The sequence below is a fragment of the Agrobacterium sp. LAD9 genome (genome assembly GCF_003031125.1).
Taxonomy (GTDB): Bacteria; Pseudomonadota; Alphaproteobacteria; order Rhizobiales; family Rhizobiaceae; genus Agrobacterium; species Agrobacterium radiobacter.
In genome coordinates this window covers 173,015-230,685 of the sequence record NZ_PHGS01000025.1, presented here as the reverse complement: position 1 = coordinate 230,685, position 57,671 = coordinate 173,015, and the positions used below count along the sequence as shown (strand labels likewise).

Here is a 57,671-nt window from a genome sequence, read left to right as displayed (position 1 = left end):
CAAGGTCTGGCCTGTCCCGGTTTTTCCCGGGCAGGCAACTACAGAAAGCCCGGAGCATCTTGCGATACTCCGGGCTTTTCCGTTGCGGAATTGCAAACTGTGCAGTGTCAGCCTTTCGCGGCCAATGCCTTATCGAGACCGCGCTTCACACCGGCAAACAGCTCGTCCAGCTGCTCGGCAGTGATGATCAGCGGCGGGCAGAAGCAGATGGCTTCACCGATCGGCCGGGTGATGACGCCTTCGCTTTCGATGGCCGCAGCCAGCGTGAGCGTGGTATCACCCGCCTTCATGCCCTCCCATGGCTTTACCTCCAGCGCGCCGATCAGGCCAATACCGCGCGAGGAATGAATAAGCGGGTGGTCGGCAAGCGCGTTCAGATGATCGAGGAACTTTCCTTCCAGTCGGGCGACATTACCGACAAGGTCGCGCTCCTGAATGATCTTCAGGTTTTCCAGCCCCACAGCCGTTGCGACCGGATGGCCAGAGGCGGTGTAGCCGTGGCCGAAGGAGCCGATACGATCGGATTCATCGGCAATCGGCTGGTAGAAACTGTCATTCATGATGATCGCCGAAAGCGGCATGTAGGACGACGAAATCTGCTTGGAGACGACAAGCACGTCCGGCTTGATGTCATAGGTCTCGCAGGCGAACATCTTGCCGGTTCGGCCGAAACCGCAGATCACCTCGTCCACGACAAGCAGAATATCGTATTTCTTCAGGATCGCCTGCACACCCTCCCAATAACCTTCAGGCGGCAGGAGAACGCCGCCGGCGCCCATCACCGGCTCGCCCCAGAAGGCGGCGATGGTCTCGGGACCTTCGCGCCGGATCAAATCCTCCAATTCGCCGAGGATACGCGCGGTGAACTCCGCTTCGCTTTCGCCATCCTTGCCGAAATGCACATAGGAAGGGCAGGCCGTGTGCAGCATGCGGTCCAACGGCAGATCGAAGCTTTCATGGTTGCGCGGCAGGCCGGTGATCGAGGCCGAGGCGATGGTCACGCCATGATAACCCTTGATGCGGCCAATGATCTTCTTCTTGTCCTTCTTGCCCAGCGCGTTCGAGCGATACCAGACCATCTTGGCAACGAGATCGTTGGCCTCGGAGCCGGAGGAAGTGAAATGCACCTTGGACATCGGCACCGGCGAAAGCTCGATCAGCAACTCGGCGAGATCGACGGACGGGCCGTGCGTCTTGTAGGAAAAGGTGTGGTAATAGGGCAGCTTCTGCATCTGCTTCGTCGCCGCTTCCACCAGCCGCTTTTCACCGAAACCGAGCGCCACCGACCAGAGCCCCGCCATCGCCTCGATATAGCGCCTGCCGCTGCTGTCGGTCACATAGATGCCTTCGCCGCTCTCGATGACAAGCCCGCCGGTCTTTTCGAATTTGCGCAGATTGACGTTCGGATGCATCTGATAGGCGATATCGCGTGCCTCGACGGAATTCGGCAGGATGGTCATCGATAAGGGCTCCATTTTCGGTTGATGGTCGGCGTGTCAGACGTGCTGGCCGCCGTTGATGTGAATTTCCGCGCCATTGATGTAGCTCGACTGTTCCGAGCAGAGGAAATAGATGGTCTGCGCCACCTCGGCCGTGGTGCCGAGCCGCCCGAGCGGCACCTGCGCGTCCACCAGTTCCGCCGTTCCGGGGGAGAGGATGGCGGTGTTGATTTCACCGGGCGCAATGGCGTTGGCGCGCACGCCACGCGGGCCGAACTCATGCGCAAGTTCTCGCGTCAGCGCCGCGAGCGCCGCCTTCGATGTGGCGTAGGCCACGCCTGCAAAAGGATGCACACGTGAGCCCACAATCGATGTGACGTTGACGATGGAGCCCTTCGCCTCCTCAAGTTCCGGCAAAAGCGCGCGGGCAAGCAGCGCCGTCGAAACGAGATTGACGTTCAGCACCCGCGTCCAGATATCCGCCGTTGTATCCTTCACACCGAGACGACTTCCGCCTTCACCCTTGGGCGAAATTCCGGCATTGTTGACAAGCGCCGCAAGCTTTCCCTCCGGCAGGCGTGAACGCACCTCGTCCGCCAGAGCGTCAATACGGGACAAGTCCTCCAGATCAGCCTGAATATGGCTTTCCCGTGCAGACGGCCAACGGCATTCCTCGGAGAAGGGTTGCCGCGATACGGTGAGAATTCTCCAGCCCTTTTCCTGAAACAGCTTGACGGTGGCATGCCCTATTCCGCGGCTGGCGCCGGTCAGAAGCATATAAGGAACAGCCATATGAGAACTCCTGTGCCATGCGGACCGTTGAGCCGGCCGCGCATTCAGCCCCGCATGTTAGAGCGCTGCCACCGGCTGACAAGGTCTTTTTTGTCGCGGCGCAGCGATGGCGGATCGGCGACGGGCTAATCCCATTTGATGTACGGCTTTCACCCGAAGGGAATATTTGAAGCCGACCGTTTCCCCATAAAATGAAGCCTCCCGAATGTGTGATCAGTATTGGGAGGGGGACGAATGCGCATCGATATCATCGACACGGACGCCGGCTTCGAGGCGATCCGCGAAAACTGGGATGCGGTGTTCATGGCCGATCCCCATGCCCGGCATTTCCTCTCCTGGGGATGGCTCAGGGATTATATGCCGCGCCGCAGGCGCTGGTTCATCCTTGCGCTGCGCGAACGGCCGGAAGGCTCGCCCTATGTGGCGTTTTTCCCGCTGCGCATCGTCACCGAACCGGACAAGAAAACCGGCCGCTTCCATGATAGCATCGTCATGGCCGGCAATGCAGCGGCGGATTACACCGGCTTCATCACCCTGCCGGACTATGAAAATCACGCCGTTGCCGGTTTCTGCTCCTATATACGCCAGCAGAACTGGACAGAACTGAAACTCGATTATCTCTCCGGCCCGCCGGAGCGTCGCGACGCAATGATCCGCGCGCTTCAGGGTCCGCTCGTCATGTTCCGCGACAACATGCCGACCAACCCCTACAACATCAACAATTGCATCTGCCCGGTGGTTGCCCTGCCGGAGACGTTCGATAGCTATCTCGACAGCCATATGAGCAGCCAGACCCGGCAAAAGCTCAGGCGTTTCCTGAGAAAGGTCGAAGGCGGCGACGAATATAGCATCACCTTCGCGACGAGAGAGACGATCAGGCGGGATATGGATATCCTGTTCGATTTCTGGCGCATCCGCTGGGCGCCGCACAAGGGCAAGGAGCGTACGGAACTCCTGATCGGCGCGACGCGACAAATGTTGATGGATGTCTATATCCGCGGCGATCTGGAAGTACCGGTCCTCTGGTTCGGCGACCAGCCGTTGGGGGCACTCGCCAATATCATCGACCGCCAGAAGAAGTCGGTCCTGTTCTATATCACCGGCCGCGACGAGAACTGGAAGACCCCTTCCCCCGGCCTCGTGCTGCATGGCCACTGCATCCGCCGGGCGATCGAGCAGGGTTTCAGGACCTATGATTTCCTGCGCGGCAACGAGCCTTACAAATATTTCTTCGGGCCGGAGGAGCAGAAGCTGAGCTGCACGTTGTTCCGCACCCGCTCGGGCGAAAATCTCGGCGGCACGCTTCACCCCCGCAGCATCCGTTTTGTCTACGAACAGGCGCTCAAACTCTACAAGAGCGGCCAGAAGGCGGCCGCCAATATCGCCTTCGGGCAGGTGCTTGCCGCAGCACCTGACCATCTCGGCGCGCAATTCGGGCTCGCCAATCTGTCGTTCGACCGGGGTGAATTCCGGGAGGCCGAGATCGCCTTTCTCAGCCTTCTGGCCGCTGGCCAGGAACCCGTCGTCCTGTGGCTTCGCATCGGCGAGGCCCGGCTGGCGCAGCAGTACTACCACGAGGCATCCGAGGCCTTCCGCCAGGTAACCAATCGCGCACCCTTCCACCGGGAAGCGCTTTATAAATGCGCGGTGGCGCTGATTGCCGCCGAAAGAACGGTGGAAGGCGCTGAAATCCTCGACAGGCTGCAGCATTATCATTCCGACGATGCGGCGCATCTGGAATATGCAGAAAAAGCCCGTGCAGCCCTTGCCAGGCTGGAACTGGCAAAAACAAAGGTACCGCTGCCGTCAGATATCGTCACCCTCGCTACCAAGCCGAAAACGGCGGGCAAACGCTGGCATCCGCCAAAGGTTTTGCATTAAAGGCAACGCCCTGTAAGTTGCGGCTGGAAAAACCGGCCGGACGACTTGCAAGGATTTTTGATGTTTCTGACCAACAAGGACATGCTCGATCTCGTTGAGCTTCGCCATGATCTGCACCGTCATCCGGAAATCTCCGGCGAAGAAAAGGAAACAGCGCGGCGCATCCGCACTTTCCTGAAGCAGGCGCAGCCCGACCAGCTTCTTGCGGATCTCGGCGGCCATGGTGTTGCCGCGGTTTATGACAGCGGCAAAAGCGGTCCGGCGATCCTGATCCGTTCGGAGCTCGATGCTCTGCCCATTCACGAAAAGAGTGAGGCCGAATACCGCTCCGGCACTGATGGGAAGGGCCATCTTTGTGGCCATGACGGCCATTCCACCATTCTGACGGCGCTGGCGCTCGGCCTTTCCCGGCAGCGCCCGGAGACCGGCCGCGTGATCCTTCTGTACCAGCCGGCGGAAGAAACCGGTGCGGGCGCCGCCGCCGTGCTCGCCGACCCGCGCTTCGAACACATAAAGCCGGATTACTCCTTTTCACTCCACAACCTGCCGGGCCTGCCTTTCGCCCATGTCAGCGTCGTGGAGGGACCGGTCAACTGCGCGTCGCGTGGTGTCAAAATCCGCCTTTCCGGCAAGACCGCGCATGCTTCCTCGCCCGAACACGGCATTTCCCCCATGCGGGCCATCTCTCAGCTGATGCCGGCCTTGGCCGAACTCGGCTCCGGTTTCCCGCCTGAGCCTGATTTTTCGATGGTGACGATCACCCATGCCGTTATGGGTGAAGCCGCTTTCGGCATTTCCCCGGCCGATGCGGAAATCTGGGCGACGCTGCGGACACTGACCGATGACCGGATGGAAAAACTCTGCGAGGCTGCGGAGTCATTGGCGAGAAAGGTTGCAGCCGAGCAGAAGCTGGCACTCGACATCACCTATGACGATATTTTCCTGCATTGCGAAAATGCGCCCGACGCGGTCGAGCATATCCGGCAAGCGCTGGACGAGGAGAAAATCTCCCACGGTTCGGAAGGGCTGCCCATGCGGGCTTCCGAGGATTTCGGCCGCTTTCGCGCCGTTTCATCATCGGCCATGTTCTTTCTCGGCGCAGGCAGGGACTACCCCAACCTGCACAATCCCGATTACGATTTTCCGGACGCGCTGATCGGCAGCGGAGCACGCATCTTCATGCGTATCATCCGCAACCTCACCGACGTGAAATAAGCGGCCACCGGCGTCACGCCGGCCTGCCTCAGCCGCCGCCCTGCGGGCCGTTACTCGGACGAGCGGCGCGCACGGCAGCCAGGCCCTTGATCCCATCCTGATTTCCGATGGCTGTCAGGCTTTCGAAAATCTGTGCCGCTTCGCCGTAACGGCGCATGGCGAGGTAGGAATAACCACGCAGCACCATCAGGTCCGTGCGCTCATCCGCCAGCCGTGCCCGCTGGTCGAGCAGGAGAAGCGTTTCGGCATAACGCTTCGACTGGAAGGCAGAAACCGCGCGGTCAGCAAGGATCGAGACCTGCAGCTCCGTCGCGCGCGGGCGGTCCATGCTCGATTTCGTCGCCGAAACGGCGGCATGGTCCGTCAAGCCCATGCGCAGATAAGCAAGGCTCTGGCCATAGGCTGCGTCGCTTTTAACTGTCGACTGACCGCCTTCAATCGCGGCTTCGAAGGCTTTCAGCGCCTCCGCCGGCCGGTTCGTCTCCATCAGGCACCAGCCGAGATCGAGCGCCTGCTGCGGCGGCAGACGCTGCGGATCGGGATAGGCCGCGCATGAGCGTGGGCGCGATGCGGCGCTGGCTTCCCTTTGCACCTGCACCGGTCGGCGCGCCTGCTTGCGTGCGGGTTCCGGCTGCTGGACGACAGGCGGGGCATATACCACCGCCGTCTCGGCCTGCGGCACATAGGCCGATACGGGCGCCGTCGCCTGTGGGGCAGTGGATGGCGCGGTTATGGGGGCAACCGTCTGCCCGGACTGGTCCACCATGCGCGCCGTTCCCACATCGGCGATCCGCTGGGAGCGGCTTGCCCATTGCTGCTGGATGCCACGCAGACCGGCGAGATTGCGAAGATCGTGATAGCTGACGGCCATGCCGTAGGCAGACGGCTCATCATCGGGCTTCCAGCCAAGAGCCGTGCTGAACCATTGCAACGCAAGCGGGATCTGCCGGAAGGCGAGCGAGTACCAGCCAAATTGCTGCGCGGTGGCCGCATCCTTGCGCGCCACCGTTTCGACGGCAATGCGTTGCAACACATCCGGCGGTAGCACGACCGGCGGCTGCAGCGCAAGAAGATTGGCCGTTGCGGCAAGATACGTCGCAAGCGCATCGTCGGAAGCCGTGCGCCATTTATACATGACGTCCTCGGCCTCGCGCGGCTCGTTACGGTCGATCAGCGCCAGCGCCAACCCTTGAGAGGCGGACGCGCTGTCTTCCTCTTCCCGCGCCTTGCGGAACCACTTTTCCGCCTCTGTCATGTTCTTCTGGCGGATATTGTACCAGCCGAGCAACAGCGCGTCGCTCGCAAGCTTGTCGGTTTCGGCAAGCCGCTCAAGCCGCATCACATAGGCGGAGGGAACGGTAATGCCCTCTTTTTCGCCCTCTTTCACTTTTTCCCCGGCCTTGGCTACAAACTGGCGGGCGAGATCGTTCTTCACCGGTTCGAATTCCAGTTGGCCGTCTGCGCCAGGTTTTTCCTTGGCCAGCAGATCGTCCATCATTTCCGCCGGCAGAAGCGCGGATGCCTTCTGCACCGTGGCGAGCCTGTCGCTTGCGGTGGTGCAATTGTTGAGAATGTAGAGATAGGCGTCGCGTGCCCGTCCCATCCGGTCGGTATTGGCGAAGGCGTCGGCCACCCGCCACAGAACATCGACTTCGCTGCAGGTCAGCAGGCCGGGATTGTTGGCCGCCGTATCCACCACCGTCGCATATTGCTTGAGATCGGAGGCATTGACGAGCCGCTGGCGCGCTTCGGCCAAGGTGAGCATGCCCGTCAGATTGTCGGGTGGCTGCCAGCCGGGTTCCGCCTGCTGGCGGTCGGCAATCGCCTTTCTCACCTCGGCATAACGGCCGTCGGTATAGAGCTGCCACATGGCATCGAGCCGCGGATCGCCGTTTTCGGGAATGGCGAGAGGATCGGCCGGCGGCGTCCAGTTGGGATAAAGCGTGCGAAGACGCGCGATTTCAGCCTGAAGGCGCTGGGTATCGCCTCTCGCCGCAAAATAGCGTAGCGCGCTGAGATCGACTTCGGGCATGCTGCCCGATGTGGGCTGGGGCGTACGGGGGGCCGGTGCCTGCGCCGTCTGTGTTTGCGGTGCTTGCCCGCCGGCCTGCGTCACCGGCAAAGGATCGGTCGCCGGCACCGTTACCGGCGGTGTCGCGGGCTGAGTCACCTGCGCCATCTCGCGGTTTTTGACGAAAGCGTTGATCTGGGCCGGATTGGCTGCCGGTGAAATGCGCTGCACGGCCCGGTTATCACCGACCGCCGAGGTATGCACGTCCGAAACCCGCCCGAGAATGCTGTCGCGCCAGTGGAAGGCGGCGAGCGCAATCAGAAGCAGGATGAGAGCCGAGGTCGACAATGGCTTGTTCATCGGCATTCCCCGTTATTCCTTGCCAGAAACGACAATGCCAGAAGATGCAATGTGGAGGGATAATAAAGTGTTGGCTGAAAGTTTTTAAGTTCGGCGGGAATGGCCGCGCCCCCGCTGACGCAGCCGGCGAGCGCCGGAATGACACGATAGCCGGGATCGGACAGGACATCCTTGACCTCGCCACTCTTCAGGTCGAAGGTTCCGGCAGCGCCGCTTTCCAGCGTCATGCCGGTTTTCAGACGGGAAAGCAGATCCGGCGAGCCCATCTTCGCCATTGCAAGATAAAGCGGAATACGCACCGCATTATAACCGAATTCCGGCGGAAAACCCGACGCCGGCTGCGGCTTCGTCTTCACAGACACCCAATCGGCCGGCAGTTTTTTATCGCTGAAAGCGAAGGCGCCGATCTGCGCCACGCCGTCATCGGCAAGAGCTTTCCAGAGCGGCGATGGCGCGACGAGATTGAGGACCGGAAACGCCTCGAAAATCAGATAGGAAGGATTGACCACTGGCCCGTCCTCCCGGTCGCCCTCGTCAAAACCGCTGGCAGCCGGCAGAAGCAGCACCCGCCCGCCACGTTGTACCACCGTCTTCTTGAGAACGGCGGATGCGATGACCGCGGATGCTTCGGCATAATCCTGACGGTTCCATTGCCCGGCCGCCAGCGCCAGCGCATAGGCGATCAGAATATCGCCATCCGTGGCATTGTTGATATCAGTGACATGCGGCTTGGTGCGCGGATCCCATTTCCAGGCGGAAAGCCCGTCATCACGCACTAGGAGCTCGGTACGTGTGAAACTCCAGATCAATTCGAAGTCGGACAGGTTGTCTGCAAGCACGGCAAGCCACATGCCGTAGCCCTGCCCTTCGCTGTGGCTGATATTGCCGTTGCCGGTATCGATGATACGACCACCGGAATCCAGAAATGCACCCTTATAGGTCGACCACGCTTCCGGTGAGACCGAAGCGGCGCAGCTGACGGAAATACCTGCAAACACCGCCATCACGGACACGAGGAGAATGCCGGCCAGTTTCGAGATCCCGTTCTTCATCGATGCCGCCCCATCATGCGCAGCATCGTGAAAGTGGCGAGGCCGAGGAGAGACACGAAACCGATGAATGCCAGCGAATAGGAAAGCACATTGGATGACAGCCAGTTGGCGGCAACCAGCCTCCAGTTGGAAAGGGAAAACGCCCGCGTGACGTAAAAATACGGCCGCTCCACCTCCACCGTTTCGAGCTTTTCGGCAGCGGCATCGTAGGCGGCGACACGACCCGTGACACCGCGCCAGCGGTTTTCCCGCGTCATCGCCGCCATGCCGTCAAGAAGTTCAGCTGATGTCGGTGCTGTGGCAAGCGTCCACACCCCCTGGCCGGAGGGGCTGAGTCCCTGCGCCAGCATGAAGGAGACATTGCCGGGTGGCGCATAAGGCTGCTCGGCCGCCGGCAGGAAGCGCAGCGTATCCGAGCTCAGGTCGAAATTCCGCTTCATCCAGTCCTCGAGAGACGACACCTGCCCCTCCCAGACACCTCCATCCACCCGCTCCCGCCAGTCGTTAAAGAGGGTTTCGCTGCTCTGGGCGGGCGGCTGAACGCCGGTTCCCATTTTCCAGGATATCTGGCTGGAAGGAACGAGATTAAACTGGCCGATCAATGCCTGCGGGAATTGCGAAATCGTTCCAACGAACAGCGCGTCGCGGTCGCCGATCACCAGCGGCGATGCCACAGTCTCGATGTTGATGGGATGCCCCGCCACGCTTGCCAGCCGGCTGATCAACGTCGCTGCCGCAGACATGGTGTCAGTATCAAAACGATCGAGCGACAGTGCGACGGGAGTTCCACCGGTCCGATAGGGTTGTCCGGCGCCCGCCATCGCGGCGAGGTCCGGCTTGCGGCCGATCTGTGCATAGTCCGGAATATGAAGTTCAGACGTGTCGAACAATGCAAAACGCGGGGTCGTGCTGGCGGGCGCGCCCGGCGCACAGGCCTGATCCTGCGCCGTCATCAACACCGCCTCGATGGTTACCTTGTTGGGGCCCGGCTTGAAATGACGCATCGTCACATTGATCGGCAGATGCCGGAAAATGCCGCCGCCATTGTTGGAAATCGGTACGGTAGAGGCGATCTCGTCATTGACGTAGATATCGATATGGCTGCCCGGCAATACTTGCGACGAATAGGCGGCGTCGAGCAGAAGCGACGCCTCACCATAGGCCGAGGCATAAAAATCGGCGGGCATGCCCACGTAAAACTCATTGCGGAAACGCCGGCCGCCAAATTCGGTGCTTTCCAGGCCAAGTTCGGAAAGCGCGATACGGCGGTCCGACATCACAAGCGGCACATCGGGCGCATGCCAGCTGCGGGTCGAAAAGGTCGTTCTCTGAGCCCCGGGCGTACGCGATATCGAGGAAAACAGCGTCTCTATTGCCGCCTGAACCGCCTGCGGGCTGGGGCCGCTGACGAAAAGCGGCGAAAGACCGCCAGGTGCTGCGGCGCCAAAGCCGGCAAAGGCGCCCGCCGACGCCTCGGGCGGCAGCGTACCGACTATCCCGGCAATCTCACGGGCGGTTCCGACGAGGACCGTCAGCGTGCCTGCCTTGCGTTCTGTGGAAGGCGCGGCCACGAAACGGATCGCCTGGTTCGGCATCTGGGTTCTGAGCGCCAGCGCCTGTGAAAGACGCAGGAGAGAATCCGCAAACGCCGGATTGCCCAGTGCCGGCGCGACAATCTCGATCGACGTCATCGCCTTGCCGTCCGGCCCCGTTGCCTGAATATCGTCGATATTGGCAAAGCTTCCTGCGACATCGGCATTAAAGCCGATATAGGTGCTCGCAGGGTCGACATCGGTCCACAGATCATAGGTGGACTGGATCGTGCAATCGGTTCTGTGGCGTTGCTGCACGCCCAGTCTCACGACATTTGAACCAACCTGCAGGACGCCGGGCGGAATCTTCAAGGAGACATTGCCCTCGCTGTCGGGCGCTTCGATACGCGCCGGCTCCAGCGGGACATTGTTCAGGCTGACCTGAAAATTCGAGCTTTCCGGCGCGACCACGATGGCGTTCTGATAGCCGATATTGAGCGAAACGGCGGCATTCACCTGCTCCGGCGTCAGATAGATGCTCCATTGCCGGCGGTCGATCTCACCGGAAAGGCTGAGCTTTTCATAGGGCAGGATATATCGGCGGCGGCTGTCGGCGCTGAGCGGCGAGGCCTGCGCCGGAACCGGCCTTGCGCCTTCCTGACGCGGAGGAGCCGAAACCGGCGGCGGCAACGGAACGGCGGGGCGTTGTTGCTGCTGCGGCGCGGGCTGAACCGAAAAGGGCGGCGTGGCGGATGGCTGAGACGGCGTTGGGGCCGGCTTCTGGGCAGGAGGCTGCTGGCGCGGTACGGCAGGCGGAATGGCGGACGGCGGTACGGGTGTCGGAGCAGTTTGGGCGGGCCGTTCCGGCGACATGTCGAAGGGGGAGGACTGCGCCATCGCGCCCGTCGCAACGGCCCCCCATACCAGCACTGCCAGAGAATCCCGGATGGATTTACGGCCGGTCATTTTACGGCTCCGACAGGTTTGGCGTCTTTGGGAGCGGGCCGAAGCGTCCGGACCAGATAATAGAGGCCACGCTGCGTCTGGAAGAGCGAGATGGCCAGGAAGATCGCCGTGCCGCGGATAAGGCCGGGGTTCTTGCGGCGCACCCGCTGAAACTCGCTCCACTGTTCCGAATTGGCGAAAATCAGGTCCGCGATCAGGCGGTGATCGACGGCGCGCTGCGGCGAGAAGGTGCAACCGATCGAGACGAAACCCTCGCCCTTGACCGTCCGCACCACGTTGACAGGCATGGTTTCCGGCACACCCTCGCTATGCGGCTTGACCTTCACGATGGCCGTCGCCCCTTTTTCGATATTCGTCGCGCTATCGAAGAGATTGATCAGCAACCCGTGCACCGACACGTTATCGATAGAAGCCGGCACCCAGGCGTCGCTGCCCTCAAGCTTGACTTCGCAACGCCGTTTGACCGTGATGCGCCGCGACGCCGACTTATCGCCGCGTTCGGAAACGACACCGAGCGCGCAGCCTGCAAAGATGAGATTGAGCAGGTTCCAGCCGCCGACCACGAGCGTGACATCCGCCTTGTAGGGTTCGCTGTAGATGCGCCATACGGCAAAGGCCATCGCCACCACCAGCAGCGCGAAGATGACGAAGAACGGCCGGCTGATTTCCGAAAGCCGCGCCTCGGCAATGGATTCATCCTTCGCCGTCACCTTGAAGGTGGGCTTGCCGGGGTTGAAGATCACCGAAACCACGGCGGGCAGAAGGTGAACCGTCTGCACATATTCGTAAAGCTCAGAAATCCATGGCCAGCGGAAGCTGCCATAGAGATAGTTCTGCATCATCAGGTTCACGAGCATATAGGCCGCCGTATAGGCTAGGAACTCGCCGCCCGAGGCCACGAAAATCTGCAGGTCGAAGAACAGGTAGAAGAGCGGCGCGAACAGGAAGATCGTGCGCGGAAACGGAAACAACCAGAACAGCGTCGATGACATATAGCAGAGACGCTGCGTAAACGAGAGACCGCGCCGGAACAGCGGCTGGCGGAAGATCAGGATCTGCATCATGCCCTGCGCCCAGCGGCTGCGCTGGCCGATGAAGCTTGCGAAGGTGGCGGGTTGCAGGCCGGCGATCAGCGGCTTGTCGACATAGATGCTGTTCCAGCCGCGCGAATGCAGCGCGAGCGCCGTTTCGCAATCTTCCGTGATGCTGACGCCGCTGAAACCTTCCGTATCCTGCAGCGCCTCGCGCCGCAGCACGGCGGCGGAACCGCAGAAGAAAGCGCCGTTCCATTTGTCGAGACCGCGCTGGATGATGCCGTAGAACATCTCGTTTTCGCTCGGCATCGTCTCGAAGGTGCGCAGGTTGCGCTCGATTGGATCGGGATTGACGAAGAAATGCGGCGTCTGCACCAGGAAAAGCCGGGGGTCCTCTTCGAAATATCCCACCGTCTCCAGCAGGAAGTCGCGGGCGGGCGCGTGGTCGGCGTCGAACACGGTCACAAGCTCGCCGGTCGAATGGGCAAGACCGTTATTGAGATTTCCGGCCTTGGCATGGACGTTGCGTTCGCGCGTCAGATAACGCACGTCGAGCTCTTCGCAGAGCTTCTTCAGCTCTTCGTGGCGGCGCTGCGCCGCCTGCGCCTCGACAATATTGCTGGCGTTGCGCTTCTGCACCGAGCCGCCGTCGTCCAGCAGCCATACGGTGAAACGGTCAGCCGGATAGTCCATGTTCTTGGCCGCTGCCAGCGTATTGGCGAGAAGTTCGGCATCCTCGTTGTAGCTCGGCACGAAGACATCGACCGTCGGTCGGTAATCGGGCGAACCGGGCCGCGTCTTACGCGACGGCAGCGGCATCGACACGATGACAAGGCTGAGCCCCAGCATCACGACGCTGTACATCTCCGCCAGATAAAGCAGAAAACCGGGGATGAAGTTTTCGAGCTGGTTGACGGGCGGCAGCGTGCTCGTGGTACGCCAGTAGACATATCGCAGAACGATGGCGGTGCCGAAACCGAGCGCGACCAGACGCCAGGCACCCTGCCCGTTGAAGCTCTTGATCGTTGCCAGAAGGATGAGCGAAATCGCGGTCGCCACCAGATGCGTCTGCAGGCTGACCGGCATCGTGACGATGGCCAGAACGCAAAGCGACACAAGCAACCAGACAATGACTGTGATGGCCTTGTTCATCCAGAAACTTTCCGTTCTCGTCCCCATCCGGAATTTCGGCCCGGAAATTTTGCGATATGCGCCTCGGCGCTTCCTTCTCCGCTGGTTCCGGCGATCACCTGCATCCTGGTGACGCTCCCGAACCGGACAGACAAGCTGGCGAGGGAATGGACACCTGCGGCACCTGCGACGGTTGCCGGCTGCTTTCCACCGGCCCGCCATCCATCCGCCTGCCCGCCACCGAAGGTCGAACAGGCTGGACCGGCGAACCCGCCGATGTTGGCGATGGGATATTGACTGCAGCAACGGGTGGCAGCGGCTGTGGTTCCGGCTGCGCGGGTATGACGGCCGCCACGCGGCGGACTGGCCGGACGGGCACACTGGCGGTCACTTCGCCGCCCGGCCGCATCGGCACATCCTCCGCCTTCATGGGATAGACCGGGCTTCCGGGTCGCCCGAGGTTCTGATCGACGGCCCGCGGCGTGCCATAGGGGTTCCAGCTTGGCGAGGCATAGGTGCCGGTAATGGTGTAATTATACATGACCGCCAGCAGCCGCTCGACGCTTGCGCCCGATTGGCAAAGGCGCAGCCGCACCTTGATGCGTCCGAGATTGCGGAAATCCTGCCGCATGCTTTCCGGCGAGCGTATGTCCTGCCAGCCATAAAGGCAGGTATCGTCGCCGCGGCCGTGGCCGGCGGCATAGGAAAACGCACCATAACCGTTCTGCAGGTAATTTGCCGACATGGCTATGTTTTCGCCCGGAAACTCGGCGCGGATTTCCCGCGCGACGGAAGATGCCCTGAAACCGGAAAAAGCCAGGGCGTCGCCACCGGTGTCGCCGGCCTGTTGCGGACCGAAAAACTCAGCCTTGATATAGTTCTGCCCGGGGGTCGCGGCCTCGGAGCGCAAAATGACCTGCTGCGCCACGGCGTTGGAATAGGTTCGGTTGACCACGGTGACGATTTCGGGACCGCCGGGTGGGGGGAAAACCAGCGCCTCGGAAGGAGATGCCATCTGCGCGCCGCCGAACGACCGAACGCCCGCGGGAGTATTGCAGCCCGAAAGAACCGCAACGGAGAACAGCAATGAAGTATAGGCAGAAAATTTCACTGCCTTGCGCCCCTTTGTTTCCCCAACGCCGCCCAGGTTAAAAGGAGACCGAATCACTAATGACCAGACCATTGCTACGAAATACGTGAGGACTACGAATAAGCAATCTCAAATTTGCGTTGTAATTTCTGACACTTTATGAATCGCGAATCGCCGTTGCGGCCCTCATCTCCCACGAAAGAAGGGGAACTAATGACGCCGTCAGGGGTTGGCGTCCTGTCAGGCCGATAATTTTACGGTTGCAGCGCAATATGTCCCATGGTCTACTTGCGTCTATTATTACGTATTTTTATTGGTCAAATTTTTAATTCAACTGTAAAAACAGAGAGTTACCATATGACAGTGCAATTTCCGAGCATCGCGCAGACGCTTGCCGAAGAGATCGGAACATTACGCAAATGGCTGGATAAAGACGCCCTGCCCCTGTGGTGGGAGGCGGGTTCGGCCCGCCCGGATGGCGGCTTTTACGAGCGTCTCGGCCAGGATGCGAAGCCGGTTTTTTCCGATGACCGCCGCGCCCGCGTGCAGCCGCGTCAGGCCTATTGTTTTGCCGCCGCCGGCCAGCACGGATGGCAGGGGCCGTGGAAAGATGCGCTCCTGCACGGTCTCTCCTGGTTCGAGAAGGTTTATCGCCTTGAAAACGGCCTTTACGGCAACCTTGCCGACCAGACCGGCAGGCTGATCGACCCCTCCTTCGATCTTTACAATCAGGCCTTTGCGCTTTTCGCCGCCGCGCAGACGGCCGCCAGCCTTCCCGAGCGCAGGGACGAGATGCGCGGCCGGGCGCTCGATATCCTTGCCATCCTCGAGCGCGACTACAGACACCCCATTGCGGGCTTCGAGGAAGAAAACCCGCCGCGCGCACCGCTCTGTTCCAATCCGCATATGCACCTTTTCGAGGCGATGTTGGCCTGGGAGCTGCAGGACCCGCAAGGCCCGTGGTCGGCGCTGGCTGACGAGATTGCCGGTCTGGCGCTAACCCGCTTCATTGATAGCGGCAATGGCGGGCTGCGCGAGTTCTTCGCCCATGACTGGACACCCCACGACAGCGACAAGGGCCGGATCATGGAGCCGGGCCACCAGTTCGAATGGGCATGGCTTCTGGTGCGCTGGGGCAGCCTGCGCGGAAACGATGAAGCGATCGACAAGGCAAAACGCCTGTTCCAGATCGGGGAAGAGCACGGCATCTGCCCGCGCCGCAAGGTGGCGGTGATGAGCCTCTACGACGATTTTTCGGTGCATGACGGGCTGGCGCGGTTATGGCCGCAGACGGAATGGCTGAAGGCTTCGGTGCGGCTGGCGAGCGTCACGAACGGCGAGGAACGGCAGCGTTACCTTGCCTCCGGTCTCAGCGCCATCGGCGCGCTGCAGCCTTTCCTCGACACGCCGGTCAAGGGTCTCTGGTTCGACAAATGGCCGGCCGACAGGCCGATGCTCGACGAGCCGGCGCCGGCAAGCACCTTTTATCACATCGTCTGCGCCATCTATGAGGCCGAGGCCGTGCTGGCGACGGCTAACTAGCATCGGACCACCGGACGAGCGGCATCGCCGCTCGCCGGTTTTCGGCGTCGATCAGGCCTTGGCCGGGCGCACGACGCGCCAGTCCGGTCTGCCGAGATTGTGCGGCCAGGAATGAACATCCTTGTCGTTGAAATAGACGACCTCTTCCAGCTTTGGAAAATCCGCCTGTTTCAGCGTCACGTCGTTCATCCACGGACGAACATAGGAATCGCCGCCTTCATAACCCAGTTCGGCAACCCAGACCGGCTTGTTGAAGGTTTCGACAAGTCCATAGCCCTTGCGCAGCAGATCGGTGAAGGTCTTCGGTCCACCATATTCGATCTTGTCGTACTCCTCGAGACCGAAGACCGAGAGGCCGACCAGATCGGCGTAACTATCACCGGGGTAGTAGGCCTGCAGACCCTCCAGACCTTTCGGTGACCACATCACCTTGACGCTGGGAACCGCCTTGCGGGTCATGTCCACCATGCGTTTATACGCCGTGATGTAATCACGCGGGTTCCAGCCCGACCACGAGAAGCGGCCGGACGTGTCTTCCATTTCCTGTCCCCAGCGCAGGATCAGCGGGCTTTTCATCGCCGACATGCGCGCGGCGATTGCCTGCATGTTCTGGTCATAGTCGCCTCTCATCACCTTGCGGCGCAACTCGTCGGAGGTGAGCCGCCAGTTAACGTCCCAGGACCAGGGTTCGACCGTGATCAACACGTTGCGCTTGCGCTCCAGAGCGTAGGCATCCGCAAGTGCGAGACTGTCGAGATCCACGTCTTCCCAGGGCAGGAACAGATGTTCCGACGCCACCCCGGTCTGGGCCGTGAAATCGCCGTGCGGATCGTAGGCACCGAAACGGATACCGTCCGCATGCAATGTCGGTCTTTTGTCGGCAAGTGTCTTCATGCCCGTCGACGTCATGGGGGCGACACCCTGTGCGTCGAGCTTGAGCACCGGATACATACCGGCGGTAAAGGCTGCGGCGGCACCACCTGCGAACAGAAGTTTTCTTCTTGTTATCTGCATGACACCTTACTCCCTACCTTGTTGCCGTCATCGCCTTGTCGTAAGCGGCGATCTGCGGCGTGACATCGTCCTTGCGGACGAGTTTGAGGAACTCATCGCCAGGGCGCGGTGGGTTGTGCCGGAACACGTACCATGGCCCGCCCTGCTTGCGCTGGTAGAGCACCTTGCCAATGCGGCCATGGTCGAAGCAGGTATCGGCCTTGCCGTTTCCTGCCGCGCTTTTCCAGGTGGCGCGCATGCACAGGGTGCCATTGGCATCGACGGTCCAGCGGCCTTCACCGATGGACTTCTTGCCCTTTTCTTCCGTTGCGGCGACGAATTTGCGGCCATCGGCAATGAAGCGTCCGCCGCCCGTTTCCCATTTCCAGGTCTTGTCGAAGTACATGTCCACGACTTCGCTGGTTCTGAGCGGTTTCGGCGTCTTCGTGCCGCCTGCAGCGTGGACGGCGCTTGGCACGACCACCGCAAGACAGAGTACGAAAGCGGAGAATCCGCATTTGCTTATTGTTGTTTTCATCACAGCCTCCTCCTTCATTGTCCGACCCTATTGTCGGCCAGCATGATCTCTCCGGTTGTCACCGCCGGCGGCGGCACCACCATGGGTTCCGCCTGCATTTCCTGCGGTCCACGCAGTCCCGGCACGGCGATGCGCAGTTTCAGACGTACCGATCTGGCACCCTCCACGCCCGCGCCGGCGACCGTGAACCGCGTTTCGGTAAAACTGACATAGGGTTGCCCGTGCGACAGGGCCTCCAGCCCACCGATCGCATGGGAGCTGAGTTCTGCGGCACTCCCCGCCACCAGCAGCAGGGAACAGGCAGCAGCGGTCGCTCCCCCACGCAATGCCGGCAGCCTTGGCACGCCGTTTTCCATCGCATGGCGGATGAGCAGAAACACCGAAAGGCCCGCATAGATCGCCACATTGAGGGCGGCGAAGACGAAGAAGCCCTCCGCCCCGTTTTCACGCGGCGCCAGAACCATGGCCAGAAGGCTGAGCGCTGCCAGAAGAATGTAAGGCGCGACTACCCTCAGCGGCAGCGGCGGTTTTGCCTGCGTGCCCTTCGGCGTGATGCGGAAATCGACGAAATCGCCACGGATCGTGTCGCGTATTGCCGCCAACACACCCATCAGCGACCAGGGCCAGCGCAGGAACAGAAACACTATAGCTTCCCAGCTGAAGAGCTTCGCATCATGCGGACGGAATGCGCCCGTGGCACGCCAGAAGAACGCAAAGACGATCATGATCAGCGAAACCGGCAGGAAATGCGCCAGGAACGCCGGATATGACGCATTGACCAGCACATCTCCGCGCATCAGCGCAACGGCGGGAAGCACGAACATCAGCGCCATGAAGCCGGAAAACAGGGGATACCAGAGCTGCGAAAACAGGAACTGGAACTTCAGCCGCGGCGACAGCTTCGGCACATAGTGCCGCGAATATTGCAGCAGAATGGTCATAAGGCTACGCGACCACTGAAACTCCTGCACGATGAGATCGGCAAACGTCACCGGTCCGTCGCCATGGGCGATGGCGTTGACGGCGTGAACACCGCGCCAACCGCCGGCGTTCATCAGAAGCGTGGTGGAATGATCCTCGGCAAGCTCCGGCCCCAGGCCGCCCACTTCACGCAGGGCCTTCGTGCGCACGGCGTAGTGCGAGCCGATGCAGAGCGGCGCCCAACCATTATTGTAACCCAGCTGCAGCGCGCCATGCAGGCTCGCCTCGGCGTATAGCCTGCCGCGCGCCGCCCAGCTTTCACCGGCATTGGCGTCGCAAATGCTCGGGGCCGAAACATATCCAATCTTCGGATCGGCAAAGGGACGGATGATCTCGCTCAGATAATCCGGTTCCGGCACATGGTCCGCATCGAACTGCGCGACGAAATCATAACGCCCATACCCGTAATGGTCGTAGAAATAGGCGAGATTGCCCTCCTTGCAGCGCGTGCGCCGAGGCCAGCTCTTGCGATGATACTCGGCGACACCCTGTCGGGTGGAAACGAAAACGCCGTGCGCGCCACACCATTTCAGCGTTTCCGCATCCGGGGCCTCATCCGCAAGCCAGACGTCGAACTCCAGGCCCCTCTGCTCCAGCATCGCGAGCAGCGTCTTCTGCACCACGGCGAAAGGTTCCGACGGCGCCTTGGTGACGACCATCGCCACCCTGCCCCGCGGCAGAGGGGAGCGCCGGTCGACGACCCTTGCATTGAGAAAGATGAAGATGAAATAGGACGGCAGAAGCGTGATCCACGCGAGCGTGATCGTGACGACGGTATAATAGGGCCAGTCGATGACGCGATCACGATCAAGCCACCAGATCCAGAAATAGGCGAGCGTCACCATCCATCCGCCGATACCGAGAAGATAGGCCATGCGGTTCCAGCCGGCAAAGACCGGCAGCATCCGCAGATCGCTGGTGACTGCGACGGCGCGGGCCGAGGGAACGGAAGGGGTTGAACGCGCTTTCATGACCGCACCTCCAGTCCGAAACCGGGACCGGCCGTCCGGATGATGGTATCGATATCCGAACGCTTCGGGATAAAGCCGAGCATCTCTTCCGCACGCTTTATATCCGCAAACAGGGCTGGCGGATCGCCGGCACGCCTCGCACCGAAATGAACCGGCACTTCCTGCCCCGTCACGCGGTGGATCGCCCGGATGATGTCACCGACGGATGTGCCGTGACCGGAGCCGAGATTGACGCGCAGCGTCTCGCCACCCTCGGCAAGATAGTTGACGGCGGCGACATGGGCATCGGCCAGGTCGCTGACATGGATATAATCGCGAATGCAGGTGCCGTCGCTGGTATCGTAATCCGCCCCAAAGACATCCAGTTGCGGCAGCCGTGCGGCAGCCGCCATCAGCGCCCGCGGGATCAGATGGGTTTCAGGCTCATGCCGTTCGTAAAGCTCACCGTCCGGATCGGCGCCGGCGGCATTGAAGTAACGCAGGGCAACGAACCGCAGACCATAGGCCGCAGCATAATCATCAAGCGCCATTTCGAATATCAGCTTGGTGCGCCCGTAAGGGTTGACCGGCATTTGTGCCGTTTCCTCGCGGATCGGCAATTGCGGCGGAACGCCATAGGTGGCGCAGCTGGAGGAAAACACCAGCCCGCCGATATTCTGGTCGAGACAGGCATCCAGGAGCGCCAGGCTGCCGCCGACATTGTTGCGGTAATATTTGCGCGGATCTTCGACGGATTCGCCGACATAGGCATTGGCGGCGCAATGAATGACGAAGGCCGGCGAGAATTCCCTGAGCGTGGCCTTTAGGAGACCACGATCCAGAATGTCCCCCTCGATGAAGGGACCCCAGCGGACAGAATCCGCGTGACCCGTCGAGAGATTGTCGTAAGCGATGGGCTTGAAGCCGGATTGGGCCAGCGCCTTGCAGATGTGGCTGCCTATGAATCCGGCCCCGCCCGTGACGAGGATTGTGCGGGGCATCTCATACGGCCTCCGCTACAGTCTTGCCTGCCAGCAGTGCATCGAAATAGACGATGGTTTTTTCCAGGCCGATTTCGAGGGGCACGCGCGGCTGCCATCTCAACAGTTCCTTTGCCCGCGAAATATCGGGGCGACGCTGCTGCGGATCATCGATCGCGGCGGGCAGATGCACGATGCGCGACCGGGAACCCGTCATGCGGATGACGATATCGGCGAGCTGCCGCACCGGGATTTCCGTCGGGTTGCCGAGATTGATCGGCCCGGTGCAATCCTTCGGCTTGGCCGAGAAGCGCAGGAAACCGTCGATCAGGTCATCGACATAGCAGAAGGAACGGGTCTGGCTGCCATCGCCGTAAATGGTGATGTCAGCGCCCTTCAACGCCTGGACGATGAAGTTCGAAACCACACGTCCGTCATCCGGGCGCATGCGCGGCCCATAGGTGTTGAAGATGCGTCCCACCTTGATATCAACACCGAAGCTACGGTGATAATCGAAAAACAGCGTTTCGGCGCTGCGTTTCCCTTCATCGTAACAAGCTCGCGGCCCGATTGTATTTACATTGCCGAAATAGGTTTCCGGCTGCGGATTGACGTGTGGGTCGCCGTAGACTTCCGAGGTCGACGACTGCACTACGGTTGCACCGCATCTGCGCGCCACCTCGAGCACGTTGACCGCACCAAGCACATTGGTGAGCAGCGTGCCGACGGGATCGCGCTGATAATCGGGCGGTGATGCCGGTGAGGCGAAGTTGAAGATCAGCGAGACATCGATGTCATAGGGTTTGCGCACATCGTGCTCGACCAGCAAAAACCGCTTATTGTCCCGCAAATGCGCCACATTCGCAGTGCGCCCGGTCGAGAGATCGTCGAGACAGATCACCTCGTGACCGCAACTCAGCAGGCGTTCGCAAAGATGGGAACCGAGAAAACCGGCGCCGCCATTGACGAGAACACGTTGGCCAGGCCTCCACTCGGAGTAGATGGTGACGCCGTTGTCATGTTCGTTGGGAACGAAATTACGCATTACACACTCCTCCCCATGAGGAATCAGCGCAGCTGATTCAACTAAACTGGATCAAACTCCCGATTGCACGAAATCTTGAATATCATCCTCCGGTTTTTACTTCTTCTGGAGGTTTTAATATTTCGATTCGATAAATTTCAACTTTCATGATAGGCGCGGAAGAAAACAGGTCAACTTAATTTCATCAAAATATTACAATTGATTACCCAAAATTACTCAAAATAGTCTCTTCATTTAATACTTTTTAACTATGCCTCCATTATGCCTTTCTTATTGAGCATTAGCGCAAGCTTCGCTCAACCAGTCGGGGCTATCCTGGTTTTGTAAGGCTCGGTCCACCGGGAACAAAACCGCCCGGCGAGATGCGACAGACAGTCGATTTCAGGGGACACACATGATGAATGAAATGCCTTATTCCCATGGCGGCAAAGCAGCCCGCCATTGTCGCTTCGCGCTTGTTGCCGCAGCACTTGTAGCTTTCACTTTCGCGACGGCTTCATGCTCCGTGGTAGAAGACGCCGTTCTCATCAAGACCGCGTCGGCCAATACCGCCACGACCAAGAGCCGGGTTGCTCCGGCGAAGGCGTCCTACGGTTATCAAAAAACCGGCAACGCGGCCGTTACGCTTGTTGCCGATGCCTCGGGCACACCCGCGGCATCGCGGCAGTCCTACTCGGGTTCTTCTCCCTATATCTGCTCGCCGAGCGGATTCGGGCAGAAATCCCGCTGCTTCCTGAGGCCCTGAGCCTCCTGGAGAGATACCGGAGGGAACTGGCGTCCGGACGGCCCTAGCCGCCCCGACGCTCAGTTCTTCCAGCCGCCGGAGAAGGTCGTGTCTTCGTCTTTGTTGAAGAAGCGCGACGCCGCCTCTGTGCGGTTGCGCACGTTCATTTTCTTATAGATATTGCGAACGTGAACCTTGACGGTGTTCTCGGACAGATGCAGCCGATCAGCGATGATCTTGTTTTGCGTTCCCTTGCAAAGCAGGTCGAGGATTTGCACCTCGCGCGTCGTCAGCGCGGCCACGTCACCCCTGCTCGCAGCAAGGGCATCGGCACGATTGGCGATCACGGCATTGCTTTGAACGCTCTTGCCGTTGATGGAAGGCGAATAGGGCGTGAGCTTGCCCAGAAGAGCTGCGGGAAAATGTTCCCCGCCCTTCATAAGCAGATCGACGGCCGCCATAAAGACATCGAGCCTGAGATTGAGCGGCAGCACGCCATCAATGACGCGCATTCCCACCAGCCTTTTCAGCGGCTCTTCGAATTTGTCGATGGTTTCGACGACGAGCGCGATCGGCGCGTCGGGGTGCTTTTCCCGAACCTCCGAAAGAACGGCATGAAGGCGCTCACCGGACATCCGGTAAGGCAAAACCAACCGCACATTGTTACCGTAATCGTCCTCGACCCCCCCTGACGAGGTTATGCTCACCACCGCGAATGTAGGGAACTTTTTGCCCAGCGCCTCCATGAGGCACTCGGAAAACAGGTCCGGATCCGCGATGACCAATAAAGTTCCATTTATAGGAGCAACGGCGTTTTTTTGTTTTGCCGCATAATCTGAAGTTCCCATGAACATTGACGCCTCCCTAAAGCGCTTACGCATTACGTTCTTTTGGTTGTGCAGTCTGTTGTCCGTCGGGTATCTTTCCCCTGGATCTTTAGGGGCCTCTCCCCGCCTCAGGCCATGTCAACTATTATTAATAACCCGTTAATTAACACACGCTAATACGAAAAGCTGTGTAAATAAATGGCCCAAACGGGTTATTTTTTACAATTGACATACAAAATAGGTTACGCCGAGATAGAATCATTCATCCGGTAACCCGCTGCAAAAACAAACACATCGGAAAAGCTTTCGCTGTGGTTTTGCAATCCTGGAAAATATAACTTTTAGTTGATATCCCTTTACATAGCTCGCCGGCGAAAGACCCCCGGAGCTGTTCCGTTTCGGGATAATGGCCTTTTCCCACCGAAATAAACCATGTTTTTCGAAAAGCCGCGTTTCTCCCGGCATAGCGGCATTTTTCTACGGCCAAACCAGCGAAACGGACCGCCGGACCACCGCTCGCGACATATATATTCGGGATGGGCGCCGATGTGTTTAGCCCGAATTGATATCTAGGAAGCGCAATTTTTCTGCGGCACAGTCTGACCGTCGCTGAACGGCGGCCGATGGAAAGACACCTCCGGCCTTGACGTGTGTTTGAAAACGCCGGTTCCTTTTCAAGAAATATGCAAAGCGAAAAAGACGAAAGCCACCGCGCTCCCCATCGGAGCGAGGAACGGATTTGTGCGCCGTTTTACCGAGTAGCGCACAAGGGCTGAACGAAAAGAGCCCGGTCACGGGTCAATACCGAACCGCAGATGATGCGTACCGAGTGCATCTGCAAAACCTCAATCTTAATGCTACCCGGAGCAAGCGCGAAAAAATCCCGTTTGAGATGAGAGGGATTTCGAAAGCTGCTCCGAGCTTTTCGGAGGAAATCGAAATGGGTTATAATCCAAAGTCCGGCGACGATATCACCAAGATCGGCGCGCTTTCCGATGGTTTTGCCAACACGGCGACCAACGACGCCAAGGTGGAAGACAGCAACGTCGGCACCGCAAACGGTGAAAACCGCAACAACGACAACAGCGACAACAGCACCAATGTGGATGTTGACGCCAAGGTCGATGTTTCCGCCAATAACGGTGACAATCGCGACAACGACTATGACTGGAGCTATGACAGCAAGTCCTATAGCGACAACGACACGAGCACCAAGACGAGCACCGAAACCAACACCGATATCAAGGTCGACTACGACTGGAGCTATGAAAGCAAGTCGTACAGCGACAACGACACCAATGTGAAGACCATTACGGATACGGACACGAAGACGTCCAACTATTCCGACAACGACACCTCCACCAAGACCACAACGACCTCCGACAGCTTCAACTCCGCTGACAGTTTCTACAAGTCGGATGACGACTTCGGCAACATCACGGGCGTCAAGGATGTCGGCAATCTCGGCATCGCCGGCGGAGACCTCACCTTCAACCTCGGTGACGACTTCTCCTTCACGCTGGACGTTGACAACATCCTCAACGGCTCGCTCAATGGCGACGGCAACGACACCGGCTTCAGCATGGTGCAGGCCAACCATCTGGCAGATCAGGATGAGGCCTATGACATCAAGATGCAGAATGGCGGTGCGGAAAACCATCTGAGCGCCAATGCCGGTGACGCCTTCGGCGCCGAAGGCATCGACGGCAAGGGATGGGACCTCAAGGCCGGCGACGACGCCGCAGGTACCAGCACTGCAGATGCATCGGCAATCCTTGCAAATTCCGGCTTCCATCTGGAACTGGTGCAGGGTGCCAATATGCTCTCCAACGCAGTTGACGCCACGATCACAGGCGGTAACTCGCATGTTTCTGACGTCGGTGAGGATCACTCCTGATACCCACCTCTTGACGAAAAGAGCTGCACCGGCACCCGCCGGTGCAGTTCGCGGTTGAAGGACCGGGTTTGCGTAAAACGAAGCACCGCCTCTGAGACGTGTGCCATGCGCAGCCCCAGGCTCTGCCGCGATGATCAGGGAGGGACCTCCAATGCATATCGACAAGATTTCGGACATGATTGCGCATTTCATCGGCCTGTTCGACACGGTGATCGAGGATGCGCGTCTGAGAACCAACTATAGCGAGGGCCCGGCACGTTCTGATCCGGACCGCCTGCCGGACGATGAAGCGGCAAAGCTGCTCGACAAGAACTACGACGTGCCGCTGCAGGACTACGACCCCGGCGTCAAATACAGCGCCGGCTATTATGATTTTGACTATATCCGACCGCATTTCGCCCGCGCTGTCGAATACGACATGCAGCAGCTTGCAAATGCCATTCCGGTCGATATTTCCGCCGCACATTTCCGCTTCCCGGGCCGCCTTTCCTTTGAGGAAGAATATGAACTTGTGGTTCACCCCGGCCCCGGCTCGGTCATCGCGCATGTAGCGCAGGTCAATATTCTTCAGGACGACGACTATCTGAACATGACTGATGGCCCCTATGTGTGGCGCGACACCAGCTTCGTGACAGAGCGCACCGTCGAGTTCTACAATGAAGCAGCTATCTTTACGCCTTTTTCCGTTTTCCAGCGCACCGATAGTTACGATGCGCTGCAGGCGCTCGCCAAATCCGCGCACGACTATATCGACCATGCCCGCGAAAACGATGTCACCTCGCTTGGCACCGGTGCGGACCAGGATTTCGTTTTGGCCGGCAACGATATCGACGGTCTTTACGTCAATGGCTCGATAGCCAGCGAAAAGCCGATGCTTGATGACTACATGCCCGATCGCGGTATCGCCAAGCCGCCGGAAGAGCCGGAAAAAAGCGATGTTTCGCTGCATGAGGATAGCCCGGCCGGCAACAGCCTTGATGTCGCCGCAGGCGCCAACGTCGTCGCCAACATCGCTACTCTGGTCAATACAGGCGTCATGACTTCGGTGACCGCCGTCATGGGCGATTATCATCAGATCGACGCCATCACCCAGGCCTATATCTATAGCGACCGGGACGAGATCGACTCCGTGTTCACACACTCGGAAGATCAGGCGGCGACGGTTGCCTTCAACATCGCCAGCTTCGAGCGCACCATCTATCCCGGCGCGGAAAACGCCGCAGCGGACAGCCAGGAAACGGGCGCCCCCCCAATATTCCCCACCGCCTGGCGTGTCAGCGTGCTGGAAGGCGACGTTTCCTTCGTGCACTGGATCGAGCAATACCAGTTCGTCAGCGACAACGACACGATGACGATAACCACCTCGGGCGCTACCGTCAGTCTGCTGACGGGCGGCAACGCCGCGCTCAACATTGCGAATTTCCTCGGCATCGGCATGCAATACGACCTGATCATCGTCGGCGGCAATGTGCTGGACATGAACCTGATCAGCCAGATCGCCGTGCTTTACGACAATGACTGGGCGCGCGCCAATCCCGATGCGCCTGATGGCGCCACCATCCAGTCCGGCAACAACCTTCTGTGGAACGATGCCGCCATTCACAATGTTGGCAGCAACGACCGTTTTGAAACCATGCCTGATTACATGACGCAGACGGTCAACGCGATCAACGCGCGCGACCCCAACATGCCGGATGCGCTGGCTCATGACGTCAATTTCGCCGGCTATGAGGGGCTGAACGTCCTCTATATCACCGGCAATCTTTATGATGTCAGCATCATCAAGCAGGTGAGCGTGCTTGGCGATTCCGACGACGTGACGCAGGCAGCCGCCAAGGTTCTCGAAAACAACGAGGACGCCACCGTCCACATCGATACCGGCAGCAACGCCGTCGTCAATCTGGCGCAGATCGTCGATTACGACAGCTTTGGCTCCACCACCTATGTCGCCGGCGGCGTTTATTCCGATGCCATCCTTATTCAGGGCGGCATCATCGAAAACGACACGTCGCAACCCCAGCAGGGTCAGCTGGCAAACGAGGTCATCGCCTTTCTTCACGACGATCCCGCCACCATCGAAAACGAATCCAATGGCGTCATCAATGCCGGTCACGACCTGTCATGGTCGAACGGACATTCGGCCGACGTCATGCAGGCGGTGACCGCGTAGATTTGGCTGGCGGGGCGACAATCGCGTCCCGTCACGGCCGAACCGCAAACACCGTGAGATCACCGAGGGGACCGATAAAAAATGGATCATATTTCAAGAAAAACCATTGCCGACGGACGCTCGCTGGACTTGCCGCTGGATCAGGAGGCGGAAGACAGCAAACTAACGGACGCCTGTATTTCAGCCATCAATGAAGCCGTCGAAAACCTGCGCCAATTATCCGGCGCGGAACAGGCCGCAAAAACCATTTCATCACCAACGCAGATCATTCCCCCACAATCTCTTCCCCAACCTCATGCAAAAATAGAACAGGCGGAACAGCTGCGCGACGTTCCCCCGGAAAAGCCGGCGCCTCAGCAGGACCGGCAACCCGTCTCTCCGCCGGAACCACATGCCAAGATCGACAATACCGACCTGCCTTTCGTCAAGACCATCGATAACAATGAAGGGCCGATCCGTGAAAACGAGCGCCGGCCGGTAACGGGTGGTGGCGGCAAGGAACCGACGGACAATGGCGGTGGTGGCGGCGGCGGCGGTGGTGGCGGAAGCAAGAGCGGTTTCCATAAGCGCAGCGAGCCGATCAACTTCGCCGCAAGTCTCGCCAAGGGCATCGCCGCCGTGCGACGCAACATGGTGGTGGTGATGCTGTTCACCGTCGCCATCAACGTCCTGCTGCTCGCCATCCCCCTTTATCTGTTCCAGATTTCCGACCGAGTATTGACCAGCCGCTCGATGGATACGCTTGTCATGCTGACGGTTGCCGTGCTCGGCGCGGTTCTGTTGCAAGCCTTCATGGACGCCATCCGCCGCTTCATCCTGATGCGAACCGCCGTCGAACTTGAGGTACAGCTTGGCGCGCCGATCCTTTCGGCCGCCGCCCGCGCCTCCCTGCATGGCAGCGGCAAGGACTACCAGACATTGCAGGACTTGCAGCAATTGCGTTCGTTCATCACCTCCGGCACCCTGATCGCCTTTCTCGACGCACCGCTGATGCCGCTTTTTATCGTGGTGGTCTATCTCGTCCATCCGCATCTCGGCATCATCATCATGGTCTGCTGCGCCGTGCTGTTCATCATCGCCTGGCTGAACCAGCGCTTCACCGCGAGACAGTTTTCCGAGGCGTCCGGTTATCTCAGCCGCGCCAATTTCCACCTCGACTCCATGTCGCGCAATTCGCAGATCATCAATGCGCTGGCGATGATACCGGAAGCGGTGAAGATGTGGGGGCGCGAAACCGCAGGGTCCCTGAAATCTCATGTCGCGGCGCAGGATCGCAACATCATGTTCTCGGGCGTTTCCAAGGCGGCGCGCATGATCACCCAGGTGGCGCTGCTTGGCTGGGGCGCGCATCTGTCGCTATCAGGTGAACTGACCGGCGGCATGGTGATTGCGGCCTCCATCATTTCCGGCCGTGCGCTGGCGCCCATCGAAGGGGCAATCGAGGGCTGGCACCAATTCAACAAATCGGCCGCCGCCTATGGCCGCATCAAGCAGCTTCTCGTCAATTCGCCGCTGAATTTCCCGCGCCTGCGCCTGCCCAATCCGGAAGGGCGTCTCGACGTGGAGCGCATCCTCTTCGTGCCGCCGCCGCAGAAGAAGGTGATCCTGAACGGCATCTCCTTTTCGCTGAAAAAGGGGGAATCGCTTGCCATCATCGGCAATTCCGGCTCCGGCAAGACGACGCTCGGCAAGATGCTGGTCGGCTCCATCCTGCCTACTTCAGGCAATGTGCGCCTTGACCTCATGGATCTGCGCAACTGGGACCAGCGGCAGTTCGGTGAAAGCATCGGCTATCTGCCGCAGGACGTGCAGCTTTTTCCGGGCACCATCAAGGCCAATATCTGCCGTATGCGCGACGATATCGAGGACCGGCAGATCTATGAGGCAGCTGTGCTTGCGGATGTGCATGAGCTGATCGCCGGTTTTCCGCAGGGCTATGAGACCGTGGTCGCCGCCGACGGCGCGCCGCTTTCCGGCGGCCAGAAACAGCGCATCGCGCTTGCCCGCGCCTTCTTCGGCGACCCCAAATTCGTGGTGCTGGACGAGCCGAACTCCAACCTTGATACGCAGGGCGAACAGGCGCTGGCCAAAGCCCTGCTGCACGCCAAAAGACAGGGCATCACCACCGTCACCATCACCCAGCGCCCGGCGCTTCTTCAATGCGTCGACAAGATCATGGTGCTGAAGGACGGATCGGTCGCCATGTTCGGCGAAAGGATGGATGTGCTGAAGGCGCTTTCCGGCAATGGCCGCCCGGCCAGCCAGTCCCCGCAGATCGAGGGTTGAGGACCGTCATGTTCAAGAAGAAAAACGCCGTTGCCGAAATCAAACCCCAGGGCCAGCTCGAATGGTATAGCGAAGTGCCGCGCTCGATCCGCCTGCATAGTTCGATCGGTCTTGCCGTGCTGCTCGCTTCCTTCGGTGGTTTCGGATTTTGGGCCGGCACGGCACCGCTCTCCTCTGCCATCATCGCCCAGGGTAGTTTCGTCGCCACCGGTAACAACAAGGTCGTCCAGCATCTCGAAGGCGGTATCATCAAGGAAATGATGATCAGCGAAGGTGAAACAGTCAAGGAAGGCGACGTTCTTCTGACGCTGGACAAGACGACGGCGCTTGCCAATGAACGCATGTTGCAGATGAGACGGCTTCGCCTCGAAACCATCGTCACGCGTCTGCGCGCCGAAGCGCAGGGGGAAAAGGGCTTCAAGGTGCCTGATATCGTCATGAAGGAAGCCGGCGATCCTGACATCAACGCCATCATCCAGAGCCAGAACATCGTGTTCCACAGCAAGCTCGTCAAGCTGGAGGAACAGCTCAACCTGATCGACAAGAACATCCGGTCGCTGGAGTTCCGCTATGCGGGTTATGACGGACAAAAACAGTCCTTCGACCGGCAACTGGCGCTTTTGACGCAGGAGCGCGATTCCAAGGAGAGGCTCGCGAAGGATGGCGTCATTCGCAAGACCGACATGCTGGCGCTGGAGCGCGCCATTGCCGATGTGATGGGTGACATCGCCCGGCTGAGCGGCGAAATGAACCAGAGCGAGGCGGAGATCGCCAAGTTCAGGCAGGAAGCGATCATCGCCGTCAACGCCAACAAGCAGGCGGCGCTCGATGCGCTTGAAATTGCTGAATCCGATCTAGACAGCGTGCGCGAACAGGTGCGCGGCGCAGCCGAAGTGCTGGAACGCACCATCATCCGCTCTCCCGTCAACGGCACCGTGGTGCGCGCCTATTATCACACGCCCGGGGGCGTCATCACGACAGGCAAGCCGATCATGGAAATCCTGCCCGCCCATGTTCCCCTCATCCTCGAGGCACAGGTGCTCAGGACCTCCATCGACCAGCTGCATGAGGGGCAGACCGCCGCGATCCGCCTCTCGGCACTCGACCGCCGCACCACACCGGTTCTGAATGGGAAGGTTTTCTACGTTTCGGCCGATAGCATCGAGGAAAATGCCGGCCTTCAGGTCAAGGACGTCTATATCGTGCGCGTCCAGATACCTGACGAAGAGATCGCCAAGGTCCATAATTTCCATCCCGTGCCCGGCATGCCCGCCGACGTGCTGATCCAGACCTCGGAGCGTACCTTCTTCGAATATCTGACCAAGCCGATCTCCGACAGCATGTCCCGCGCCTTCAAGGAAAGATGAAGAGATAACAGGGATTTACACTGTCAATCCTGCCCCTGTCGGCATATAATGCCCGTATAATTCTTTTGGGGTGGGAGAAGCGGGCATGGCGGTGATGTCGGACGTATTGCTGCTGGTCGGCAGGCTGAATTACGTGTGGACCAACACCGAAAGCCTGATGATCTATCTGATCGTCCATCTCCTGAAAGTGGAGAAGGAAGCGGCCATCGTCGTGTTCCTGACCCTCAACACCACGCGGGCGCGTATGGATCTCATCGAGCGCCTGGCGAAGCTTCCCTCCACCGATGCGAAGGATCGCAAGACCATCCTCTCCATCATGGCGCGGCTGAAGAAGGAAGCGAAGACGCGCAACAAATACAATCACTGCATCTATTCCTTCGACGAGAAGGGCGAAATCGCCAGCACACAGCTGATGCGGCTGGTGGAGGACGACAGCCAGGTGCGTTACGGCAAGGTCGAGCGCATGGACGAGAAGGAAATCGGCCAGCTGGAAAAATCAATCGCCGACATCGTCGAGGTCAGCAAGGACATGTGGAGTTTCATCCACGCCAGTCCGCATGTCTCGGCGGATTATCTCTAGGCTCTCGTCTGTAACCGCATGCCGATCGCCGGGTGACGCTCGCTACCCTCTGCGGCCCTTGCCGGGAGGCACAGTTTCCCGGCTGCAAAATAAAGCAGGAATGAGCCTATCTGGTAGGGGAAGATGATGTCGATCTCCACGAAGGAACGCACGACAAACAGGGCGCAGATTGCAAACAGGATGACGCCCTGCGGGTCGCTCTTGCGCATCAGCACCGAGCGCAGATGCCCGAGCAAAGTTCCGTAAAGCACCATGGCAAGCAGGAGCATGCCAACGAACCCGTTTTCCACCACGGTTTCGATATAGGTATTATGGAAGTGGAAGCCGGTGCGGCCGGTAATGAAGAAATCGTTCCACAGGCGTTCGGCATCGGGAAAACCCGCGACCCAGAACCCCTGATAACCAACGCCGAGGATTGGCGTCTGTTTCGCCGCCTCGATGCCCTGCTGCCAGAGATAGGTTCGGCCGGTCAGCGTCGAATCCTTGCCGAAAATGCCGAGAATGGCGTCGAGCAGGCCGAATTGCAGGGAAGCGACCACCAGCAATGCGCCGAGTCCACCGAGCGCGAAAAACGTCATCTTTCTGTTCGCCGGCGAAAGCATGCCGATGGGAATGAAGCCGATGATGAGGGCGACCACCGCCGCCGTGGTAATAGTGGATGTGGCCGATTGCGACGCAAGGAGGCTATAGGCCGACAGGAGCCCGGTGACGCCGGCAACCGGCAGCCAGATGCCCCTTTGCTTGAGCACCAGCACCGACGCGGCGGCAAAGATGACGCCGAGCGAGGCATAAAAGCCGAGCTGGTTCTTGGAGGAGAAAGCGCCGACGAAACTATAGGTGCCGTCAAGCGCATCAAAGAGGTAGATGCCGAACAGCAGCGAATAGAGCAGAACGACGGCGATGCCGATAAGCGCGCCACGCGTCAGCGTCCGGATCGAGATCACCCGCATCGCGATCAGCGCGCAGACGATATGCGTCATATACTGGATGGAGGCGCGCATGGTCACCGACGCAGCTTCCGACCAGAAGCTGGACAGAACCGTCAAAATGCCGAAGGCGAAAATCCACAGATAACGCGGATAGTTGCCGAGCACGCGCCGGTAATCGACCACCACCAGCGGCAGCCACATGCCATAATAGGCCAGAACCGAGATTTGCCCGAAACGCGACGAATAGGCGAAAACGAAGAATGACAGCGCAACCGCCGTCATTCCGTAGATTTCATTGCGTTCGGGATCGATCAGCGCCGATTTGGCGATCCGCATGAAAACCTCACTGCATCAGGATTTCGGACGAGACCTTGATGACGTCGCCGGGCTGGAGAAGTGCGTTTTCATCCACCTTCACTTCCTTCGGCTTGCCGTTTTCCTCACGCACCACGACATAGCTGATCGTCGCGGACTTGCCCGACGGATCGAAACGGATCGCTTCGGCCGATTGCGCCAGTGCTTCCGACATCAATTCGCGGCTGGTGGTCAGCTGCAGATTGAGCTTGTCGAGTTCCGCTTCGGTGTCCTGCAATTCCTTGGAGCGCTGCGCCACCCAGTCGTTGCGCAGGTTGATTTCGTCCTGCGTCGCCTTGTTGATGTCCTGCTTGGCGCGCAGCGACTGCGTATCGATATCAAGCAGGTTGGATTCCACCTCCGCCGCACGTTCTTCCGCAGAAATACGCCGCTGCGACAACGCAAGCCCCTGCTCGTTCAGCCGGTTGACGCGGTCGCGGTCCTCATTGGCAAGCTGCAGCTGGCGGTTCTGTGTCTCTGATTTCTTCTTCAGGGATTCAACTTCGCTCTGCAAAAGCGCATGCAGGTCGGTCAGCGCCTTGAGCTGCAGGGTGTAACGGTCGGTTCGCGATTTCATCAGCGCGCTTTCGCTGGCCAGCAGCACGTCGATCTCACTGATTTTTTCCATTTCAGGCGTCTTGGCGATGGTCGTGTCACCCTTGACCTCGGCCACCAGCCGCGCCTGACGCGCGAGCAGCCTTGCCCGCTGGTTGTCGTAAACCGCGGCATCGCCACGGGCATTGATGAAGTCACGGGCAAAACGCTGCCCGGCGTCGGAGCGTCGCAAGCCGCCGGCAAGGCTGACGGCCTTCAGCACGGTAAGATTGGCGGCATAGGGATATTCACCCGGCGTCTGCACATCACCGCTCAGAAAGATCGGCCGGAACTGGGCGATTTCGACGGAAGCCGAAGGCAGGTTGCGAAGGGCGAACTTGCTCTGAAGCTGCGCGCCGATCTGTTCGCTGACCTCCGAGGGCGTCTTGCCCGCGACATCCAGCTGCCCGATGAAAGGCAGAGACAACGCACCAGACGGGCCGACGGAATAATCGCCGTTGATGACGTCCCAGTTGCGGATGCTGCCATCGGCAGGCTGCCACTCGGCAACGCGGATGCGCAGCTTGTCGGCGGTACCGAGCTTATATTGAGCGCCATCCGCAGCCAGTGCGGACAGCGGCGCGGCAAGGGCGACGGAAGCGGCAAGAACGAGGGCCACAAACGGGCGGTGGGCGGCAGCAATAAGGCCGTTCATCGGGAAACTCCCTGTTAGCGGATCGCCATGCAGGCGGTCCGGCCGTCGCGCAACCGGGCAAGGCCGGCTGCGCAGCGCCGCAAAAAGCGGCCGGTATGATTAGCACCAATGACGCACCCAAAGACCGGACTTGGGATCCCGGTCGGGGTGCGTGTCGAAACGAAGATCGATAAAGCCGAACTCAATATCGGTTTTCAGTAGCTTCCGCGTGAAAGGCACACGGCGGGAATGGTCTTGACGATGATGAAGACATCCTGCCGCATCGACCAGTTCTGGACATATTGCGTGTCGAAAGCGACGCGGGTCTTGTAGGAGACGTCGTTACGGCCGCTGATCTGCCACAGGCCGGTCAGGCCTGGACGGGTGCTGAGATAATAAGCGGCAGCACTTTCATAATAGCTCAGTTCCTCATCGACGATCGGGCGTGGGCCAACCACGCTCATTTCGCCGCGGATGATGTTGAGGAGCTGCGGCAGTTCGTCAAGCGAGAGCTTGCGCAGCACGGCGCCGACGGCCGTAACACGCGGATCGTTCTTGAGCTTGCGGGTTGCGCGCCATTCTTCGGCGGCTTCCGGATTGGCGGCAAGATATTGCCGCAGAATCTCATCGCCGTTCATCGCCATCGTCCTGAATTTCAGGCAATGGAAATAGCGGCCATTATGTCCCACACGCCGGTGGCCATAAAAGATCGGGCCGGGATCAGACAATTTCACCAGCGCGGCGATCAACAGGAATATCGGGCTGAAGATGAGCAGCGCAAGTGCAGCCGATGTCATATCGAAGCTGCGTTTTGCGATGCCCCCGATAGGGAAACTGACATCGAAATCTTCGGAGCTGCTGAGTGTCTGTTCAGCCGATTGGGTCGCGGACTTCATAGAGAGAACTCCATTTATGTTTTGCGATTGGTCGGTGCCCGGAGGCGCGTCTTTCCGTCTAAAAGAGATAACAAGTCTGTGTTCGGAATTTGATGCTAATGGATTTTTTGTAAGGCACATTGCCCATAACCGTCTATGCGATTTCTTGCGCGAGCGGCCGATTAACGTCCGGGCAATATTAACGGTTGCATAAAAAAGCAACAAATGGGCGGGCGGCCATGTGTTGAGAGCATGGGTGTCGCGCCGGCATGTATTGGGTTTTGTGCCGTCTACAGTCTTTTCTTATGTGTTTCTTATGACTTGCGCAGATGAGACAGGAACGCCAAGAACAGACATGCCCGTAAAAGACTATTAAAGTTTGTTGCAGCGCAGCAAGATTGTGGCAATGCATATAAAATTTGACATATTGGCTGGGATTTTTTTGCCCGACATTGCCACTGCGCCAATAAAAAACGATGGAAAAATCGCAAGAAGGGCGCAAAGACGGCAAAATAGTGGCGCGACAGTGCATTCTGATCATGGCAGCTACGCAAAAATGCAAGAGCTGACAATCGAATTCTCTCCACCTCACCCTCTCAGCCGTTTCACGAGCGGCGCTAAGCGCCAAATCCGCTGGAATCAGAAGGTTGGCGGAGTGCAAGCGCTGATGACCTCGCACGGTACGGGACCCACACAACGGAATCGGTGCGGCCTGCGGCTTTCGAAATAATAGGCATCCCCCGGCCCGAGCACCCGCCTCTCATCATCGACCGTCACTTCCAGACGCCCGGAGAGGATGATGCCCCCCTCCTCGCCATCGTGAACCAGCGGCACCTTGCCGGTATCGGCGCCCGGCTGGTAACATTCCTTCAGGATTTGCAGGCTGCGGCCGAAAACATTTTCGCCTACCTGCCGGAAGGAGATCGGCCCCTTGCCGATTTCGACCAGTTCATCCGCCCGGTAAAAGGCCTTCCGGCTTGTCTCCGGCTCGAAAGCGAAAAACTCGGCAAGGCCGATCGGTATACCGTCAAGAATGCGCTTCAGCGCACCGACGGATGGATTGGAGGTGTTGGATTCGATCAGCGAAATCGTCGAATTGGTGACACCGGCACGTCTTGCCAGTTCCCGCTGGGAAATATTATGGCGCAGCCGCAAATGTCGTAAACGTCCGCCTATATCCACCGACATGCCCGAGCCCCCGTTGCCCTTGTTCGAAATATCGAAAATCTGTGTTGAGGCCTATAGCATTTTCAATGACTTGGCCACAGAGAGAAAAGGGCTTGTTCAGTCGCAAAAATAGCTTTCAATCACCGGCAACGAACAGGAGACCACCATGGACAATCCGAGCCGATCCAATTCCACCTCACTCGACAGCTACTGGATGCCGTTTACCGCCAACCGGCAGTTCAAGGCCAATCCCCGCCTGCTGACGAGCGCCGAAGGCATGCATTACACCAGCAATGACGGACGCCAGGTTCTCGACGGCACGGCTGGCCTATGGTGCGTCAATGCCGGCCACGGCCGCCAGCAGATCGCCTCTGCCGTAAAGCACCAGCTTTCGACCATGGATTACGCACCCTCCTTCCAGATGGGACACCCGATTGCCTTTGAATTTGCCGAACGGCTGGCCGAAATCGCGCCCGGCCCGGAAGGAGCGAAGCTTGATCGCGTCTTCTACACGGGCTCCGGATCGGAATCGGTCGATACGGCGCTGAAGATCGCCATCGCCTATCAGCGTGCCATCGGCCAGGGCACCCGCAGCCGGCTGATTGGCCGTGAACGCGGTTATCATGGCGTCGGTTTCGGCGGCATCTCCGTGGGCGGCCTTGTCAACAACCGCCGCGTTTTCCCGCAGATCCCCGCAGACCATCTGCGCCACACGCATGATCCGGCGAAGAACAGCTTCGTCAAGGGCCAGCCCGAGCATGGCGCAGAGCTTGCGGACGATCTGGAACGCCTGGTCGCCCTGCATGGCGCGGAAACCATCGCCGCCTGCATCGTCGAACCCGTGGCCGGCTCCACCGGCGTGCTGGTGCCGCCGAAAGGTTATCTGGAACGCCTGCGCACCATCTGCGACAAGCACGGCATTCTGCTGATTTTCGATGAGGTCATCACCGGTTTCGGCCGCATGGGCTCCACCTTCGCCAGCAACTATTTCGGCGTTACGCCAGATATCGTCACCACGGCCAAGGGCCTGACCAACGGTGCGATCCCCATGGGCGCGGTCTTCACCAGTCGCAAGGTGCATGATGCGCTGATGCATGGGCCGGAAAACCAGATCGAGTTGTTCCACGGCTATACCTATTCCGGCCACCCGGTAGCCTGCGCCGCCGGCATCGCGACGCTCGACATCTACCGCGATGAGGGCCTCTTCACCCGCGCGGCGGAGTTGCAGGATGTCTGGCACGACGCCATCCACTCCCTGAAGGGCCTGCCCAACGTCATCGACATCCGCACCATCGGTTTCATCGCCGGTATCGAGCTGCAGTCACGCGAAGGTGCTGCCGGCGCACGCGCCTATGATGTCTTTACGGATTGCTTCGAGCGCGGCCTGCTTATTCGCGTCACCGGCGATATCATCGCCCTTTCACCGCCGCTGATCGCCGAAAAATCCCATTTCGACGATATTGTCTCAATCCTCGGCGATGCGCTGAAACGCGCAAATTAAAGTATAAACTTCTAATAAAGCAAAGGCTGCAATAAAAATTGCAGCCTTTTTTTTGCTTTTATCAAGAGCAGAGCGAAATAGATCATTTATTAAGCATATTCTATTATTTTTTCACAGCATAACCAACAGCGCGGGAGCGTTCCATGGCGTCGATACAGCAGAAGACAATATTGGCAAGCGTCGCCATCTTTTTCATCGCCGGCAGCGCCACAGGTGTCGGCATGTGGGCAACGGAAACGCTCAACCGTAATAGCGAATATGTGGCGCTTTCGGCCCATGTACTTCGCAACCACATGCAAGCGGACATGATGCACGACGCGCTGCGTTCCGACGTGCTCGCCGCCATTCTTTCTTCCGATGAAGGGATGGGCCTGGAGCTGAATGCGGTAAAAGCCGATCTCGCGGAACATGAATCCACCTTCCGGCAAATGATCGAGGAAAACAGGTCTCTGTCAGCCGGCACAAACGTCAGGGCCGTCATCGACGGCGCCGAAAAACCGCTTCTTGCTTATATCGATGCCGCCAATGCGGTTGTCGGCCTTGCCGGCGCCCGTCAGGAAGAGGCTCTCAAACTGATGCCCGAATTCACGCGGCAATTTTCGGCGCTTGAAAAAGCGATGGAAACAGCCGGCGACCAGATCGAAGCCCTTTCCGACGCCGCCTCGGCCGAAAGCGAAAAGACCAAGGCGACCATCAACCTCGTTTTGAAGGGGCTGCTGGTTCTAGCCGTGCTTTTCTCCGCCGGACTTTTCCTCCTCACCCGCAAGTCAATCATCCTCCCCGTTCTGCAATTGTCGAAGAATATGGAAATCCTGGCGGCCGGCGATACGTCGCAACCGCCCTCCGGCACCGACCGCAGGGACGAGATCGGCTCCATGTCCGGCGCGGTCGAGATATTCCGGCAGGCAGCCATCGCCAACCGGGCGCTCGAAGAGCAGGCAACTTCCGCCCGCCGGCAGGCGGAAGCCGACCAGGAGGAAACGCGGCGGCAGGCGGAGGAAGATGCTTCCGAGCGGCTGCGCATCGCCACCTCCGGCCTCGCGGCCGGCCTGAAGCGGCTCGCATCGGGTGATCTGGCCTTCCAGCTCGACGATGCCTTTGCCCCGCAATTTGAAGCCCTGCGCCACGATTTCAACAGCTCGGTGCGGCAACTGGCCGAAACGCTCTTCGCCATTTCCGATGGCATCGGCACCATCGACGGTAGCAGCTGCGAGATCGCCGCCGGCGCCGGCGATCTTTCCCGCCGCACGGAAAATCAGGCCGCCTCCCTTGAACAGACGGCCGCTGCGCTCGATGAAATCACGGTCAACGTGTCGAACGCCAACAAGCGCGCCGCAGAAGCAAGGCTCGCCGCCACAGACGCCAACGAAAGCGCGCTGAAATCGGTCGAAGTGGTCGGCCATGCCGAAGAGGCGATGCGCCGCATCGAGACCTCGTCGCGGCAGATCACCGGCATCATCGGCGTCATAGACGAGATCGCCTTCCAGACCAATCTTCTGGCGCTGAATGCTGGCGTTGAAGCCGCCCGCGCGGGCGAGGCCGGCAAGGGCTTTGCCGTGGTGGCGCAGGAGGTGCGCGATCTCGCCCAGCGCGCGGCAAAGGCCGCAAGTGAAATCCGCGATCATATCCGCCAGTCATCCGTCGAGGTGGAAAGCGGTGTGAAGCTGGTTCTCGATACCGGCACGGCGCTGAAGGATATCGGCGAACGCATTGCCGGCATCGACCGCCATATGAATGCGATAGCCACATCGGCCGCCGAACAATCGACCGGCCTTGCGGAGATCAACGCGGCCGTAAACTCGATGGATCACGCCACCCAGCAGAATGCGGCCATGGTGGAACAATCCACCGCCGCTTCCGCAACACTTGCCGCCGAAACGGCAAAGCTGCGCGCGCTGGTATCGCGTTTCCGTCTTGAGATGGAAATTACTGGCAGCCGGGAAGAGACACGCCGAGTTGCGTGAGAGCAATGGTGAAACGCGAGAACATCGCCTCGCATCATACAGTCCTTGAGGCGGGCCACACTCACGGCGCGCCTGCGCCGTGAGGTGAACGTTTCTTGATCAATAGGCCTGTGTCGGCTGCGACAGGCCGTCGCCGATCACGCCATTGCCGTATTGCGCCACGGGCACACCTTCCTGGCCGATCGGCACGCCCTGCTGCGCGGGGCCGAGTGCCGTCACGACGATCGGCGTACCGTCAGGCACGCGGTTATAAAGATCGATGATATCCTGATTCAGCAGGCGCACGCAGCCTGATGAGACCGACTTGCCGATGGTCCACCATTCAGGCGAGCCGTGCAGGCGGTAGATCGTATCCTTGCCATCCTTGAAGATATAGAGCGCACGCGCGCCGAGCGGGTTCTTGAGGCCCGGCTCCATACCGCCGTTACGGCTGCTATAGGGTTCCAGTTCCGGCTGGCGGGCGACCATTTCATCGGGCGGCGTCCAGCGCGGCCATTGCCGCTTGTACTGAATGACGCCGCGGCCGGACCATTCGAAGCCTGCACGGCCGAGACCGACGCCATAGCGCATGGCCTGACCATTCTCATAGGTGAGATAGAGGAAATGATTGGCCGTATCGACCACGATGATGCCGGGGCGTTCGCCGGTCGGGTTCGCCACCATCTGCCGCAGGAACTGGCGCGGAATCCGCTTATAGGGGATTTCCGGCAGCGGGAACTGCTCGTCAGGCCTCGGACCGTACATGGCGGCATACATCGGGTCTTCGGCAGGTGCCGCGGGCCGGGCGGCCTCACGCGCCGTTGTGTTGCAGCCCGCAAGGCCGGCAAGCGCCAGTCCACCTGCTCCAAGCAGGAAACCCCGCCGGGTCGTTGTCGTCTCGTTCAATTGAAAAACCTCATTTACGTCATCTCACGCTGGCAAAGGGATCTGCCAGCGCCGCCTCCGGGCGGCTGATAGGGTACTTCGTGCCGGAAACCTGCGATGCCATGGCCTTGGCGCCGCTGGATTTCAGAATGGCCCGAAAGCTTGGATGCATGCCGCCGTCCACATACGCGCTGAGGGAGGCAGAAGTTCCCTCGCTCATCGCGGCGGCAAGTTTTTGTTGCTCTTCACCGAGTTTTGACGCCACCAGCGGATCCTGCAGGTTGACGGCCGGCGGGCACGCCGCCAGCGGATCGGCAGGCTCGCCGCCGGCAAATTCACTGTTGAAGACATAACGGCGGCCGCAGACGGAAACCTTGGGCTGCCGGCGCGTCACCTCGAAATAGTCGTAACCTTCCTTCAGCGTCTTCCAGAACGGCATGTTGGGGTCATCCCGATGCGCCACCATATTCCGGGCGCTCATGCGGAAGGGATAGGCCTGCACCTGAAAGCGGTCCTGTCCGCCCTGCAATGCACGCGCGACGATAGCGTAAATCTCACCCACCTGGGCGTCGGTCATGGCGTAGCAGCCGGAAGAGGAGCAGGCGCCGTGCACCATCAGCGCCTCGCCGGTGTAACCGAGCGCCGATTCCAGCCGGTTGGGATAACCGAGATTGAAGGAAACGTAATATTGTGAGTTCGGGTTCAGCATGCCGGCCGAGACATGATAAAAACCTTCCGGCGCCTGCCGGTCACCAGTCTTCATCTTGGGGCCGAGCTTTCCCGACCAGCGGCACATGGGATAGGACTTGAGGAGCGCGTAATTTCCTGTCTTGTCGACCTTCCACACCTCGAGTTCGCTTTCCTGCTTGAAAATACGAACGAGGACCGGGCTTTCCGGGCGCATGCTCTTGGCCGACATCTGCGCCATCATCTTGGACGACAGTTTCGGCGGGTCTTTCTTGACACTGTCGAGGCCCATGGAGGTGCACGCCGCAAGACCGCCGCCGATCGCGACGACCGCAGCCATTCTTGCCCCTGCCTTTACCTTATGCCGCAACCCCGCAACCGCGAAATCCAGCAATGCCTGCATGCCCATGGATTGTTCTGCCCGCCTGATTTGCCCGCCTTTCCGGCAGACGCTTAACTATCGAAGGTGGCCACAACACGGCAACCTCGCCCATGTACAAAGTCTCGTGAACAGACGTTACCCATTCGTTAATCATAGGGACACAAGCCCGTGATGCCGTTGGCGCTGAGCTTGGATGCCGTAATTATCGGAGCAGCCCCTGGCCGCCATCGATCCATACCGGCGTGCCGGTAATGTGACGGGATGCATCCGACGCCAGGAAACCGATCAGCGCGGCGACGTCGTCGCTCGTTCCGGCCACGCCGCCGGTCACAGGAATGTCCCCGGCGGGAAAACGGACAGGAACCTCCGTTTTTTCCCGCCCGCGTATATCGGTATTTTCATCGATTGCCGTTTCGATTTCGCCGGGACACACCGCATTGACGCGGATACGGTGACGCCCCAGTTCCAGCGCCAGTTGCTGCGCCATGGCAAGTTGTCCGGCTTTCGTCACGGAATAGGCGGTAGCGCCGGGCGACGTGAAGGTGCGTGTACCATTGATCGACGAGATGATGACGATGGATCCGCCGCCGGCCGCCTTCAGATGCGGCACGCTTACATGAACGGTGAGATAGGTGCCGCGCAGGTTGATGCGGATCGTGTCGTCCCATTCGGACGGTTTCAATTCATCGATGGGTGCCCAGACGCCGTTGACGCCAGCATTCGCCACCACGACATCAAGCCGCCCGAAATCCCCAACCAGTGCTGCGACCGCATGACGCATAGCCTCCTCATTCGCCACATCGGCCACAAGGACCTTCGACGAACCGGATGCGGCGCCTATTTCCCGCGCGACATCGTTCAATTCTGATTCGGTGCGGCCAAGCAGGCCGAGCGAGAACCCCTCCGCAGACAGATGAAGGGCGGCAGCGCGGCCGATGCCGGAGCCAGCGCCGGTGACGAGAGCGACTTTGCCGTCAGCCAATGTTACAGGCCTCCCTTTCTGGAGGCGATGGAGGTGCCGATCGCCGAGACGGGATCGCTAGCTGGAAAGCTTTCCTCCAGCCCCTCTTCCAACTCCTCCTCCAGAACGTCGCGATCCTTCGATGTGCGGGCGCTCGCCTGACCGTGCGGAGCCTCATCCTGCGCCGTACCGAGAGCGGAAAATTGCGAAGGCGCATCCGCGCCATGGCGTGTTCCGAAGGCGGTGAGCTGCACCATTACCGCACTTGCCCGCTTGATGGCCTCCGCATCGTCGATCCCTTCAAGACCATCGGCAAGGCGAACAGAGACCTGATCACCGTCGCTGCCGACGAACTCGACGGAGATAACCCCGTTATTGCGTTTTACATAGGTCGTCGAAAGTTGCATGACATGCCCTCCGGCTTGGAAAGCACCGGCAAAAACCGGTGCGGGGAAACGAATAAGCTGACTTCAGAACGACACAGAGCGGAAGGGGTTCCGGATGGATGAGGCCTTTGGCCCGGAAATGCAGGAGAGTTTCTTCCTGCGCGATGCGGTGGATGTGGCCCGCGCCCTCATCGGCGCGGAGTTCCGCATCGGCAATACCGGCGGCATCATCGTGGAAACCGAAGCCTATCATCCGGACGACCCGGCATCCCACAGTTTCAACGGGCAGACCCCGCGCAACAGGGCGATGTTCGGCCCGGCCGGCCGTCTTTATGTCTACCGGTCCTACGGCATTCACTGGTGCGCCAACTTTGTCTGCGCTCCGGGCTCCGCCGTGCTTCTGCGCGCCATCGAACCGATCACCGGTATAGACATGATGAAACTGCGCCGGGGAACTGACAAGCCGAAACTTCTATGTTCAGGCCCGGGCCGACTTTGCCAGGCGCTCGCGATTACGGGAGAGATGGATGGCGCGCCGTTGAACGCACCACCGTTTTTCCTGCGGTTGCCGAAAGAAGCCGCCGCCATCACCAGCGGCAGGCGAATCGGCATCAGCCGCGCCACAGAATACCCGTGGCGCTTCGGGCTCAAGGGCTCGGCTTTCGTCAGCAAGAAATTCCAGACTGGAGACCCGTGAAAGACGAGAGCACCTTCGGCGGCCCGTCATTTTCGTCGGGGTTGGGTACCGGCACCTCGTCCGGCAACCTATCGGGTTCGGGCTCTTCCACCGGCGGTATGTCCGGCTGCGGCGGCACGGGCATCGGCGGTTCGGGATAGGGTTCGACGGGAACGGCTGGCATCGCGGCCTCCTGATAAACACGCTTTGCCGCAATGGACACAAGCTGCGTTTTTATCTCTCGGGACAACGCCTTCGCGCCGTCGCCAATCGGGCGGCGCGACACCCAATTCGCCCATCGGTCAAATGCCGGTCAGGTCCCTTCGGTCCGGTTGCGCCGCCCAGCGGGTCGTACAGGGAAACGCGGGCACGGCCTGTCCGTTCCGTTTTTTAAGGAAGTTTTTTGCGACGCTCAGGCGAAACCGAGCGCGCTGCGGGAAATATCGCGGTTTTCGCAATAATCGCGGGAATGAGCCTCGTGACCATGCTCGCGCGCGGTCGAACGGGAAAGTTCCGGGCTCGGAACGTTGAGCAGCGCATCGGCATAGGTGCCGGTTGCCTCGACGTCATCGATCACAGTCTGCTGTTGCGGTTTTAAAAATTCAAACATCCGTCCACCTCCTTCGACACGTCCCCTCAACGCGCCGGCCCGGGTCCTGTTCCATAACACCCGTAACTGTTCCGATTATACATGAGACGGCGCGGACGTATAGATGACGAAAGGCGAACGTTATCAACTGACGTTCACAAAACGGAGTGGAATCAGTGAGCTATGACGAGAAGCTCAGGCAGGGCCGACCGATTCCCGCAGGATCAGTTCGACCGGCCACAATTCCTGAACCTCGCGCACGGGACGACCGCCGATGATCTGCAACAACAGATCCGTCACCCGAATGCCCGCCATGCGCATGGGCGAGCGGGTGGTGGAAAGCGGCGGCATCATGCTTTCCGGCGTCAGATAGGGAAACACGTCGTCATGGGCGATGACGGAAACGTCCTTGCCGATCACCAGCCCCATCTGCGTGGCGGCGCGATAGACACCCTGCGCCGTCATCATCGCGCCCGCGACGAAGGCCGTCGGGCGCGGCGTCTGTTCCAGCAGCGAGCGGGCAAAGCGGAAGGCGGTATCTTCGCTGAAATGCGCGTTCATCATGAAACGCGGATCGGGCGTGATGCCATGAGTGGCCAGCGCATCCCTGAACCCCTGCTCGCGGTCCTGAACGAAGGTGCGGCCGACGGGACCGTTGATCAGGGCGATGCGGCGATGGCCGCGCTCCAGAAAATGGATCGTTGGTCGATAGGTTACATCGTGGTTGTCGATATCAAGCCAGGCATGTTCGAACGGCGTCTTGGAGCGGCCATGCACGATGAAGGGCACGCCCAGCCGGTGAAGCAGCGCGATGCGCTCATCCTCGGGGCGCGGCGAATGCACGATGATGCCATCCACCCGGCCGCTCGCCGCCAGCCGGCTGAAAATCGCCAGCTCCTCATCGAGATTATTGTCGACGGTGACGCTGACGAGAATGTCGGTTTCTTCCTGTTCCAGACGGGTCGCCATGCCCCCCATGAATTCCGAAAAGAAATGTCCGCCGCCCGAACGGCCCATGACGACGCCGATGGCACCCGCCCTGCCGGTTGCCAGCCTGACGGCGTTAGCATTCGGCCGGTAGCCGTATTTCAGCGCAGCATCCATCACCCGTTGCCGCGTTTCCTCGCGCACCTCGGGATAGCCGCCAAGCGCCCGGCTGACGGTGGTGGGCGACAGCCCGACCTTTTCTGCGAATTCCTTGAGTTTCATGTTTTTCGCCAATTTGCCCCTGCATGCGTTGCCGCCGCAGATTTTTCAAGCGGACAATAATTGAAAACGATTTCAATTTTTATCCAACTGAAACCTTACAGTTGGTCATTTCGAAATGCAAACACCACAAAACTGCCGTCGGAAATGCCGAATTTTCACACAATTAGAAAGAGTATTGACAGATTGGTCCGCTTTTGAGAGCCTCGCACCAGTCAAAAGCGCTTTCAATTTTGAGGACAATCGGAAGCGTCAACGGAGGAGTTTGACAATGAATATTTCCATGAAGACTTTGTTCCTGTGCGGCAGCGTACTTTCTGCCGCCGTTTCAGCGCAGGCGGCCGAACTTTCCATCGCCGCCAATTCCACCGGCAAGAACATCGCGTTCTTCCGCGAGCGGATCGCCGCCTTCGAGAAAGAGACCGGCCACAAGGTCAATCTCGTCACCATGCCTTCTTCATCAAGCGAACAATTCAGCCAGTACCGGCTGTGGCTCGCCGCCGGCAACAAGGATGTCGACGTCTATCAGACCGACGTGATCTGGGCGCCGCAGCTCTCCGACCAGTTCGTGGATTTGACCGAAGCGACCAAGGACGTCATCGGCGATCATTTCCCCTCCATCGTTGCGTCGCAGACCGTGGACGGCAAACTTGTCGCCATGCCGATGTTCACCGACGCACCCGCTCTGTTCTATCGCAAGGACCTTCTGGAAAAATACGGCAAGCAGCCGCCGAAAACCTGGAAGGAACTGGGCGAGACCGCCAAGGAAATTCAGGACAAGGAACGCGAAGGCGGGCAGAAGGACCTCTGGGGCTTCGTTTTCCAGGGCAGCGCCTATGAAGGCCTGACCTGCAACGCGCTCGAATGGATCGCATCCGCCGGGGGCGGCCATATCGTCGAGACCAACGGCGACATCTCCATCAATAACGAGAAAGCCGCAGCCGCGATCGAAGCCGCCAAGGGCTGGGTCGGCACAATCGCACCGCAGGGTGTGCTCGCTTACAAGGAAGAGGAAGCGCGTGGCGTGTGGCAGACTGGTAATTCCGTCTTCATGCGCAACTGGCCCTATGCCTATGCACTTGGAAATGGCGCCGACAGCGCCATCAAGGGCAAGTTCGGCGTCACCCCGCTGCCGGCAGGTGCAGAAGGCGAAGCGCCTGCCTCGACACTCGGCGGCTGGAACCTCGCCGTTTCGAAATATTCCGACGATAAGGACGCGGCCATCCAGCTCGTGAAATTCCTGGCATCGAAAGACACCCAGAAGATGCGTGCGATCCAGCTCTCCAACATGCCGACGATCGCCTCGCTATATGACGACAATGATGTCGCCGCCGCACAGCCATTCATGCCGACATGGAAGCCGATCTTCCAGACCGCCGTTCCGCGTCCTTCCGCTTCGGCCAAGGTGAAATATAACGAGGTTTCGGCCAAGTTCTGGGGCGCCGTGCACAACACGCTCTCCGGCAACGGCTCGGCAGCGGAAAATCTCGAGCTGCTCGAGGTCGAACTGACCGATCTCAAAGGCAACGGCTGGTAATCCGGCTCGCGCGGGAGGCGGTCTTGCCTGATCGTTTCCCGCGCCCCAACCGCGAGATGTCCCCATGAATGACACCACCCTTCAAAGACCGGTTGCGGCATCCGGCACCGGCTCCGACCTTCAATCGGAACGACTGAAATCCGCCTGGCTGTTTCTTGCCCCCACATTTCTGGTGCTGGCACTGGTGGCCGGCTGGCCACTGGTGCGTACCGTCTGGTTCAGCCTCACCGACGCGTCGCTGACCAATCTCGATGGCGCGCAATTCGTCGGCCTCAAGAACTACTTCACCTGGATCACGCTCAGCAGCGGCCGCACCATCTATCGCGGCCTGCTGGCCGATCCCGCCTGGTGGGGTGCGGTTCTCAACACCCTGAAATTCACCATCCTCTCGGTCAGCTTCGAAACCGTGCTCGGCCTCATCGTCGCGCTGGTGCTGAATGCCGAATTCAAGGGACGTGGCCTCGTGCGCGCCGCCATCCTCGTTCCATGGGCCATTCCCACCATCGTCTCAGCGCAGATGTGGGCGTGGATGCTGAACGACCAGTTCGGCATATTGAACGACCTGTTCCTCAATCTCGGGCTGATCTCCAACAAGATCGCATGGACTGCCAATCCGGATACCGCGATGGTCGCCGTGCTGATCGTCGATATCTGGAAGACGACGCCGTTCATGGCGCTGCTCATTCTCGCCGGCCTGCAAATGGTGCCGAAGGACATGTATGAGGCGGCAAAGGTGGACGGCATCCATCCCGTCAAGGTGTTCTTCCGCGTCACTTTGCCGATGATCCGCCCTGCGCTCATGGTCGCCGTCATCTTCCGCATGCTGGATGCGATGCGCGTTTTCGACCTCATCTACATCCTGACGCCCAACAACGCTCAGACACGCACCATGTCCGTGCTGGCACGCGAGAACCTGTTCGATTTCGACAAGTTCTCCTACGGTGCTGCGGCCTCCACCATGCTGTTCCTCATCATCGCCTCGATCACTGTGATTTACATGTGGCTCGGGCGCGTCAACACCGATGGAGCCGCGCGATGACCCTGCCAAGCATCCTGAAAACCACCGCCTTTTATGCGCTGGTCGCCGTCATCATGGTGATTTCGGTATTCCCGTTCTACTATGCGATCCTGACGAGCCTGAAATCCGGCTCGGCGCTGTTCCAGGTCAATTATTGGCCGCGCGAATTCTCGCTGACAAATTATAACTTCGTCATCGGCAACGGCACGTTCCTGCGAAATCTCGGCAATTCGCTGTTCGTTGCATCTTCAGTCGTCATACTGTCGCTGTTCCTTGCGGTAACAGCGTCATATGCCTTGGCCCGCGTCCGCTTCCGGGGCCGCTCGCTGCTTCTGCTCACCATCCTGTCGGTTTCGATGTTCCCGCAGATCGCCGTTCTCGCCGGTCTGTTCGAACTGATCCGCTGGGCGGGCATCTTCAACACGCCCTTGGCGCTGATTTTCTCTTACATGATCTTCACCCTGCCCTTCACGGTGTGGGTGCTGACAACCTTCATGCGCGACCTGCCAATCGAAATCGAGGAGGCGGCGATTGTCGACGGTGCGACACCGTGGGTCATCATCACCCAGGTGTTCATGCCGCTGATGTGGCCCGCGCTGGTTACTACCGGGCTTCTCGCCTTCATCGCGGCATGGAACGAGTTCCTTTTCGCGCTCACCTTCACCTCATCGAACGAACAACGCACGGTGCCGGTCGCCATCGCGCTCCTATCGGGCGGTTCGCAGTTCGAAATCCCCTGGGGAACGATCATGGCCGCGTCCGTCATCGTCACCGCCCCCCTCGTCGTCCTCGTTCTGATCTTCCAGCGACGCATCATCTCCGGCCTCACCGCCGGCGGCGTCAAAGGCTAGGAGAAAATCAAATGACCACCATTCAACTGCGCAATCTTCGCAAATCCTTCGGCGCTTTCGATGTCATCAAGGGCATCGACATGGACATCCGCTCCGGTGAATTCATGGTCTTCGTCGGCCCTTCCGGCTGCGGCAAGTCCACGCTTCTACGCCTCATCTGCGGGCTGGAGGAAATCACCGGCGGCACCCTTTCCTTTGGTGGTGAGGCGGTCAACCGCCTGCCGCCCGCCAAGCGCGGCGTCGCCATGGTCTTCCAGTCCTATGCGCTTTATCCGCACATGACCGTGTTCGAGAACATGGCCTTCGGCATGAAGCTGTCAGGCGCGGACAAGGAGCAGCGCCGCAAGCGCGTGGAAGCGGCGGCCGAGATGCTGCAACTCACGCCCTATCTGGAACGCCTGCCGAAGCAGCTTTCCGGCGGCCAGCGCCAGCGTGTCGCCATCGGCCGCGCCATCGTGCGCGATCCGAAGGTGTTCCTGTTCGATGAACCCCTATCCAACCTCGATGCCGCACTGCGCGTCGCCACCCGTTTGGAAATCGCCAAGCTGCATCGCTCGATGCATGACACGACGATGATCTATGTGACCCACGACCAGGTGGAGGCAATGACGCTGGCCGACCGTATCTGCGTTTTGCGCGATGGCCGTGTCGAACAGATCGGCACGCCGCTCGAGCTTTACGAGAGCCCGGTCAACACCTTCGTTGCCGGCTTCATCGGCTCACCGAAGATGAACATCCTCGCCGGCAAATATGCCGAGACGGAAGGTGCAACTACCATTGGCATCCGTCCCGAACACATTACCATCACCACCGATGGGAACGGATGGAGCGGCGAGATCGTCCATTCGGAAATGCTGGGATCGGACAGCTACATCTATGTCGAGATTGGTGCCGACGAACCCATCGTCGTTCGCGAGGAGGGTGTGACCGGCCGCAAGGCGGGCGAACGCATCGCCATCGTGCCGGATGCGGCACAAATCCACCGTTTCGACGCGCAAGGCCGGGCATTAGCCCGCAACCCTGCCCGGGGTGCTGCCTGAACATTCAACTTTCGCTGGGATCACCCAAGGTCCCGGCTTTCACCGAGGAGCATGAAAATGACCATCAACACCGTTGTATGGGGCGAAAATATCCACGAACACATCAATGAGACGGTGCGTTCGATCTATCCAAACGGCATGCACAACACCATTGCCGATGCGCTGAACCAGAACCCTGAGATCAACGCCACCACCGCCACGCTGCAGGAGCCGGAACACGGTCTTTCGCAGGAGCGTCTAGACAAGACCGACGTTCTCGTCTGGTGGGGCCACAAGGACCATGGCGCGGTGCAGGACGAGATCGTCGAGCGTGTCGCCAAGCGTGTCTGGGAGGGCATGGGCCTCATCGTCCTGCATTCCGGCCACTTCTCCAAGCCGTTCAAGCGGCTGATGGGCACGCCCTGCGCGCTGAAGTGGCGCGAGGCCGGTGAACGTGAGCGTCTGTGGACGATCAATCCGCGCCACCCGATCGCAGCCGGCCTGCCCGAACATTTCGAGCTGGAAAACGAAGAGATGTATGGCGAGCAGTTCTCCGTGCCGGAGCCGCTGGAAACCGTTTTCATCTCCTGGTTCCAGGGCGGTGAAGTTTTCCGCTCCGGTCTCACCTGGCGCCGCGGCGCGGGCAACATCTTCTATTTCCGCCCGGGCCACGAGACCTATCCGACCTATCACGACGCCAATGTGCAAAAGGTCATCAGCAATTCGGTGAAATGGGCCTATAATCCGGCCGGCGCACTGACGAGCATCCACGCTGCCCCCAATGTTCCCGTCGATAAGGCGCTGGAGCCGATCGAAGAACGCGGCCCCAAGCTGCACAAGGCAGGCGAAGCAGGTTACAGGTAAATAGCCATGAGACTTCTCATTCTCGGAACCGGCGGCATGGCCAACAACCATGCCACATATTTCGCGCAAATCCCGGGCGTCGAACTGGTGGCGGCGGTGGATGTGGACGATGTGGTGGTGCGGGGCTTCGCGCTCCGCCACAACATTCCGCTCTCCTTCACCTCGCTGGATGACGCAATTGCCTGGGGTGAATTCGACGCGGCGGCGAACGTCACGCCGGACGCCATCCACCACCCGACCAGCCTTAAACTGCTGGCGGCGGGCAAGCACGTCTTCTGCGAAAAGCCGCTGGCGGAAAATTACGCCAAGGCCGCCGAAATGGCCGATGCCGCCGAAAAGGCCGGCCTCGTCGCCATGGTCAACCTCACCTATCGCAATGTCGCCCCCTTGCAGGCGGCACGCGAAATGGTGCTGGCGGGCAAGATCGGCAAGGTACGCCATCTCGAAGCTTCCTATCTGCAGAGCTGGCTCGTTTCCAAGGCCTGGGGCGACTGGATGACGGAGAGCAAATGGCTGTGGCGGCTCTCCACCAAGCACGGCTCGAACGGTGTTCTCGGCGATGTCGGCATCCACATTCTCGACTTCGCCTCCTATGGCGCGGGCAGCGATGTGGAACGCATCTTCACGCGGCTGAAGACCTTCGACAAATATGAGGGCAACAAGATCGGCGTCTACGATCTCGACGCCAATGACAGCTTCACCATGACCGCCGAACTGGAAAACGGTGCCATGGGCGTCATCCATGCCAGCCGCTGGGCGACGGGGCATCTGAATGAACTCCGTCTGCGCATCCATGGCGACAAGGGTGCATTGGAAGTGATCCACACGCCTGACTATTCCAGCCTGCGGGCCTGCATTGGCGAGGATGTGGAGAAGGCAATCTGGAAGACCATCGACGTCGACCCGGTGCCGACGAATTACGAAAAATTCGCCAAGGCGGTGATGGAAGGCGGCGTTGCCGACCCCGATTTCCGCCATGCCGCGAATCTGCAGAAGGTGCTTGATCTCTCGATCATCGCCGACCGTGAACGGCGCGAGCTGGCCGTTTCGGCCTGATTTGCAGAAGAGCGGCGGCGCAAGTCGCTGCTAGGGAGGAGTGATGTTCCTCCACATCGCTCCTCCCAATCGACGTCATCCTCGGGTTCGACCCGAGGATCCGTTTCCTTCAACAGCGCGTGGATTTTCGCCTCAAGGGCGAGGATGATGGGGAAAGGCATGTGCCAATCCGCATCCCTTCAAACGCCCCGCTTATTCCCCCACAACAGCACATGCAGCTGCGGCAGAACACGAGCGGAAAACCAGCGGTCTTCGCTCACCTTGTCCACCAGCCACAACATCCGGTCCATCACACCATCGATATCCACGCGCGCGTCGTCGTCATCCGGCGGTGGCGGCGTGTGATTGCCGGGCTGGAGATAGACAGCCAGATGCGGAAAACGCGCCGATGCAGCCTTGGCGTAGGCATAATCCGCATCGTCGAACACCACGATCTTCAGTGCCACCTGCGGTCCATCGCCGGCGGCGGCAAGACAGTCTTCGAATGCCTGCCAGTCCGTCTCCATGCCGCTCGACGGTGGCTTGGGGCTGAGTACCAGATGGTCCAGATCGGCAAACCAGTCTTTCGCGGTGCTGCCCTGCGTTTCCAGCGCGAAACGATAACCCTCGCCGTGCCCCTTCGCGATCAAAGCCCCGAGCGGCTGGATGGCGGGATTGCCGCCTGAAAGCGAGACCGTCAGCGGCACGCCGCCGGAAAGCCGTCGCACCTCCTGCCAGATGGCTTCGACCGACATCGGCCGCCATGTATCACGGTAATCGCTGTCGACCGCATGTAGCGTATCGCACCAGGAGCAGCGGTAGTCGCAGCCGCCGGTGCGCACGAAAACGGTGGGCATGCCAATCAGTGGCCCCTCGCCCTGAATGGTCGGGCCAAAGATTTCGCTGATGCGGATTGCCGTTTCCTTCGCTGCAACCTTCCGTGCAGCCACCGTCATGGCCGGTATTCCGCCCAGGTCTTGGCCGTTTCGCTCACCCGCACGGCGCTGGTTTCCGGCAGGCTGAGCTTGCACCAGTCGTAAAAATGCTTCGCGAGACATTCCGCCGTCACCCGGTCATGGCCGAGAACATCGTTTAGGTGGCGATGATCGAAATGATCGTCGATATAGCGCTTCAGCGGTGCAAGCTCGTGATAGTCGCGCACGAAACCATGCTCGTTGAGTTCTTCACCCGATAGTTCGACCTCGACGATGTAATTATGCCCATGCAGACGGGCGCACTGGTGATCAGCCGGCAAGCTTTTCAGCTGGTGCGAGGCGGAGAAGTGAAACTCCTTGGTGATGCGGAACATCAGCGCACCTCCTGCGCCGCATAGGCATGGGTCGCCGCCACCCAGAAATCGGGGTCCTCGTAGTCGGTCGGGTCGGTGACACCAGCCAGATGAAAGGCCTCACGCCGTTCCACACAGGTGCCGCAGCGGCCGCAATGACGCAAGCCACCCTTATAACAGGACCATGTTTCGCCGAAGGGCGTGCCGTATTTCACGCCATCGGTAACGATCGCCGCCTTGGAGACCGTGACGTAAGGCGCAAACAGCTTGACATCGGCATAACCTTCCAGCGCATGCGCCTGCATGGCGTTGAAGCTGTCGATGAAGCCCGGCCGGCAATCGGGATAGATGAAATGGTCGCCGCCATGCACGGCGATCGCCACCGCATCCGCCTGCTGGGCGGCGGCAAGGCCGAAGGCGATGGTGAGCATGATGGCGTTGCGGTTCGGCACCACGGTGGAGCGCATGGTCTCTTCCGCATAGTGCCCATCCGGCACCGCAATGTCGTCCGTCAGCGCCGAGCCGGTGAGATGCGCGCCGATGGTGCGGATATCGATGATGTGATGCGGCACGCCGAGACGCTTTGCGCAATCTGCGGCGAAATCCAGTTCCTTCTTGTGGCGCTGGCCATAATCGAAGGAGACGAGAGCGAGAAGTTCATGTTCCGCGGCGATTTTATGCGCAAGCGAAACGGAGTCCAATCCGCCGGAGCAGATGACGATGGTTTTCATAATTTAGGATCCCTTGTTTTGACCGGGTGGGCTGCGACCGGATACGGCGCGGCTTTAAACCAAAGCGAAGGGATTGTGAAGAGCTTTAAGATGACAGCAGTAGCGCACCGGTTGCTGCCGTTGCCGCCGAAAACAAAAAAAGCGGCGGAGTCGCCTCCGCCGCCTGTATGATCGGTCGTCACATCAACGCAACAGCGCCTGCGCCTCTTCAATGCCGAGCGCTGCCGGCTGGGTGCAGGTCGTGGTCATCTCGATGAAGCGGCCTTCTTCCCCGGATTTAAGGATGGAGGTCATCACGTCGATACCGTGCAGGGAGCGATCCAGCGAGCAACGGGCATCGCGACCCTCCAGAATGGCAATCGCCATATCGGCAAGGCCTGCGGTACGGTAATTGGCACGCGGACCGTTCGGGCTTTCCTGGTTGGCGATGCCGAAGGGATGCGCCCAGTCTTCAAGCGGCTGGATATTCTTGTCGCGCCCACTCGCTTCCACCACACCACCGAAGAAGTTGGGGTCCGGCACGTAGATGGAACCTTCCGTGCCGTAAAGTTCCATATTGGCGTGGCGATGCGACCACACGTCCCAGCTCGCCGAAAGCGTGATCGTCGCACCGTTCACGAATTCCAGCAGCGCATGGATGTTGGTCGGCGTTTCGACCGGGATGATCTCACCGTTCAGCGGCTGGCTGGTTACCGTGCGGGTGGGGTTCGCCATTGACGTCAATGCACCGACACGCTTGACCGGGCCGATGAGGTTGATGAGATTGGCGACGTAATAGGGGCCGAGATCGAGGATCGGCCCGCCGCCCTTCAGGAAAAAGAAGCCCGGATTGGGGTGCCACATCTCCATGCCGGGGCTCATCACATGGCAGGTGCCTGACGTGATGCGGCCGACCTTGCCCTCGTCGATATATTGCCGGGCAAGCTGATGTGCGCCGCCGAGGAAGGTGTCCGGCGCGCAACCAACGGAGAGGTTCTTCTCCCGGGCGATACGCCGCAGTTCTTCACCCTCTTCCAGCGAAAGCACCAGCGGCTTTTCCGAATAGACGTGCTTGCCCGCTTCAAGTGCGGCTTTCGACACCGGAAAATGCGCGGCGGGAATGGTGAGGTTCACCACCACATCGATATCCTTATTGGCGAGCAGGTCCTCGATGGACTGCGCGACAACGCCGAATTCTTCCGCCCTCAGCTCCGCCGCATTGCGGTTGAGGTCGGCGCAGGCAAGCACCTTGATGCCCTTGAAGAGCGGCGCCAGCGAGAAATAAGCAGACGAGATATTGCCGCATCCGATGATGCCGACGCCAAGATCTCTGGCCATGATGAAACTCCGAAAAATTGAAACTCAATAGGTTTTGAACGATGCGATCGAGCGGGTGATGAGCCGGTCGATGTCTTTCGGGTTGTCGTGCTCGACCACGAAATGTTTCGTGGCGGATTTCGCCTTCAACGCAGCAACGAGGCCCTTCCAGTCCACTGTACCATGGCCGACATCGGCCCAGCCATCCTCATCCGCATTCTCTCCCGCAGGCGCGATATCCTTGACATGCACGGCTGTGATGCGCTTGCCGTAGCTTTCGATCCATGCGAGCGGATCGGCATTGCCTCTGATAATCCAGGCTATATCCGCTTCCCATTTCAGGTCCGGGCCGCCGGCAAAAATCTGCTCCTGCGGCGTCGAGCCATCGTCAAGCGTCTTGAACTCGAAATCGTGGTTATGCCAGCCGAAGATCAGCCCGGCATCCACGAAGGGCTTACCCGCCTCCTGCAGGCGCTTGCCGAAGGCGAACCAGCCTGCAGCATCTGTCGGGCGCTGGTCAGGCATCAGGTAAGGGCAATAGATCGCCTCCACGCCCAGAACTCTCGCGATGTTCAGCGCCTTTTTCGGATCGCCCTCAAGAAGATCGAGACCGAAATGGCCGGTTGGCATGGTCAGGCCGTTGGCATCGAGTTCGGCGCGCAGACCTTTCAGACCAGCTTCATCCAGCGACGCATACATCGCGCCGTAGCCTTCGACATGTTTATAACCCGCCGCCGAAAGCTTTTTCAGAATATCGGAAAAAGGCTGAAAATTGCGGGCGCTGTAAAGCTGGAAACCGAGTTCTGTCATTGTCTCCTCCATAGAGATCTGGGTCTTGGGATTGTGTGGGGGGAAATCGAAGCTGTTCTAGAGCCGTTCCTCGCTTTGCGCGTCGAAAAGCGAGGCCATCGTCATGTCGAGGCCGAGGCGCACCTTGGTGCCCGGTGAAAACCGCCTATGGCCGCCGACACGCACGGACATGGTATGCCCGGCATGTTTCAGCCAGATCAGATTGTCGGCGCCCATCGGCTCCTCGATATCGACGATCGCCTCGTGCACCTCACCGCCAACAATATCGGCATCGACGCGCACATGTTCCGGGCGGACACCCAAAACCACGGCACGGCCGGCGGCAAGCGGCGTCTCCGGATGATAACCGTCTAGCGCGAAAGTCACGCCATTGGTGGTGAAGACCACCTTACCGTCCTTTTCGATCAACTCGCCGCGCAGGAAATTCATCGAGGGCGAGCCGATGAAGCCGGCGACGAAGAGGTTCCGCGGTTTGTTATAGATGGTGACGGGATCGGCCAGCTGCTGGATGACACCGCTTTTCATAATGGCGATGCGATCCGCCAACGTCAGCGCCTCGATCTGGTCGTGCGTCACATAGATCATGGTGTTTTTCAGCGACTGGTGCAGCCGCTTGATTTCGACGCGCAGTTCCGAGCGCAGCTTGGCGTCGAGGTTGGAGAGCGGTTCATCGAACAGGAAGACATCCACATCCCGCACCAGCGCCCGGCCGATCGCCACGCGCTGACGCTGGCCGCCGGACAGTTCGGCAGGCTTGCGTTTCAGCAGCGGCTCGATCTGCAAGATGCCCGCCGCCCGTTTCACGCGCCGGTCGATTTCCTCTTTCGGCACCTTTGCGACCTGAAGGCCGAAGGACAGGTTTTTCTCCACCGTCATCTGCGGATAAAGCGCATAAGACTGGAACACCATGCCGATGCCGCGATCCTTCGGCTCCTCCCAGGTGACGTTGCGGTCCTTGATGAAGATCTGCCCGTCGGTCGGTTCCAGAAGGCCGGCAATGCAGTTGAGAAGGGTCGACTTGCCGCAGCCGGACGAGCCGAGCAGCACGAGGAATTCGCCGTCGTAAATATCGAGATTGAGGTCTTTCAGCACGGTGACGGCACCGAACGACAGGGAAAGATCGCGAATGGAAACGCTTTTGTTCATATAACTCAACCTTTTACTGCGCCTGCAGCAATGCCGCGGACGAAAAGCCTGCCGGAGACGAAATAGACGATCAGCGGCACGGCCCCGGTCAGAAGGGTTGCGGCCATGTTGACGTTGTATTCCTTCACGCCCTGCACGGAGTTGACGATGTTATTGAGCTGCACGGTCATCGGGTAATATTCCGGCCGCGTGAACACCACGCCGAACAGGAAGTCGTTCCAGATGCCGGTCACCTGCAGGATCATCGCCACAACGAAGATCGGCAGCGACATGGGCAGCATGATACGGAGATAGATCTGCCAGAAATTGGCGCCATCGATACGCGCCGCCTTGAACAACTCTTCCGGCAGCGAGGCGAAATAGTTGCGGAACAGCAGTGTCAGGATCGGCATGCCGAAGATGGTGTGAACGATGACGAGGCCGGTCAGCGTGCCATAGACGCCCATTTCGCGCAGCACGATAACGATCGGATAGATCATCACCTGATAGGGAATGAAGGCGCCGATGATGAGGATGGAGAAGAACAGCTCCGAACCCTTAAATTTCCAGTTCGCCATGGCGTAACCGCTGACGGAAGCGACGATGATCGAGATCACCACCGAAGGCACGAGAATGCGCACCGAGTTCCAGAATCCGCGCGAAAGCCCGTCGCAGTTCAATCCCGTGCAGGCATTGGCCCAGGCCTTCACCCAGGGCTCAAAGGTGATTTCCACCGGCGGCGCAAAGATGTTGCCCAGCCGGATTTCCGGCATGCCCTTCAGCGAGGTGACAACCATCACGTATAGCGGCAGCAGGTAATAGGCGGCGGCAACGAACAGCGTGCCGTAAAGAATGATGTTGCGGCGGGAAAAGGTTTTCCTTGGCTTCTTGCCGCGCGGGCCGGAAAGGTCCTGGGCAACCGCATCGGTTGCGGCGGCGACCGTG

The 57,671-nt window shown here is 59.7% G+C and carries 49 protein-coding genes (1 of these 49 cut by a window edge); 18 read left to right on the top strand and 31 right to left on the bottom strand.

Annotated features, from left to right (window positions below):
• Window positions 1–107 precede the first annotated feature (107 nt).
• Together DA915_RS22555 and DA915_RS22550 are read right to left on the bottom strand one after the other, a co-directional pair.
• Window positions 108–1,460, bottom strand: a complete 1,353-nt coding sequence (locus DA915_RS22555) for an aspartate aminotransferase family protein (RefSeq protein WP_020809000.1) — start codon at window positions 1,458–1,460, stop codon at window positions 108–110.
• Between the two features lie 36 nt (window positions 1,461–1,496).
• A complete protein-coding gene (locus DA915_RS22550; protein ID WP_003506382.1) occupies window positions 1,497–2,231 on the bottom strand; it encodes an SDR family NAD(P)-dependent oxidoreductase in 735 nt (244 codons plus the stop codon).
• Between the two features lie 234 nt (window positions 2,232–2,465).
• On the opposite strand from DA915_RS22550, the gene DA915_RS22545 reads away from it, so the two are divergent.
• Complete coding sequence (locus DA915_RS22545; protein ID WP_107677372.1) at window positions 2,466–4,112, top strand: GNAT family N-acetyltransferase; 1,647 nt, start codon at window positions 2,466–2,468, stop codon at window positions 4,110–4,112.
• A gap of 60 nt (window positions 4,113–4,172) precedes the next feature.
• Window positions 4,173–5,327: an amidohydrolase gene (locus DA915_RS22540; protein WP_107677371.1), complete on the top strand. Its 1,155-nt coding sequence runs from the start codon at window positions 4,173–4,175 to the stop codon at window positions 5,325–5,327.
• A 28-nt stretch (window positions 5,328–5,355) separates the two neighbouring features.
• Here DA915_RS22540 and DA915_RS22535 read toward each other — a convergent pair whose 3' ends face one another.
• From DA915_RS22535 to bcsN, 5 genes are all read right to left on the bottom strand, one after another.
• Window positions 5,356–7,704 carry a cellulose synthase gene (locus tag DA915_RS22535; RefSeq protein ID WP_192886636.1) on the bottom strand — a complete coding sequence of 783 codons (2,349 nt, stop codon included), beginning with the start codon at window positions 7,702–7,704 and terminating at the stop codon, window positions 5,356–5,358.
• Window positions 7,695–8,750, bottom strand: a complete 1,056-nt coding sequence (locus tag DA915_RS22530) for a glycosyl hydrolase family 8 (protein ID WP_107677370.1) — start codon at window positions 8,748–8,750, stop codon at window positions 7,695–7,697. The genes DA915_RS22535 and DA915_RS22530 overlap by 10 nt, the downstream gene beginning before the upstream one ends.
• Complete coding sequence (locus DA915_RS22525; RefSeq protein ID WP_107677369.1) at window positions 8,747–11,248, bottom strand: cellulose biosynthesis cyclic di-GMP-binding regulatory protein BcsB; 2,502 nt, start codon at window positions 11,246–11,248, stop codon at window positions 8,747–8,749. The genes DA915_RS22530 and DA915_RS22525 overlap by 4 nt, the downstream gene beginning before the upstream one ends.
• Complete coding sequence (gene bcsA / locus DA915_RS22520) at window positions 11,245–13,434, bottom strand: UDP-forming cellulose synthase catalytic subunit (protein ID WP_003506371.1); 2,190 nt, start codon at window positions 13,432–13,434, stop codon at window positions 11,245–11,247. Before bcsA ends, DA915_RS22525 begins: the two co-directional genes overlap by 4 nt.
• A gap of 94 nt (window positions 13,435–13,528) precedes the next feature.
• On the bottom strand, window positions 13,529–14,428 hold the full coding sequence (bcsN, locus tag DA915_RS22515) for a cellulose biosynthesis protein BcsN (RefSeq protein ID WP_080865089.1): 900 nt from the start codon (window positions 14,426–14,428) through the stop codon (window positions 13,529–13,531).
• A 432-nt stretch (window positions 14,429–14,860) separates the two neighbouring features.
• Between bcsN and DA915_RS22510 the strand changes: the two genes are divergently transcribed.
• Complete coding sequence (locus tag DA915_RS22510) at window positions 14,861–16,045, top strand: AGE family epimerase/isomerase (RefSeq protein ID WP_107677368.1); 1,185 nt, start codon at window positions 14,861–14,863, stop codon at window positions 16,043–16,045.
• Window positions 16,046–16,096: 51 nt separating this feature from the next.
• Here DA915_RS22510 and DA915_RS22505 read toward each other — a convergent pair whose 3' ends face one another.
• Genes DA915_RS22505 through DA915_RS22485 form a run of 5 tightly spaced genes read right to left on the bottom strand, consistent with a single transcriptional unit; the run spans window position 16,097 to window position 21,532 of the window.
• Window positions 16,097–17,059 carry a glycoside hydrolase family 26 protein gene (locus DA915_RS22505; RefSeq protein ID WP_060724773.1) on the bottom strand — a complete coding sequence of 321 codons (963 nt, stop codon included), beginning with the start codon at window positions 17,057–17,059 and terminating at the stop codon, window positions 16,097–16,099.
• 13 nt (window positions 17,060–17,072) lie between these two features.
• Entirely contained in the window at window positions 17,073–17,576 is a 504-nt protein-coding gene (locus DA915_RS22500; RefSeq protein WP_003506364.1) for a DUF995 domain-containing protein, read from the bottom strand.
• Between the two features lie 14 nt (window positions 17,577–17,590).
• Window positions 17,591–19,528 (bottom strand): glycosyltransferase family 2 protein, encoded by a 1,938-nt coding sequence (locus DA915_RS22495; RefSeq protein ID WP_107677367.1) that lies wholly within the window; start codon window positions 19,526–19,528, stop codon window positions 17,591–17,593.
• The gene (gene galE / locus DA915_RS22490) at window positions 19,525–20,508 is read right to left on the bottom strand and encodes a UDP-glucose 4-epimerase GalE (protein WP_003506360.1); all 984 of its coding nucleotides are present in this window, start codon (window positions 20,506–20,508) and stop codon (window positions 19,525–19,527) included. Before galE ends, DA915_RS22495 begins: the two co-directional genes overlap by 4 nt.
• A 1-nt stretch (window position 20,509) precedes the next feature.
• Window positions 20,510–21,532, bottom strand: a complete 1,023-nt coding sequence (locus DA915_RS22485; protein WP_003506358.1) for a UDP-glucuronic acid decarboxylase family protein — start codon at window positions 21,530–21,532, stop codon at window positions 20,510–20,512.
• Between the two features lie 394 nt (window positions 21,533–21,926).
• Here DA915_RS22485 and DA915_RS22480 point away from each other — a divergent pair, with 394 nt between their 5' ends.
• Window positions 21,927–22,277, top strand: coding sequence for a hypothetical protein (locus tag DA915_RS22480; RefSeq protein ID WP_107677366.1), 351 nt, complete (start codon window positions 21,927–21,929; stop codon window positions 22,275–22,277).
• Between the two features lie 59 nt (window positions 22,278–22,336).
• Here the strand turns inward: DA915_RS22480 and DA915_RS22475 are convergent, their stop codons facing one another.
• Window positions 22,337–23,110 carry a helix-turn-helix transcriptional regulator gene (locus tag DA915_RS22475; protein WP_107677365.1) on the bottom strand — a complete coding sequence of 258 codons (774 nt, stop codon included), beginning with the start codon at window positions 23,108–23,110 and terminating at the stop codon, window positions 22,337–22,339.
• A 913-nt stretch (window positions 23,111–24,023) separates the two neighbouring features.
• Between DA915_RS22475 and DA915_RS22470 the strand changes: the two genes are divergently transcribed.
• From DA915_RS22470 to DA915_RS22450, 5 genes are all read left to right on the top strand, one after another.
• The gene (locus tag DA915_RS22470; RefSeq protein ID WP_003506352.1) at window positions 24,024–24,980 is read left to right on the top strand and encodes a hypothetical protein; all 957 of its coding nucleotides are present in this window, start codon (window positions 24,024–24,026) and stop codon (window positions 24,978–24,980) included.
• Between the two features lie 151 nt (window positions 24,981–25,131).
• Complete coding sequence (locus DA915_RS22465) at window positions 25,132–27,150, top strand: hypothetical protein (protein ID WP_107677364.1); 2,019 nt, start codon at window positions 25,132–25,134, stop codon at window positions 27,148–27,150.
• An 81-nt stretch (window positions 27,151–27,231) separates the two neighbouring features.
• On the top strand, window positions 27,232–29,436 hold the full coding sequence (locus tag DA915_RS22460) for a type I secretion system permease/ATPase (protein WP_087745624.1): 2,205 nt from the start codon (window positions 27,232–27,234) through the stop codon (window positions 29,434–29,436).
• Window positions 29,437–29,444: 8 nt separating this feature from the next.
• Entirely contained in the window at window positions 29,445–30,803 is a 1,359-nt protein-coding gene (locus DA915_RS22455; RefSeq protein WP_003506347.1) for an HlyD family type I secretion periplasmic adaptor subunit, read from the top strand.
• Between the two features lie 85 nt (window positions 30,804–30,888).
• On the top strand, window positions 30,889–31,383 hold the full coding sequence (locus DA915_RS22450) for a hypothetical protein (RefSeq protein ID WP_003506345.1): 495 nt from the start codon (window positions 30,889–30,891) through the stop codon (window positions 31,381–31,383).
• Here the strand turns inward: DA915_RS22450 and DA915_RS22445 are convergent.
• From DA915_RS22445 to DA915_RS22425, 4 genes are all read right to left on the bottom strand, one after another.
• The gene (locus DA915_RS22445) at window positions 31,380–32,648 is read right to left on the bottom strand and encodes an O-antigen ligase (protein ID WP_107677363.1); all 1,269 of its coding nucleotides are present in this window, start codon (window positions 32,646–32,648) and stop codon (window positions 31,380–31,382) included. The two genes, DA915_RS22450 and DA915_RS22445, sit on opposite strands and share 4 nt — an antisense overlap.
• Before the next feature lie 7 nt (window positions 32,649–32,655).
• Window positions 32,656–33,915: a polysaccharide biosynthesis/export family protein gene (locus DA915_RS22440; protein ID WP_080864885.1), complete on the bottom strand. Its 1,260-nt coding sequence runs from the start codon at window positions 33,913–33,915 to the stop codon at window positions 32,656–32,658.
• Window positions 33,916–34,109: 194 nt separating this feature from the next.
• Window positions 34,110–34,790 (bottom strand): sugar transferase, encoded by a 681-nt coding sequence (locus DA915_RS22435; RefSeq protein WP_107677362.1) that lies wholly within the window; start codon window positions 34,788–34,790, stop codon window positions 34,110–34,112.
• Window positions 34,791–35,408: 618 nt separating this feature from the next.
• On the bottom strand, window positions 35,409–35,957 hold the full coding sequence (locus DA915_RS22425; protein WP_003506334.1) for a cupin domain-containing protein: 549 nt from the start codon (window positions 35,955–35,957) through the stop codon (window positions 35,409–35,411).
• A 145-nt stretch (window positions 35,958–36,102) separates the two neighbouring features.
• On the opposite strand from DA915_RS22425, the gene DA915_RS22420 reads away from it, so the two are divergent.
• Together DA915_RS22420 and DA915_RS22415 are read left to right on the top strand one after the other, a co-directional pair.
• Window positions 36,103–37,437, top strand: a complete 1,335-nt coding sequence (locus tag DA915_RS22420; protein WP_107677361.1) for an aspartate aminotransferase family protein — start codon at window positions 36,103–36,105, stop codon at window positions 37,435–37,437.
• A 143-nt stretch (window positions 37,438–37,580) separates the two neighbouring features.
• Window positions 37,581–39,401, top strand: coding sequence for a methyl-accepting chemotaxis protein (locus DA915_RS22415; protein WP_107677360.1), 1,821 nt, complete (start codon window positions 37,581–37,583; stop codon window positions 39,399–39,401).
• Between the two features lie 99 nt (window positions 39,402–39,500).
• On the opposite strand, the gene DA915_RS22410 is transcribed toward DA915_RS22415, so the two are convergent.
• The 4 genes from DA915_RS22410 to DA915_RS29015 form a co-directional block, all read right to left on the bottom strand.
• The gene (locus DA915_RS22410; protein ID WP_003506330.1) at window positions 39,501–40,286 is read right to left on the bottom strand and encodes a L,D-transpeptidase; all 786 of its coding nucleotides are present in this window, start codon (window positions 40,284–40,286) and stop codon (window positions 39,501–39,503) included.
• A gap of 19 nt (window positions 40,287–40,305) precedes the next feature.
• Entirely contained in the window at window positions 40,306–41,361 is a 1,056-nt protein-coding gene (locus tag DA915_RS22405) for a murein L,D-transpeptidase family protein (protein ID WP_162690265.1), read from the bottom strand.
• 175 nt (window positions 41,362–41,536) lie between these two features.
• Entirely contained in the window at window positions 41,537–42,316 is a 780-nt protein-coding gene (locus DA915_RS22400; protein ID WP_107677359.1) for an SDR family NAD(P)-dependent oxidoreductase, read from the bottom strand.
• 2 nt (window positions 42,317–42,318) lie between these two features.
• Window positions 42,319–42,702 carry a hypothetical protein gene (locus tag DA915_RS29015; protein WP_031234233.1) on the bottom strand — a complete coding sequence of 128 codons (384 nt, stop codon included), beginning with the start codon at window positions 42,700–42,702 and terminating at the stop codon, window positions 42,319–42,321.
• 94 nt (window positions 42,703–42,796) lie between these two features.
• Here DA915_RS29015 and DA915_RS22390 point away from each other — a divergent pair, with 94 nt between their 5' ends.
• A complete protein-coding gene (locus DA915_RS22390) occupies window positions 42,797–43,378 on the top strand; it encodes a DNA-3-methyladenine glycosylase (RefSeq protein ID WP_087745633.1) in 582 nt (193 codons plus the stop codon).
• On the opposite strand, the gene DA915_RS22385 is transcribed toward DA915_RS22390, so the two are convergent.
• From DA915_RS22385 to DA915_RS22375, 3 genes are all read right to left on the bottom strand, one after another.
• Window positions 43,347–43,541 carry a hypothetical protein gene (locus DA915_RS22385; protein WP_003506322.1) on the bottom strand — a complete coding sequence of 65 codons (195 nt, stop codon included), beginning with the start codon at window positions 43,539–43,541 and terminating at the stop codon, window positions 43,347–43,349. The two genes, DA915_RS22390 and DA915_RS22385, sit on opposite strands and share 32 nt — an antisense overlap.
• Window positions 43,542–43,769: 228 nt before the next feature.
• Window positions 43,770–43,967, bottom strand: a complete 198-nt coding sequence (locus DA915_RS22380) for a hypothetical protein (RefSeq protein WP_003506320.1) — start codon at window positions 43,965–43,967, stop codon at window positions 43,770–43,772.
• Between the two features lie 174 nt (window positions 43,968–44,141).
• Window positions 44,142–45,155: a substrate-binding domain-containing protein gene (locus DA915_RS22375; RefSeq protein WP_060724784.1), complete on the bottom strand. Its 1,014-nt coding sequence runs from the start codon at window positions 45,153–45,155 to the stop codon at window positions 44,142–44,144.
• A gap of 268 nt (window positions 45,156–45,423) precedes the next feature.
• Here DA915_RS22375 and DA915_RS22370 point away from each other — a divergent pair, with 268 nt between their 5' ends.
• From DA915_RS22370 to DA915_RS22345, 6 genes are all read left to right on the top strand, one after another.
• Complete coding sequence (locus DA915_RS22370; protein ID WP_107677358.1) at window positions 45,424–46,689, top strand: ABC transporter substrate-binding protein; 1,266 nt, start codon at window positions 45,424–45,426, stop codon at window positions 46,687–46,689.
• Between the two features lie 64 nt (window positions 46,690–46,753).
• Complete coding sequence (locus DA915_RS22365) at window positions 46,754–47,728, top strand: carbohydrate ABC transporter permease (protein WP_107677357.1); 975 nt, start codon at window positions 46,754–46,756, stop codon at window positions 47,726–47,728.
• Window positions 47,725–48,558, top strand: a complete 834-nt coding sequence (locus DA915_RS22360; RefSeq protein ID WP_087745639.1) for a carbohydrate ABC transporter permease — start codon at window positions 47,725–47,727, stop codon at window positions 48,556–48,558. The genes DA915_RS22365 and DA915_RS22360 overlap by 4 nt, the downstream gene beginning before the upstream one ends.
• 11 nt (window positions 48,559–48,569) lie before the next feature.
• Window positions 48,570–49,598, top strand: coding sequence for an ABC transporter ATP-binding protein (locus DA915_RS22355; protein WP_107677356.1), 1,029 nt, complete (start codon window positions 48,570–48,572; stop codon window positions 49,596–49,598).
• A 57-nt stretch (window positions 49,599–49,655) separates the two neighbouring features.
• On the top strand, window positions 49,656–50,441 hold the full coding sequence (locus DA915_RS22350; protein WP_026363971.1) for a ThuA domain-containing protein: 786 nt from the start codon (window positions 49,656–49,658) through the stop codon (window positions 50,439–50,441).
• A gap of 6 nt (window positions 50,442–50,447) precedes the next feature.
• Window positions 50,448–51,497 (top strand): Gfo/Idh/MocA family protein, encoded by a 1,050-nt coding sequence (locus DA915_RS22345; protein ID WP_107677355.1) that lies wholly within the window; start codon window positions 50,448–50,450, stop codon window positions 51,495–51,497.
• 179 nt (window positions 51,498–51,676) lie between these two features.
• Here DA915_RS22345 and queE read toward each other — a convergent pair whose 3' ends face one another.
• The 7 genes from queE to DA915_RS22310 all read right to left on the bottom strand — a co-directional run.
• The gene (gene queE, locus DA915_RS22340) at window positions 51,677–52,432 is read right to left on the bottom strand and encodes a 7-carboxy-7-deazaguanine synthase QueE (protein WP_107677354.1); all 756 of its coding nucleotides are present in this window, start codon (window positions 52,430–52,432) and stop codon (window positions 51,677–51,679) included.
• Window positions 52,429–52,785, bottom strand: coding sequence for a 6-carboxytetrahydropterin synthase QueD (gene queD, locus DA915_RS22335; protein WP_107677353.1), 357 nt, complete (start codon window positions 52,783–52,785; stop codon window positions 52,429–52,431). Before queD ends, queE begins: the two co-directional genes overlap by 4 nt.
• The gene (queC, locus tag DA915_RS22330) at window positions 52,785–53,495 is read right to left on the bottom strand and encodes a 7-cyano-7-deazaguanine synthase QueC (protein WP_107677352.1); all 711 of its coding nucleotides are present in this window, start codon (window positions 53,493–53,495) and stop codon (window positions 52,785–52,787) included. Before queC ends, queD begins: the two co-directional genes overlap by 1 nt.
• 183 nt (window positions 53,496–53,678) lie before the next feature.
• Window positions 53,679–54,812 (bottom strand): Gfo/Idh/MocA family protein, encoded by a 1,134-nt coding sequence (locus DA915_RS22325; protein ID WP_107677351.1) that lies wholly within the window; start codon window positions 54,810–54,812, stop codon window positions 53,679–53,681.
• 24 nt (window positions 54,813–54,836) lie between these two features.
• Window positions 54,837–55,601, bottom strand: a complete 765-nt coding sequence (locus DA915_RS22320; RefSeq protein WP_003506296.1) for a sugar phosphate isomerase/epimerase — start codon at window positions 55,599–55,601, stop codon at window positions 54,837–54,839.
• A gap of 57 nt (window positions 55,602–55,658) precedes the next feature.
• Window positions 55,659–56,747: an ABC transporter ATP-binding protein gene (locus tag DA915_RS22315; protein ID WP_003506294.1), complete on the bottom strand. Its 1,089-nt coding sequence runs from the start codon at window positions 56,745–56,747 to the stop codon at window positions 55,659–55,661.
• Between the two features lie 5 nt (window positions 56,748–56,752).
• Window positions 56,753–57,671 carry the 3' portion of a carbohydrate ABC transporter permease gene (locus DA915_RS22310; RefSeq protein ID WP_080864875.1) on the bottom strand. Its footprint extends 23 nt past the window's final position, so 919 of the gene's 942 nt are visible here — the last part of the coding sequence; the start codon falls outside the window, past its right edge; it ends in the stop codon at window positions 56,753–56,755.

Coding starts and splice junctions, on each gene's coding strand:
- DA915_RS22555 (WP_020809000.1), bottom strand. CDS start 1,460: ATGACCATCCTGCCGAATTCCGTCGAGGCACGCGATATCGCCTATCAG.
- DA915_RS22550 (WP_003506382.1), bottom strand. CDS start 2,231: ATGGCTGTTCCTTATATGCTTCTGACCGGCGCCAGCCGCGGAATAGGG.
- DA915_RS22545 (WP_107677372.1), top strand. CDS start 2,466: ATGCGCATCGATATCATCGACACGGACGCCGGCTTCGAGGCGATCCGC.
- DA915_RS22540 (WP_107677371.1), top strand. CDS start 4,173: ATGTTTCTGACCAACAAGGACATGCTCGATCTCGTTGAGCTTCGCCAT.
- DA915_RS22535 (WP_192886636.1), bottom strand. CDS start 7,704: ATGCCGATGAACAAGCCATTGTCGACCTCGGCTCTCATCCTGCTTCTG.
- DA915_RS22530 (WP_107677370.1), bottom strand. CDS start 8,750: ATGAAGAACGGGATCTCGAAACTGGCCGGCATTCTCCTCGTGTCCGTG.
- DA915_RS22525 (WP_107677369.1), bottom strand. CDS start 11,248: ATGACCGGCCGTAAATCCATCCGGGATTCTCTGGCAGTGCTGGTATGG.
- bcsA (WP_003506371.1), bottom strand. CDS start 13,434: ATGAACAAGGCCATCACAGTCATTGTCTGGTTGCTTGTGTCGCTTTGC.
- bcsN (WP_080865089.1), bottom strand. CDS start 14,428: ATGGCATCTCCTTCCGAGGCGCTGGTTTTCCCCCCACCCGGCGGTCCC.
- DA915_RS22510 (WP_107677368.1), top strand. CDS start 14,861: ATGACAGTGCAATTTCCGAGCATCGCGCAGACGCTTGCCGAAGAGATC.
- DA915_RS22505 (WP_060724773.1), bottom strand. CDS start 17,059: ATGCAGATAACAAGAAGAAAACTTCTGTTCGCAGGTGGTGCCGCCGCA.
- DA915_RS22500 (WP_003506364.1), bottom strand. CDS start 17,576: ATGAAAACAACAATAAGCAAATGCGGATTCTCCGCTTTCGTACTCTGT.
- DA915_RS22495 (WP_107677367.1), bottom strand. CDS start 19,528: ATGAAAGCGCGTTCAACCCCTTCCGTTCCCTCGGCCCGCGCCGTCGCA.
- galE (WP_003506360.1), bottom strand. CDS start 20,508: ATGCCCCGCACAATCCTCGTCACGGGCGGGGCCGGATTCATAGGCAGC.
- DA915_RS22485 (WP_003506358.1), bottom strand. CDS start 21,532: ATGCGTAATTTCGTTCCCAACGAACATGACAACGGCGTCACCATCTAC.
- DA915_RS22480 (WP_107677366.1), top strand. CDS start 21,927: ATGATGAATGAAATGCCTTATTCCCATGGCGGCAAAGCAGCCCGCCAT.
- DA915_RS22475 (WP_107677365.1), bottom strand. CDS start 23,110: ATGTTCATGGGAACTTCAGATTATGCGGCAAAACAAAAAAACGCCGTT.
- DA915_RS22470 (WP_003506352.1), top strand. CDS start 24,024: ATGGGTTATAATCCAAAGTCCGGCGACGATATCACCAAGATCGGCGCG.
- DA915_RS22465 (WP_107677364.1), top strand. CDS start 25,132: ATGCATATCGACAAGATTTCGGACATGATTGCGCATTTCATCGGCCTG.
- DA915_RS22460 (WP_087745624.1), top strand. CDS start 27,232: ATGGATCATATTTCAAGAAAAACCATTGCCGACGGACGCTCGCTGGAC.
- DA915_RS22455 (WP_003506347.1), top strand. CDS start 29,445: ATGTTCAAGAAGAAAAACGCCGTTGCCGAAATCAAACCCCAGGGCCAG.
- DA915_RS22450 (WP_003506345.1), top strand. CDS start 30,889: ATGGCGGTGATGTCGGACGTATTGCTGCTGGTCGGCAGGCTGAATTAC.
- DA915_RS22445 (WP_107677363.1), bottom strand. CDS start 32,648: ATGCGGATCGCCAAATCGGCGCTGATCGATCCCGAACGCAATGAAATC.
- DA915_RS22440 (WP_080864885.1), bottom strand. CDS start 33,915: ATGAACGGCCTTATTGCTGCCGCCCACCGCCCGTTTGTGGCCCTCGTT.
- DA915_RS22435 (WP_107677362.1), bottom strand. CDS start 34,790: ATGAAGTCCGCGACCCAATCGGCTGAACAGACACTCAGCAGCTCCGAA.
- DA915_RS22425 (WP_003506334.1), bottom strand. CDS start 35,957: ATGTCGGTGGATATAGGCGGACGTTTACGACATTTGCGGCTGCGCCAT.
- DA915_RS22420 (WP_107677361.1), top strand. CDS start 36,103: ATGGACAATCCGAGCCGATCCAATTCCACCTCACTCGACAGCTACTGG.
- DA915_RS22415 (WP_107677360.1), top strand. CDS start 37,581: ATGGCGTCGATACAGCAGAAGACAATATTGGCAAGCGTCGCCATCTTT.
- DA915_RS22405 (WP_162690265.1), bottom strand. CDS start 41,361: ATGGGCATGCAGGCATTGCTGGATTTCGCGGTTGCGGGGTTGCGGCAT.
- DA915_RS29015 (WP_031234233.1), bottom strand. CDS start 42,702: ATGCAACTTTCGACGACCTATGTAAAACGCAATAACGGGGTTATCTCC.
- DA915_RS22390 (WP_087745633.1), top strand. CDS start 42,797: ATGGATGAGGCCTTTGGCCCGGAAATGCAGGAGAGTTTCTTCCTGCGC.
- DA915_RS22385 (WP_003506322.1), bottom strand. CDS start 43,541: ATGCCAGCCGTTCCCGTCGAACCCTATCCCGAACCGCCGATGCCCGTG.
- DA915_RS22380 (WP_003506320.1), bottom strand. CDS start 43,967: ATGTTTGAATTTTTAAAACCGCAACAGCAGACTGTGATCGATGACGTC.
- DA915_RS22375 (WP_060724784.1), bottom strand. CDS start 45,155: ATGAAACTCAAGGAATTCGCAGAAAAGGTCGGGCTGTCGCCCACCACC.
- DA915_RS22370 (WP_107677358.1), top strand. CDS start 45,424: ATGAATATTTCCATGAAGACTTTGTTCCTGTGCGGCAGCGTACTTTCT.
- DA915_RS22365 (WP_107677357.1), top strand. CDS start 46,754: ATGAATGACACCACCCTTCAAAGACCGGTTGCGGCATCCGGCACCGGC.
- DA915_RS22360 (WP_087745639.1), top strand. CDS start 47,725: ATGACCCTGCCAAGCATCCTGAAAACCACCGCCTTTTATGCGCTGGTC.
- DA915_RS22355 (WP_107677356.1), top strand. CDS start 48,570: ATGACCACCATTCAACTGCGCAATCTTCGCAAATCCTTCGGCGCTTTC.
- DA915_RS22350 (WP_026363971.1), top strand. CDS start 49,656: ATGACCATCAACACCGTTGTATGGGGCGAAAATATCCACGAACACATC.
- DA915_RS22345 (WP_107677355.1), top strand. CDS start 50,448: ATGAGACTTCTCATTCTCGGAACCGGCGGCATGGCCAACAACCATGCC.
- queE (WP_107677354.1), bottom strand. CDS start 52,432: ATGACGGTGGCTGCACGGAAGGTTGCAGCGAAGGAAACGGCAATCCGC.
- queD (WP_107677353.1), bottom strand. CDS start 52,785: ATGTTCCGCATCACCAAGGAGTTTCACTTCTCCGCCTCGCACCAGCTG.
- queC (WP_107677352.1), bottom strand. CDS start 53,495: ATGAAAACCATCGTCATCTGCTCCGGCGGATTGGACTCCGTTTCGCTT.
- DA915_RS22325 (WP_107677351.1), bottom strand. CDS start 54,812: ATGGCCAGAGATCTTGGCGTCGGCATCATCGGATGCGGCAATATCTCG.
- DA915_RS22320 (WP_003506296.1), bottom strand. CDS start 55,601: ATGACAGAACTCGGTTTCCAGCTTTACAGCGCCCGCAATTTTCAGCCT.
- DA915_RS22315 (WP_003506294.1), bottom strand. CDS start 56,747: ATGAACAAAAGCGTTTCCATTCGCGATCTTTCCCTGTCGTTCGGTGCC.